At 72.2% G+C, this 57,085-nt stretch carries 48 protein-coding genes (2 of these 48 cut by a window edge); 15 read left to right on the top strand and 33 right to left on the bottom strand.

The window, feature by feature from the left end:
* Positions 1-234 carry the final stretch of a dihydrofolate reductase family protein gene (locus ACIQWX_RS48205; RefSeq protein WP_400886454.1) on the top strand. 360 nt of this gene lie to the left of the window's left edge, so only the last 234 of its 594 coding nucleotides appear in the window; its start codon lies off the left edge, out of view; the stop codon is at positions 232-234.
* Between the two features lie 60 nt (positions 235-294).
* On the opposite strand, the gene ACIQWX_RS48210 is transcribed toward ACIQWX_RS48205, so the two are convergent.
* Both ACIQWX_RS48210 and ACIQWX_RS48215 read right to left on the bottom strand, forming a co-directional pair.
* Complete coding sequence (locus tag ACIQWX_RS48210) at positions 295-1,641, bottom strand: FAD-dependent oxidoreductase (RefSeq protein ID WP_400886455.1); 1,347 nt, start codon at positions 1,639-1,641, stop codon at positions 295-297.
* A 95-nt stretch (positions 1,642-1,736) separates the two neighbouring features.
* Positions 1,737-2,903, bottom strand: a complete 1,167-nt coding sequence (locus ACIQWX_RS48215; RefSeq protein ID WP_400886458.1) for an epoxide hydrolase family protein — start codon at positions 2,901-2,903, stop codon at positions 1,737-1,739.
* Positions 2,904-3,174: 271 nt separating this feature from the next.
* Here ACIQWX_RS48215 and ACIQWX_RS48220 point away from each other — a divergent pair, with 271 nt between their 5' ends.
* The gene (locus ACIQWX_RS48220) at positions 3,175-4,455 is read left to right on the top strand and encodes an MFS transporter (protein WP_400886460.1); all 1,281 of its coding nucleotides are present in this window, start codon (positions 3,175-3,177) and stop codon (positions 4,453-4,455) included.
* A gap of 428 nt (positions 4,456-4,883) precedes the next feature.
* On the opposite strand, the gene ACIQWX_RS48225 is transcribed toward ACIQWX_RS48220, so the two are convergent.
* Positions 4,884-6,467: an MFS transporter gene (locus tag ACIQWX_RS48225; protein ID WP_400886462.1), complete on the bottom strand. Its 1,584-nt coding sequence runs from the start codon at positions 6,465-6,467 to the stop codon at positions 4,884-4,886.
* Positions 6,468-6,788: 321 nt separating this feature from the next.
* Here ACIQWX_RS48225 and ACIQWX_RS48230 point away from each other — a divergent pair, with 321 nt between their 5' ends.
* The 4 genes from ACIQWX_RS48230 to ACIQWX_RS48245 all read left to right on the top strand — a co-directional run bounded on the left by ACIQWX_RS48230 (position 6,789) and on the right by ACIQWX_RS48245 (position 10,304).
* Entirely contained in the window at positions 6,789-8,141 is a 1,353-nt protein-coding gene (locus ACIQWX_RS48230) for a condensation domain-containing protein (RefSeq protein WP_400886465.1), read from the top strand.
* Positions 8,142-8,269: 128 nt separating this feature from the next.
* Positions 8,270-8,749, top strand: coding sequence for an SgcJ/EcaC family oxidoreductase (locus ACIQWX_RS48235; RefSeq protein ID WP_400886467.1), 480 nt, complete (start codon positions 8,270-8,272; stop codon positions 8,747-8,749).
* Between the two features lie 33 nt (positions 8,750-8,782).
* On the top strand, positions 8,783-9,262 hold the full coding sequence (locus ACIQWX_RS48240) for an SgcJ/EcaC family oxidoreductase (RefSeq protein WP_400886470.1): 480 nt from the start codon (positions 8,783-8,785) through the stop codon (positions 9,260-9,262).
* Between the two features lie 19 nt (positions 9,263-9,281).
* Entirely contained in the window at positions 9,282-10,304 is a 1,023-nt protein-coding gene (locus ACIQWX_RS48245) for an alcohol dehydrogenase catalytic domain-containing protein (RefSeq protein ID WP_400886473.1), read from the top strand.
* A 139-nt stretch (positions 10,305-10,443) separates the two neighbouring features.
* Here the strand turns inward: ACIQWX_RS48245 and ACIQWX_RS48250 are convergent, their stop codons facing one another.
* Complete coding sequence (locus ACIQWX_RS48250) at positions 10,444-11,562, bottom strand: abortive phage infection protein (protein ID WP_400886476.1); 1,119 nt, start codon at positions 11,560-11,562, stop codon at positions 10,444-10,446.
* 163 nt (positions 11,563-11,725) lie between these two features.
* Here ACIQWX_RS48250 and ACIQWX_RS48255 point away from each other — a divergent pair, with 163 nt between their 5' ends.
* On the top strand, positions 11,726-13,123 hold the full coding sequence (locus tag ACIQWX_RS48255) for an FAD-dependent oxidoreductase (RefSeq protein ID WP_400886478.1): 1,398 nt from the start codon (positions 11,726-11,728) through the stop codon (positions 13,121-13,123).
* A gap of 198 nt (positions 13,124-13,321) precedes the next feature.
* Here ACIQWX_RS48255 and cmdF read toward each other — a convergent pair whose 3' ends face one another.
* The 5 genes from cmdF to ACIQWX_RS48280 form a co-directional block, all read right to left on the bottom strand.
* Positions 13,322-14,953, bottom strand: a complete 1,632-nt coding sequence (gene cmdF / locus ACIQWX_RS48260; RefSeq protein WP_400886479.1) for a tyrosine 2,3-aminomutase — start codon at positions 14,951-14,953, stop codon at positions 13,322-13,324.
* 52 nt (positions 14,954-15,005) lie between these two features.
* The gene (locus tag ACIQWX_RS48265; protein ID WP_400886481.1) at positions 15,006-18,233 is read right to left on the bottom strand and encodes an AMP-binding protein; all 3,228 of its coding nucleotides are present in this window, start codon (positions 18,231-18,233) and stop codon (positions 15,006-15,008) included.
* A 141-nt stretch (positions 18,234-18,374) separates the two neighbouring features.
* Positions 18,375-19,166 carry a class I SAM-dependent methyltransferase gene (locus ACIQWX_RS48270; protein WP_400886483.1) on the bottom strand — a complete coding sequence of 264 codons (792 nt, stop codon included), beginning with the start codon at positions 19,164-19,166 and terminating at the stop codon, positions 18,375-18,377.
* Positions 19,167-19,186: 20 nt separating this feature from the next.
* Positions 19,187-20,596: a nucleotide disphospho-sugar-binding domain-containing protein gene (locus ACIQWX_RS48275; protein ID WP_400886484.1), complete on the bottom strand. Its 1,410-nt coding sequence runs from the start codon at positions 20,594-20,596 to the stop codon at positions 19,187-19,189.
* A 118-nt stretch (positions 20,597-20,714) separates the two neighbouring features.
* Positions 20,715-21,413 (bottom strand): O-methyltransferase, encoded by a 699-nt coding sequence (locus ACIQWX_RS48280; protein WP_400886486.1) that lies wholly within the window; start codon positions 21,411-21,413, stop codon positions 20,715-20,717.
* A 193-nt stretch (positions 21,414-21,606) separates the two neighbouring features.
* Between ACIQWX_RS48280 and ACIQWX_RS48285 the strand changes: the two genes are divergently transcribed.
* Complete coding sequence (locus ACIQWX_RS48285) at positions 21,607-22,875, top strand: methyltransferase domain-containing protein (RefSeq protein WP_400886489.1); 1,269 nt, start codon at positions 21,607-21,609, stop codon at positions 22,873-22,875.
* A 70-nt stretch (positions 22,876-22,945) separates the two neighbouring features.
* Here ACIQWX_RS48285 and ACIQWX_RS48290 read toward each other — a convergent pair whose 3' ends face one another.
* On the bottom strand, positions 22,946-24,094 hold the full coding sequence (locus tag ACIQWX_RS48290) for a DegT/DnrJ/EryC1/StrS family aminotransferase (RefSeq protein WP_400886491.1): 1,149 nt from the start codon (positions 24,092-24,094) through the stop codon (positions 22,946-22,948).
* 170 nt (positions 24,095-24,264) lie between these two features.
* On the opposite strand from ACIQWX_RS48290, the gene ACIQWX_RS48295 reads away from it, so the two are divergent.
* The 3 genes from ACIQWX_RS48295 (at position 24,265) to ACIQWX_RS48305 (ending at position 26,280) form a co-directional block, all read left to right on the top strand.
* Positions 24,265-25,635, top strand: a complete 1,371-nt coding sequence (locus ACIQWX_RS48295) for a cation:proton antiporter (protein WP_400886493.1) — start codon at positions 24,265-24,267, stop codon at positions 25,633-25,635.
* A gap of 228 nt (positions 25,636-25,863) precedes the next feature.
* Complete coding sequence (locus ACIQWX_RS48300) at positions 25,864-26,034, top strand: hypothetical protein (protein WP_400886495.1); 171 nt, start codon at positions 25,864-25,866, stop codon at positions 26,032-26,034.
* A 60-nt stretch (positions 26,035-26,094) separates the two neighbouring features.
* On the top strand, positions 26,095-26,280 hold the full coding sequence (locus ACIQWX_RS48305) for a hypothetical protein (RefSeq protein WP_400886620.1): 186 nt from the start codon (positions 26,095-26,097) through the stop codon (positions 26,278-26,280).
* Between the two features lie 81 nt (positions 26,281-26,361).
* On the opposite strand, the gene ACIQWX_RS48310 is transcribed toward ACIQWX_RS48305, so the two are convergent.
* Positions 26,362-27,492: a glycosyltransferase gene (locus tag ACIQWX_RS48310; protein ID WP_400886497.1), complete on the bottom strand. Its 1,131-nt coding sequence runs from the start codon at positions 27,490-27,492 to the stop codon at positions 26,362-26,364.
* 247 nt (positions 27,493-27,739) lie between these two features.
* On the opposite strand from ACIQWX_RS48310, the gene ACIQWX_RS48315 reads away from it, so the two are divergent.
* Both ACIQWX_RS48315 and ACIQWX_RS48320 read left to right on the top strand, forming a co-directional pair.
* Complete coding sequence (locus ACIQWX_RS48315) at positions 27,740-28,921, top strand: acyl-CoA dehydrogenase family protein (protein WP_400886499.1); 1,182 nt, start codon at positions 27,740-27,742, stop codon at positions 28,919-28,921.
* A gap of 29 nt (positions 28,922-28,950) precedes the next feature.
* Positions 28,951-29,376, top strand: coding sequence for an SgcJ/EcaC family oxidoreductase (locus ACIQWX_RS48320; protein ID WP_400886501.1), 426 nt, complete (start codon positions 28,951-28,953; stop codon positions 29,374-29,376).
* A gap of 297 nt (positions 29,377-29,673) precedes the next feature.
* Here ACIQWX_RS48320 and ACIQWX_RS48325 read toward each other — a convergent pair whose 3' ends face one another.
* Genes ACIQWX_RS48325 through ACIQWX_RS48335 form a run of 3 tightly spaced genes read right to left on the bottom strand, consistent with a single transcriptional unit; the run spans position 29,674 to position 33,085 of the window.
* Positions 29,674-31,254 (bottom strand): 4-hydroxyphenylacetate 3-hydroxylase family protein, encoded by a 1,581-nt coding sequence (locus tag ACIQWX_RS48325; protein WP_400886503.1) that lies wholly within the window; start codon positions 31,252-31,254, stop codon positions 29,674-29,676.
* 44 nt (positions 31,255-31,298) lie between these two features.
* The gene (locus ACIQWX_RS48330) at positions 31,299-31,475 is read right to left on the bottom strand and encodes an acyl-CoA carboxylase epsilon subunit (protein WP_400886504.1); all 177 of its coding nucleotides are present in this window, start codon (positions 31,473-31,475) and stop codon (positions 31,299-31,301) included.
* Positions 31,472-33,085: an acyl-CoA carboxylase subunit beta gene (locus tag ACIQWX_RS48335; protein ID WP_400886506.1), complete on the bottom strand. Its 1,614-nt coding sequence runs from the start codon at positions 33,083-33,085 to the stop codon at positions 31,472-31,474. Before ACIQWX_RS48335 ends, ACIQWX_RS48330 begins: the two co-directional genes overlap by 4 nt.
* Before the next feature lie 328 nt (positions 33,086-33,413).
* On the opposite strand from ACIQWX_RS48335, the gene ACIQWX_RS48340 reads away from it, so the two are divergent.
* Complete coding sequence (locus ACIQWX_RS48340; RefSeq protein WP_400886509.1) at positions 33,414-34,160, top strand: helix-turn-helix domain-containing protein; 747 nt, start codon at positions 33,414-33,416, stop codon at positions 34,158-34,160.
* Here ACIQWX_RS48340 and ACIQWX_RS48345 read toward each other — a convergent pair.
* The 5 genes from ACIQWX_RS48345 to ACIQWX_RS48365 all read right to left on the bottom strand — a co-directional run bounded on the left by ACIQWX_RS48345 (position 34,127) and on the right by ACIQWX_RS48365 (position 37,476).
* Positions 34,127-34,672: a carboxymuconolactone decarboxylase family protein gene (locus ACIQWX_RS48345; protein ID WP_400886512.1), complete on the bottom strand. Its 546-nt coding sequence runs from the start codon at positions 34,670-34,672 to the stop codon at positions 34,127-34,129. The two genes, ACIQWX_RS48340 and ACIQWX_RS48345, sit on opposite strands and share 34 nt — an antisense overlap.
* Positions 34,644-35,105, bottom strand: a complete 462-nt coding sequence (locus tag ACIQWX_RS48350; RefSeq protein ID WP_400886515.1) for a DUF6187 family protein — start codon at positions 35,103-35,105, stop codon at positions 34,644-34,646. The genes ACIQWX_RS48345 and ACIQWX_RS48350 overlap by 29 nt, the downstream gene beginning before the upstream one ends.
* Positions 35,098-36,420 (bottom strand): FAD-dependent oxidoreductase, encoded by a 1,323-nt coding sequence (locus ACIQWX_RS48355; RefSeq protein WP_400886517.1) that lies wholly within the window; start codon positions 36,418-36,420, stop codon positions 35,098-35,100. The genes ACIQWX_RS48350 and ACIQWX_RS48355 overlap by 8 nt, the downstream gene beginning before the upstream one ends.
* Before the next feature lie 6 nt (positions 36,421-36,426).
* A complete protein-coding gene (locus ACIQWX_RS48360; protein WP_400886623.1) occupies positions 36,427-36,912 on the bottom strand; it encodes a DUF6423 family protein in 486 nt (161 codons plus the stop codon).
* A gap of 255 nt (positions 36,913-37,167) precedes the next feature.
* Entirely contained in the window at positions 37,168-37,476 is a 309-nt protein-coding gene (locus ACIQWX_RS48365) for a DUF6235 family protein (RefSeq protein WP_400886519.1), read from the bottom strand.
* Positions 37,477-37,764: 288 nt separating this feature from the next.
* Between ACIQWX_RS48365 and ACIQWX_RS48370 the strand changes: the two genes are divergently transcribed.
* Entirely contained in the window at positions 37,765-37,980 is a 216-nt protein-coding gene (locus ACIQWX_RS48370; RefSeq protein ID WP_400886521.1) for a hypothetical protein, read from the top strand.
* Between the two features lie 214 nt (positions 37,981-38,194).
* Here ACIQWX_RS48370 and ACIQWX_RS48375 read toward each other — a convergent pair whose 3' ends face one another.
* From ACIQWX_RS48375 to ACIQWX_RS48440, 14 genes are all read right to left on the bottom strand, one after another.
* Positions 38,195-38,383, bottom strand: coding sequence for a DUF6222 family protein (locus ACIQWX_RS48375; protein ID WP_400886522.1), 189 nt, complete (start codon positions 38,381-38,383; stop codon positions 38,195-38,197).
* Positions 38,380-39,447 (bottom strand): SDR family NAD(P)-dependent oxidoreductase, encoded by a 1,068-nt coding sequence (locus tag ACIQWX_RS48380; RefSeq protein WP_400886524.1) that lies wholly within the window; start codon positions 39,445-39,447, stop codon positions 38,380-38,382. The genes ACIQWX_RS48375 and ACIQWX_RS48380 overlap by 4 nt, the downstream gene beginning before the upstream one ends.
* On the bottom strand, positions 39,447-40,019 hold the full coding sequence (locus ACIQWX_RS48385; RefSeq protein WP_400886526.1) for a flavin reductase family protein: 573 nt from the start codon (positions 40,017-40,019) through the stop codon (positions 39,447-39,449). The genes ACIQWX_RS48380 and ACIQWX_RS48385 overlap by 1 nt, the downstream gene beginning before the upstream one ends.
* A gap of 1 nt (position 40,020) precedes the next feature.
* Complete coding sequence (locus tag ACIQWX_RS48390) at positions 40,021-40,485, bottom strand: acyl-CoA thioesterase (protein WP_400886528.1); 465 nt, start codon at positions 40,483-40,485, stop codon at positions 40,021-40,023.
* 2 nt (positions 40,486-40,487) lie between these two features.
* Positions 40,488-46,316 carry an SDR family NAD(P)-dependent oxidoreductase gene (locus ACIQWX_RS48395; protein ID WP_400886530.1) on the bottom strand — a complete coding sequence of 1,943 codons (5,829 nt, stop codon included), beginning with the start codon at positions 46,314-46,316 and terminating at the stop codon, positions 40,488-40,490.
* 95 nt (positions 46,317-46,411) lie between these two features.
* Positions 46,412-47,209 carry a TIGR03084 family metal-binding protein gene (locus tag ACIQWX_RS48400; RefSeq protein WP_400886532.1) on the bottom strand — a complete coding sequence of 266 codons (798 nt, stop codon included), beginning with the start codon at positions 47,207-47,209 and terminating at the stop codon, positions 46,412-46,414.
* A gap of 110 nt (positions 47,210-47,319) precedes the next feature.
* Positions 47,320-48,387 carry a carboxymuconolactone decarboxylase family protein gene (locus ACIQWX_RS48405; RefSeq protein ID WP_400886534.1) on the bottom strand — a complete coding sequence of 356 codons (1,068 nt, stop codon included), beginning with the start codon at positions 48,385-48,387 and terminating at the stop codon, positions 47,320-47,322.
* A 71-nt stretch (positions 48,388-48,458) separates the two neighbouring features.
* Entirely contained in the window at positions 48,459-50,111 is a 1,653-nt protein-coding gene (locus ACIQWX_RS48410) for a GMC family oxidoreductase N-terminal domain-containing protein (protein WP_400886535.1), read from the bottom strand.
* Positions 50,108-50,677 (bottom strand): DUF5987 family protein, encoded by a 570-nt coding sequence (locus ACIQWX_RS48415; RefSeq protein WP_400886537.1) that lies wholly within the window; start codon positions 50,675-50,677, stop codon positions 50,108-50,110. The genes ACIQWX_RS48410 and ACIQWX_RS48415 overlap by 4 nt, the downstream gene beginning before the upstream one ends.
* A gap of 35 nt (positions 50,678-50,712) precedes the next feature.
* A complete protein-coding gene (locus ACIQWX_RS48420) occupies positions 50,713-52,089 on the bottom strand; it encodes a cytochrome P450 (RefSeq protein ID WP_400886539.1) in 1,377 nt (458 codons plus the stop codon).
* Positions 52,086-53,090: an enediyne biosynthesis protein gene (locus ACIQWX_RS48425; RefSeq protein WP_400886541.1), complete on the bottom strand. Its 1,005-nt coding sequence runs from the start codon at positions 53,088-53,090 to the stop codon at positions 52,086-52,088. Before ACIQWX_RS48425 ends, ACIQWX_RS48420 begins: the two co-directional genes overlap by 4 nt.
* Position 53,091: 1 nt before the next feature.
* Complete coding sequence (locus ACIQWX_RS48430; RefSeq protein WP_400886542.1) at positions 53,092-55,065, bottom strand: FG-GAP repeat domain-containing protein; 1,974 nt, start codon at positions 55,063-55,065, stop codon at positions 53,092-53,094.
* Entirely contained in the window at positions 55,062-56,045 is a 984-nt protein-coding gene (locus tag ACIQWX_RS48435; protein WP_400886545.1) for a DUF1702 family protein, read from the bottom strand. The genes ACIQWX_RS48430 and ACIQWX_RS48435 overlap by 4 nt, the downstream gene beginning before the upstream one ends.
* A 104-nt stretch (positions 56,046-56,149) precedes the next feature.
* Positions 56,150-57,085 carry the 3' portion of a DUF1702 family protein gene (locus ACIQWX_RS48440; protein WP_400886547.1) on the bottom strand. It continues 60 nt past the right edge of the window, so only the last 936 of its 996 coding nucleotides appear in the window; its start codon lies off the right edge, out of view; its stop codon occupies positions 56,150-56,152.

A 57,085-nucleotide genomic window follows, 5' to 3' on the forward strand; every position in this document is an offset into this window, starting at 1 on the left:
GCGAGCGAAGTGGCCGGCGACGACGGGTGGGTCGCCATCGCCAGCGCCAGCATCGCCCAGCAGTGCCTCAACGCCGGCCTGCTCGACGGGCTCCGGATCTCCCTCGTCCCGGTGCTCTTCGGCGAAGGCGTCCCGCTGCTCGCCAACCTCACCGGCCGGCACACCATGCTCAGCGACCCGATCGTGCGGGAGGGCAAAGAGGTGACCCACCTGCACTACACCGTCCTCAAGTGACTCCGGGCACGCGACGGCCCCGGCAGCGATCCGCCGCCGGGGCCGTCGTCGTACCCGGGTCTAACGGTGGGAACCGTCCTCGGCCGGAGTTCCCCCCTTGGAAGCGCGCAGCACGTCACGCACCATGCCCGGGCGCATGAGCGCCTGCGGCGGGTCGATCAGGCCGGCCACGCGGAAGAACGCTTCGGTGAACCGGGCGTCGCGCGTCGCGGCCGTGTGGAGCCGGGAGATGTAGGCGTTGCCCATCCGCACCTTCAGCGTCCGCTTGCCCTCCACGCCGGGGAACGCCAGGTCCGCGCTCGCCGAGGTGTCCCAAGGCGTGTCGATGATCGGCGAGATCGCCCGGAAGAACCGCCGCGGCCGCACCGAACCCTCGGCGAGGTGGTCGCGCAGCGCGGCGGCTTCCATCGCCGCGACCGTCATACCCTGCCCGTACACCGGGTTGAACGCGCAGACGCCGTCCCCGATGACGAGCAGCCCCTCCGGGAACCTCGCGAGCCGCTCGTAGCGGCGGCGGACGCTGGCGGGCACGTGGAAGGTGACCGGTTCGTCGATCGGCTCGGCGCTCTGCACCGACTCGAAGATCTCCGGTGCGGCGAGGGTCTTCACGAACTGGAGGAAGCCTTCGTCGTCCCGGGGCGGGTGGTCGCCCAGCAAGCCGGTCAGTGAAAGCATCGAGGTGCCGTCGCTCAGCTTGGGGAAGAACGCGCCGCGCGGGTTGTCCGGCGAGGCGACGGGGTTGATCGACAGGTCGCTGCCGTACGGGTCGTCGCGGAGACGGTAGTGCCGGGTCGTGTAGGCGAGGTCGATCTTCACCCGGTCTTCGGCGGGCCGCGGGTAACCGAGCTCCTCGAGCCAGGCCGGCGTCCGCGACCCGCGACCGGTGGCGTCGACGACGACGTCGGCCGTCAGCACCTCCGTGTCGTCGCCGGCGACGAGCCGGACGCCGGTCACCCGGGAACCGTCGGCCGAAGCCGTCAGGCCCTGGATGACCGTCCGCTCCCGAAGCTCCACACCGGACAGCGCGAGCACCCGGTCGCGCACGTGCGCCTCGAGCACCGGGCGGGTGGCCGAGACGCTCAGCAGCCCGGACTCCTTCTGCCGCAGGCGTTGCCCGTTGAAGTACCAGCGGAGGTTGCCGGCCAGGTCGCCGGCCGGGATCCCCGCACCGACCAGCTCCGCGGCCAGGCCGGGGAAGAGGTCTTCGAGGATCTGCTGACCGCGGGCCAGCAACGCGTGGGCGTGGCGCCCGTGCGGCACACCCCGCCGCGGGCCGCGCACCCCCACGAGCTCGTCGCGGTCGACGATCAGGACGCGTTCGTAGGACTCGGAAAGCACCCGCGCCGCGAGCAGTCCGGCCATCCCGCCGCCGAGGACGACGGCTGTCTTTCCCAGGTATTCGCCCACGTGGGACTCCTTTGCTCTCGATCCACCCGCCCGGGCCGGTCAGTCCAGATTCCAAGGTCGCGGCCGGGCGGGCGTCTCGCCCGTTGCGGTGCCGGTCAGGAGCCCGCCGGCTCGTCCTTGAGCCCGCGGGCGAAGGCGCGGATGTCCTCGGCCAGGAGCTCGGGCTGCTCGAGGGCGGCGAAGTGGCCGCCGCGGTCGAACTCGCTCCAATGCCGGATCGACGGCAGATCCCGGTCGGCGAGCCGGCGGATCGGCAGCAGGATGTCGTGCGGGAAGACCGCCACGCCGACCGGCACGGTGACCGGCGGCACCGCCGCCGCGCCTTCCTTGCCGATGTCCCGCAGGCTGTCCGCGTCTTCGTAGTACAGCTGGGCCGACGAGCCGGCGGTGGCGGTCAGCCAGTAGGTCGACACGATCGTCAGCAGCCGGTCGCGGTCGATCTCCGACGCCGGGTCGGTCCACTCGCGGAACTTCTCCGCGATCCACGCCAGCTGGCCCACCGGGGAATCGGTCAGCCCGTAGGAAAGCGTCTGCGGTCGCGTCGACTGGAGCTTCATGTACGCGGAGAGCTCGGTGTCGAACCGGGACATCCGGCCGAGCCGGGCCAGGTCCGCCTCGGCCAGCCCCGCCAGCTCCGCCGGGTCACCGGACGGGAAGGTCATGAGCATGTTGACGTGCACGCCGAGGACGTGCTCCGGGGCGACCCTGGCCAAGGCCAGTGAAATGACCGAACCGGCGTCACCGCCCTGCGCGACGTAGCGGTCGTAGCCCAGGCGGCGCATCAGCTCCGCCCACGCGAGGGCGACTCGCTGTGTGCCCCAACCGGTTTCCGTCAGCGGCCCCGAAAACCCGAACCCGGGCACGGTCGGCACGACGAGGTGGAACGCGTCGGCGGGGTCGCCTCCGTGCGCCCGCGGGTCGGTCAACGGCCCGACGAGGTCCAGGAACTCGGCGACCCCGCCCGGCCAGCCGTGGGTGAGCAGCAGCGGCACCGCCGAGGGCTCCGGGGAGCGCACGTGGACGAAGTGGACGTTCGCTCCGTCGATCTCCGTGACGAACTGCGGGTGGCGGTTGAGCTCCCGCTCCGCCGCGCGCCAGTCGAACCCGGTGCGCCAGTACTCGGCCAGGTCCCGCAGATAAGCCGCCGGCACGCCGCGCTCCCAGCCGATCCCGGCGGGCTCGGCCGGCCACCGGGTCCGCTCCAGGCGCCGGCGCAGGTCCGTCAGCTCGGCCTCGGGGATGTCGATTCGAAACTCTCGCATGAAAGGCCCATTCCTGTTCCGGGGCGGGGAAACGAGCCGCGGCAGCGGCGTGGGACATCGTCTTCCGCGCGCACCGCCGTCGACGTCTTCCCGGTTGCGGGCCGGCCGGGAGCGCATTCGCGGAGACGTCGGCCGGGTGACGGATCCCGATGATGGGAACGACCGCCGCGTCCGCGGGCGCGGCGGTCATCCGACACGAACAGGACGGGCCTCGGTCCGGTGGTCGCCCTCGCGAGCCGGCGGGACCCGCCCCCTCCAGGAAGGGCGGGCCATGACCATCTCCGAATCCCACGCACGGCCGGCGCGCGCCGATGCCGGGGCCGCCGCGTTCGCCGAACCGACGGCCAAGGTCACCGGCCGCTGGATCAGCCTGTGGTCACTGGCGAACTTCATGGTGACCGGCCTCGTCTTCGGTGCGAGCTCGATCCTGGGACCGCAGCTGGCCCAGGCGATCGACCCGGAGAACAAGGTCGGCACGATGGCCGTGGCCGGCATCCTCGCCGGGATCATCCCGGTCGTGGGCGGGCCGTTGTTCGGGGCGCTGAGCGACCGGACGACCGCCCGCCGCGGCCGCCGCCACCCGTGGATCCTGCTCGGCGCCTTCGGCACGGCGGCGGTGTTCGCCGTGCAGGCCGTGCAGACCACCGTGGCCGGCTACCTCATCACGTCGATCCTGCTCGGCTGCTTCATCGCGATCCTGACGACCAGCATCGTCGCCGTCATCCCGGACGACGTCCCGGTGGGGCAGCGCGCGACGGTCTCGGCGTGGGGCGGCGCGGTCGGCGGCTCGGTCGGTCTCCTGTTCGGCACGGCGCTGGTGGCGGTCGCCGTCACCGGCCTCACCGCCGGGTACACGACGATGGCCGTGCTGCTCGTCGTGGGGGTCGTGCCGTTCGCGGTGTTCACCCGCGGCGCGGCGCTGGACCGGGCCGACCGGCCGTCGTGGCGGTGGGGCGCGTTCTTCCGGACCCTGTGGGTGAGCCCGCGGCGGCACCCCGACTTCTGGTGGGCCATCGGGGGCCGGTTCCTGTTCTTCCTGGCCAACGGGTTGTTCAGCACCTACCTCTTCTTCTTCCTGCAGGACTCCGTGCACTACCCGGACCCGGCCGTCGGCGTGCTGATCCTGACGACGGTGTACGTCGTCTTCGCGGCCCTTTCCAGCGTCCCGGTGGGACGGTTGTCGGACCGGTTGCGCAAGCGGAAGAACATCACGATCGTCAGCGCGGCCGCGCAGGCCGCGGCGTGCGTCGTCCTCGCGGTGTCGCAGACGTGGACGGCGGCGATCGTCGGCGCGGTCCTGCTCGGCGTCGGCTTCGGGGTCTACTCCGCCGTCGACCAGGCCCTGGTGACCGAGGTGCTGCCGACGGCCGCCGGCCGCGGCAAGGACATGGGCCTGATCACGATGACCAGCACCCTCGCGACCCTGCTCACGCCGGCGATCGCCGCCCCGGTGATCCTGCACCTCGGCGGTTACGCGGGCCTGTTCCTGCTGGCGGCGGTGGTCGGGGTGCTCTCGGCCGTTCTGGTCCGGCCCATCAAGAGCGTGCGCTGAACCCGCTTCCAGCGGTACGGGACGAGCCCCGGCGGATGCCCGCCGGGGCTCGTTCGCGTGTGCGGCACCACGACTGCGGGCACCGGCCGGCCGGGGCCCGGTCGAACGGGCCAGGCCGAGCGCTGCTCCAAGGCGAAGGCGCGGCAGGCCGGCCACCGGCACCGACGGACCCGCACCGCGGAGGCTGCCGGCACCACGGATGCGCCGGCCTCTTGCGCTCGCCGAGGCACCCGAACCCGGCCGGCGCGTCGGCGAGGTCGCCCGTTCGAGCCGCCCGGCCGGCTCCGGCTGCTCGTCCGGCAGCGCCGCCGTCGGGACCGCGCGAACAGCTGCGGGTGCTGGTCCCAGCCCGCCGGCGCCTGGTTCCCGGACACGAAAAGAGGACCTCCCACGAGGAAGGTCCTCTTTCGTGCCGAACGCCCGGACGATCAGTTGATCGCTTCGGGTACCTCCGCGGCGGCAGCATCCGCCTCCGCCGCGGGAGCACCCTGGGCGGCGCCCGTGGGCGGCACCCGGCGCAGTCGCGACGCCGCGAACACGGCCAGTGCCGCCAGCACCACCGCGGTCACCGTGGCGACCACGTTCAGCCCCGAGGTGAACGCGTCCCGCGCCGCCGACAGCAGCTGCTCGCCGGCCGGGCCGGGGGTCTGCGCCGCCGTGGCGACGCCGCCGGCGACGCTCGCCTCGGCGGTCGCGGCCGCGTCCGGGCCGATCCCGGCCGGCACGACCAAGTCGCCGCGGTACACGGCGGTGCCGATCAGGCCGGCGATCGCCACGCCCATCGCCGCCCCGAACTCGCCACCGGTCGACTGGAGCGAGCCGGCCGAACCGGCTTTCTCCGGCGGAGCCGACGACATGATCAGGAACGGCGTGATCACGCCGACCGGACTGCCACCGATGTAGACCAGGATCAGGCCGGGCAGGATCAGGCCCAGTCCGGCCGACGTGCTCACGAAGACGAGCACGACCGAACCCGCGGCCGCGACCGCCAGCCCCGCGGCCACGACGAACGCGGGCCGGATCTTGCGGGCCAGCCCGGTCGCCAGGCCACTGCCGACGACCATGGCGAACGACGGGATCAGCAGCCACAGACCGACCACGACCGGCGTGAAGCCCTCGACCAGCTGCATGTGCAGCGAGGTCATGAAGCCGACGCCGCCCATGACGAACGAGAACAGCGTCGCCATCACCAGCGCGCCGGTCAGGACCGGGTTGCGGAACAGGCTCACGTCGAGGAGGGGGTTGGCCAGTTTCCGCTGCCGTTGCACGAAAACAGCCAGGAAGACGGCGCCGGCGACGATCGCCACCACGGAGACCGCACTCCAGCCTTCGCGCGCCAGCTCCTTGAACCCGTAGATCACCGGCAGGATGCCCGCCAGCGACAGCAGCACGCTGAGGAGGTCGGTCCGGCCGGCGTCGGGGTTGCGGAACTCCGACAGCAGGAACGGACCGGTCAGCAGCAGCAGGCCCATGACGGGAACGCCCATCAGGAAGATGGAGCCCCACCAGAACGAGCTCAGCAGCAGCCCGCCGACGACCGGACCGAGGATCACGCCGAGCATGATCGACGTGCCCCAGACCCCCATCGCGGCACCCATCTGCTTGGGGTCCTTGAACATCCGCTGGATCAGGGCGAGCACGTTCGGCGCCACGGTGGCCCCGGCGATGCCCAGCACGGCACGGGACGCGATCAGCAACGCCGTGGAGTTGGCGTACGCCGCCACGATGGACGCGACGATGAACACCGCCGCGCCGATCAGCAGGAGCCTACGCCGCCCGATCCGGTCCCCGAGGTTGCCCATGGTGATCAGGAAGCCCGCGATCATGAACCCGTAGATGTCGGTGATCCACAGCTGCTGGATCCCGCTCGCCCCGAGGTCCGCGCTCATGTGCGGCAGTGCCAGGATGGTGACGGTGATGTCCACCGTGGTCAACATGGTGGGCAGGCACAGCACGAGCAGTCCCACCCATTGCCGCCATCCGGCCTTGGCAGGAACGTCGACTGCGGTCATGTTCCTTGTCCTCTCTTCTCGCACCCGCCGCGGTGGCGGCCGGTGCTGGATCGCAGGTAGCGGCAGAAGCCGTATCCGAGGCCGAGCCGCCGACACGCGCATCACAATCAGGCGACTTGCCCTCACGTAGCGTGGCAGCGGGCGGTTACGCACTGCATCTTCTGACGTGCGCGGCTCTCGCGACGCGGCAGCTCAGGCGCGTGGGCGCCCGAGGTCCGCGCAACGCAGGAGAAGTCCGCCGTCGTGCCCGTGTGAGCCTTCGAGCCTGGGCCGGGGCGATGGCCGCCGGCGGTAGGGCAGCTTGCGAAAGGACCGCCGATCATGACCTCTCCCGCGCAGCCCGGCGACGGGTTCCCGCTGTCCCGTCAGCACGACTTCCTCCGCCTGCTCGATTCCGGCACCGAGTCCGGACCCTTCGGGCCGCGCAACACCATCGTCGGCGGCTGGCGCGTCCGCGGCCGGATCGACGTGGCCGCGCTGCGCGGCGCCCTCGACGACCTGGTCGTCCGGCACGAGAGCCTCCGCACGCGCACCGTGCTCGGCGCCGAGCCGAGGCAGCGGGTGCTGCCGCCGAGCTCACCGGAGCTGACGTTCGAAGACCTCGACGCCGCCCCGGGCGGCCGCGACGCGGCAGCGGAGCGGTTCGTGAACCGGATCGAGGCCGGCGAGTTCGACGCGGAATCCGTGCCGCAGCTGCGGGTGGTGCTCGGCCGGTTCGCCGCCGAAGACGCGGTGCTGTCGTTCATCGCCCACCACAACGCCGTCGACGGCTGGTCGGCGCAAATCGTGCTGCGGGACCTCGCCGAGCTCTACGCGGCCCGCCGCGACGGCCGCCCGGCGAACCTGCCGGTGATGCGGCAGTACCGCGAGTTCGCCGGCTGGCAACGCGACGAGCTCGCGAGCCCCTCGGCCGCCCGCGCCCGCGACTACTGGCGTGATCAGCTGCGCGGTGCCGCGGCCATGCCGCTGCCGGTCGACCGGCCCCGCCTCCCCGGCGCGGAGTTCCGCACCGGCTGGTACCGGTTCCTGCTGGACGACGGCATCAAGCGGGCGGTCGCCGCACTGGCCAAGGAGACCCGAACCTCGCAGTTCATGGTGCTGTACGCGGCTTTCCTGCTCCACCTGCGCGACCGCACCGGCGAGACCGACGTCGTGCTGCCCACCTTCTCACCGGGACGCGGAACGGCCGGGTTCCAGGACACCATCGGGCTGTTCTACAACTACCTGCCGCTGCGCACGAACCTGGCCGGTGCGCGGGACCTGGTGGACCTGCTCCCCCGCGTCCGCCGGACCTGCCTCGAGGGGTACCGCCACGAGCTCCCGTTCAGCGAGGTGCTCGGCCAGGCACCGGAGCTGATGCGCCGGGTGACCACCCTGGACGGCGCCGGCCTGGCCTTCCAGGTGATCCAGTCCCCGTACATGATGGCCGACACCGAGGTCGGCGGGCTGCGGTTCACCGCGATCCGCCGGCGGCTGCTGTCGGCACGCGTCGGCTCGCAGATCCCCGACGGGGTGTTGTGGACGCTCGAGCCGCAGCACGACGGCGGCATCGTCGGGAAGATCGGCTACACCGACAACATGTTCGGCGAGGCCGGTATCGAAGCCATGGTGGGCGAGTTCCACGAATCCCTGCGGCGGATCTTCTTCCCGGGTTTCTCCGCGGCCGCCGCCTGAGCCGGGCACCACCGTCCGCAAGCGACAAGGCGCGCCCGCACGGGCCGCCCCCGACCATGGCCGCTGACGCACGACAGCGCTGGAACGTTCGGCGCGGCACCGGAAACCGCAACCGAAGGAGATCCACCATGTCCGCAACCACCTCCGCGCCCGGCGCGGCCGAGCAGGCCAGGCTCGACGCCTACTACGGCCCGTTCACCAGCGACCGCGAGAAGGAGGTCCTGGGCCTGCCCCTCCGGCTCGTGGCCGCCTGGACCGAAAACGACGGGCAGGGCGTCGCGGACGTCTTCACCGAGGACGGCGTGCTCATCCTGCCGGGCGACGTCCTCAAGCGGGGGCGGACCGAGATCGCCGACTTCATGAAGGCGGCGTACGCGGGCCCGTTCAAGGGGACCGGTGTCACCGGGGCACCGGTGGACGTGCGGTTCGCGAACGACGACGTCGCGCTGCTGCGCACCCACGGCGGCATCCTCGCGCCGGGCGCGACGGAGGTCGACCCGGCCCTCGCGGTCCGGTCCACGTGGGTGTGCGTCCGGATCGGCGGGCAGTGGCAGCTGGCCGGATACCAGAACAGCCCCCGCGGAACCGGCGCGACGCTGCGCTGGTGACCCCCGACCGACCCACCCAGAAAGGGATTCTCCATGACCGCACAGGTTTCCCCGCCGAGCCGCGCCTCGGACATCCTCGCCGCCGCGGGCGTCGCCGAGGACTTTTCGTTCTACCGCGGGTTCACCGCTGAGGCCGAGAAGGCCGTTCTCACCGTGCCGCAGAAGATCGTGGCGGCGTGGGCGGCCAACGACGCCGACGCGTTCGCCGACGTCTTCACCGCCGACGGCAGCCTCCTCATGCAGGACGAACAGCTCGTCAGCCGCGACGAGATCCGCGCCCACATGGCCGCGGGCTTCGACGGCCCGTACGCGGGTGCCCGGGTGACGGGTTTCCCGCTGTCGGTCGAGTTCCTCTCCGAGGACGTCGCCATGGTCGTGACCGAGGGCGGGATCCTGCTCGCCGGGGACGAGGACCTCGACGCGAAGCGTGCCATCCGCGCCACCTGGATCATCGTCGAACGCGACGGCGAGTGGCGGCTCCTGTCCCACCAGAGCAGCCCGATCGCCGGCTGACCGCAGGAAGGTGACGACCATGAAGGCAGCGGTGGTCCCCGCAGTGGGAGCCCGGTGGGAGCTTCGCGAGGTACCGGCCCCGCGCCCCGGACCGGGTGAGGTCCTGATCCGGGTGCGGGCCAGCGGAGTCTGCTCCAACGACGTCCTGGCGACCACGGGTGTGCTCCCGTTCCCGTCGGTCGAGCCCGCGATCACCGGCCACGAGCCGGTCGGTGAGGTCGTCGAGACGGGTCCCGGTGTGCGCACCCGCGAAGTCGGCGACCTCGTCGGGGTGACCTGGATCCGCGGGGCGTGCGGGCGGTGCGCCTACTGCCGCGGGGGGTCCGGGGTGTCGGGTCAGGCCGGGATCCTCTGCGCGGCTCCGACGTCCACCGGGTTCACGGTGCCCGGCGGCCACGCGGAGTACCTGGTGGCGGCGGCCGGGGAGACCGTGCCGATCCCGGACGGCCTCGCGCCCGAGCTGGCCGCGCCGATGCTCTGCGCGGGCTACACGAGCTGGTGCGCGCTGCGGGCCGCCGAGCCGAAGCCGCACGAACGGATCGCGGTGCTCGGTGTCGGCCGGCTCGGGCACCTCGCCCTGCAGTTCTCGCGGGCCTGCGGGTTCGAAACGGTCGCCATCACCAGCTCGCCCGACAAGCACGAGGTCGCGCGCGAGCTCGGTGCCGACCTCGTCGTCGCCGACGGTGCCGAGCTTCGCGACGCCGGCGGTGCCGATGTCGTGCTCGTGACCGCGCCGGCCCACCGCGCGGCCGCCGACTCCCTGCAGGGACTGCGGCCCGACGGGCGGCTCGTCCTGGCGGGGATCGACCCGGCCGAACCGTTCACGCTGCCGCCGTCGACGCTGTACCCGCTCTTCGCGCTCCGGCACCGGATCCTCGGCGCCACGCACAACGGGCGCGAGTACCTGGCGGAAGCGCTCGACCTGGCCGCGCGAGGCGCGGTGACGCCGATGGTCGAGACGTTCGACAAGGAGCGCGTGGCCGACGCGGTCGACGCGGTCGCGAAGGGCGCGGCCCGCTTCTGCGCGGTCGTCAGCTTCTGAACCCGCTACGCACAGCGGAAAGCCCGTGGCACCGGTGCCACGGGCTTTCCGCTGTGCGGGGTGTGTCCGATGTGGTCGTCAAGCCGCGGCGGAGGCCGGGTGGCCGGTCCGCGGGCCGTCGGCGCGTTCCGGCACGGGGTCAGGCCGCGCGGCGGCCGGCGGCGCGCGCCCGGTCGGCCTCGTAGTACTCCGCGATCGCCCGGAACGACTCCTTCGGCTCCCAGTGGTACGCCGAAGCCGGATCGGCGAAGTCGGCCCGGATCGTCTTGACGATGGCCATGCTCGCCGTGTCCAGGTCGAGCCGTGGTTCCGGGGAGTGCGGGTGGGTCGGGTGGATGAACTCGCCGACGGCGACGCTGTGCACCCCGGCTTCCGCGAAGATGCCGAACATCTTGCGGTGGTAGGCCGCCTGGGCGTGCTCGTCGCGCTCGTAGCCGTCGAGCACGACCAGCTCGTCGCCCTGCCGGTCGACGACGTCCCAGAAGAAGAAGGCTTTCTCCTCCGCACCGCGGTAGGTGGCGGTGCCGAACTCCGCGATGACGAGCGGCTTGCCCCAGTGCGCGTACCCCGCAAGGAGCTCGAGGTGCCCGGCTCGCGACAGCGGACGCGGCAGGTACTGGTACATCAGCCCGACGAAGTCGAACAGACGCCAGTCGACGTCTTCGCTCGGCAGCGCCGAGTAGCCCACCCCGCCGCCGAAGATCCCGTGGGCGACCTGGCTCGCCTTGGCCAGGTAGGCGTTGAGGGCCGGCGCGGTCGCCGCCACGTCCACCGCGACCGTCGGCCGGAGCAGGAAGTGATCGGCCTCGGCGAAGATGTTCGCCATCCGCTCGTGGTACTGCTCGCCCGGCACGATGCCCGGGGTGAACACCGAATGCTCGCCGCCCACGGTCAGATCGATGGCCACGCCCTGGCGTCGCAACCCTTCGGCGAGCCGCGCGGCCTCGGCGAGGTGGTCGAGGACCTCCCGCTGCGGGCGGTCGACCAGGCGCGGCTGGAGCCAGACGTGCAGGCCGTGCGATGCCGCCGCGTGCGCGGTCGAGGCGAGCCGGCCGAGATCGGTGCCGTAGACGGTCACGGAGTCGCACCGCAGGTCGCCGGCGATCGCGGAGATGTCGTGCTCCATCGCCGCGGTGCTCCACACGGTGCGCGACAGCTCGCCTTGCCCGGTCTCGAAGTTCGAGCCGGTGTCGTAGGCGACGCCTCGGCGCGCGAAGCCGTCCCACGGCCCGCGGCGTCCGCCTTCGTCGTTGGGCATGGTCGGTTTCCTTTCGCAGGCGGGTCTCCTGGATGGTCACACCCGGTCCGCCGGTACGGCACCTCCTGACGTGCGGGTGACGCGCAATCGTGGAGGTGTCCCCGCGGGCCGGACGGTCCAGAATGGACGGTGAATTCTTCCCGCACCGAGGAGGCGGTCGCCGATGGGCGAAATCATCGGACAGCGCGCGGTCGTGCTCGGTGGCGGCATCGCCGGCCTGCTCGCCGCGCGCGTCCTGGCCGACGCGTACCGGCAGGTCGTGGTCGTCGACCGGGACCGGATCACCGACGCCGCCGGACCCCGCCGCGGCGTGCCGCACGACCCGCACGCGCACGCACTGCAACCGCGCGGCCAGCAGGTCCTCGAGGACCTGTTCCCGGGCTTCACGGCCGAGCTCACGGCGGCGGGCCGTCCGGTCGGCGAAATGGCGGGCGACCTCCGCTGGTACTTCCTGGGCCGTCGGATCCGCCCGGCCCACGCCGGCTTGCGCTTCCTCGGCGGGCCGCGGCCGGAACTCGAGGCGCACGTCCGGGCGCGGGTCGCCGACCTGCCCGGAGTGGAGTTCCGCGACCGCCGGATCGTCCGCGGCCTGGCGACCTCCGAAGGCGGGGCCCGCGTCACGGGCGTGCACCTGGTCCGGCAGTCGGGCGGCGCGTCCGAGACGATCGAGGCCGACCTCGTCGTCGACGCCACGGGACGCGGTTCGCGCACGCCGGCCTGGCTGGCCGAGCTCGGCTACCGGCGGCCGGTGGAGGACCGGGTGAAGGTGGACCTCGCCTACACCACGCGGCGGTACCGGCTCACCGCGGACCCGTTCGGCCGTGACCTGTCCATCAACTCGGTCGCCTCGCCGCTGAACCCGCGCGGCGCGTTCTTCATCAAGCTTCCCGGTGGCACGGCCCAGCTGTCGCTGACCGGTGTGCTCGGCGACCACCCGCCGACCGACCCGGAAGGCTTCCTCGCGTTCGCCGAAACGTTGTCGGCACCCGAAATCCACGCGGCGGTGAAGGACGCCGAGCCGCTCGACGAGCCGGTGATGTTCCGCTTCCCGGCCAGTGTGCGCCGCCGGTACGAGCGGCTGGAGCGCTTCCCGGCCGGACTGCTCGTCGTCGGCGACGCGGTCTGCACCTTCAACCCGGTGTACGGGCAGGGCATGACGGTGGCCGCGCTCGAGGCGCTCGCCCTGCGCCGGCTCCTGCGCGGCGGGGTGGAGCCGGCCCCCCTGGCCTTCTTCAAGGCGATCACCCCCGCCGTCGACGCCCCGTGGGACATCGCCGCCGGCGGCGACCTCGCCTTCCCCGAGGTCGACGGCCCGCGCCCGGCGAAGGTCCGGATCGGCAACGCCTACCTGGCCCGGGTCCAGGCCGCGGCGGTCCACGACGCCAAGGTGACGGAGGCGTTCTTCCGCGTCGCCGGGCTGGTCGACCCGCCCCAGGCGCTCTTCCGCCCCGGCCTCGTCTTCCGCGTGTTCCGCGCTCTGCGCCGCGACCGACGCAACGCACCGGTCGCACCCGCGGCCGCCGCGGTCCGCCCGGCCTCCCGCGAGGACCGCGCCGCCTGAGTCACCTTCCCGGAAGAGCCCCGCGGTTTTCGGCTGCGGGGCTCTTGCGCGTGGGCGGCACCCCGGGCAAGCCCTGACGATCGCCGGGATCGTCCCAGGCCGCTCACCGATGGCCGGGCCACGCCGAATCCCCTCCCCGGCAACGAAACCGGCCCGGCGACACGAGGTCGCCGGGCCGGCCGAGGGCACGCGCGGGGGTCAGCGCAGCTCCACCTCCGCCTGTGCGACCGCGGCGACGAACTCGCCGCGCGCCAGCGCGGCGGCGACCGTCTCGATGTCGTCCGACATGTAGCGGTCGCGGTCCAGGGTCGGGACCAGCGAACGGATGTGGTCGTAGGTCGCCTTGGCGGCCTTGCTCAGCCCGGCGTACCGGCCCGAGATGTCGACGGCCTGCGCCGCCGCGAGGAACTCGACCGCGAGGATCCGCTCGTTGTTCTGCAGCACCCGGCGGGCGTTGCGAGCGGCGATCAGGCCCATGCTGACGACGTCCTGGTTGTCGCCGTTGGACGGCACGCTCTGCGTGCTGGCCGGGCCGATCGTCCGGTTCTCCGCGATCAGCGCGGTCGCCGGGTACTGGGCGCCGGCGAACCCGCTGTTGAGGCCCGGGTCGCCGGACACCAGGAACTCGGGCAGGCCGTAGGACAGGTGCCGGTTCAGCAGCCGGTTCGTCCGCCGCTCGGAGAGCACACCCAGCTGGGTCAGGGCGATCGTCGTGTAGTCCATCACGAACGCGATCGGCTGGCCGTGGAAGTTCGCGCCGTGGAAGATCTCCTGGCCCTCGAAGAACAACGGGTTGTCGGTCGCCGAGTTCAGTTCGATGTCGAGCTTGGTGACCGTGTGGTACAGCGTGTCGCGCACCGCGCCGAGGATCTGCGGGATGGCGCGCAGCGAGTACGCCTTCTGCAGGTAGATCTTGGTCCGCTGGACACCGTCGTCGTGCAGCTTGCCGTCGCCCGCGCCGAGCTCGCCGCCGTCGGCGACCTGGCGGCGCAGCTTGGCGTGCTCCACCGTGAGCTCGCTGCCGGCCATCAGCGCGCGCATGTTGGCCGCGGTGTCGATCTGCCCCTGGTGCGGACGGGCGATGTCGTGGCCCTCGGCCAGGAACGGGCTGGTGGAACCCTGGAGGGTCTCGATCACGAGCGCGGTGACGATCTCGGCCTGCCGGACCTGGGTCATCGCGCGGCCCGCGACCAGTGCGCCGAGGCCGGTCATCCCCGAGGTGCCGTTGATCAGCGCCAGGCCTTCCTTGAACCGCAGCTCCAGCGGCTCGATGCCCTTGGCGCGCAGGACCTCGCCGGTCGGCACCTTCTTGCCGCCCTGCAGCACGTACCCCTCGCCGATCACGGTCGAGGCGATGTGCGACAGCGTGGCCAGGTCACCGCTGGCGCCGAGCGAGCCGATTTCGGGGATCGCCGGGGTGATGCCGAGGTTGAGGTACAGGGCGAGCCGGTCGAGCACCTCGGGGCGCACCGCCGAGTGCCCCTTCGCCAGCGCGTTCAGCCGGGCGCCGAGGATCGCGCGGGACTCGTCTTCGGCGAACAGCGGACCGACCCCGGCGCTGTGGCTGCGGACCAGGTTGGTCTGCAGTTCGGTCTCCTTCGACGTCGAGACCAGCATGTAGATCATCTCGCCGTAGCCGGTGGTGACGCCGTAGATCGGGATCTCCTGCTTGACGATGTCCTCGAACACCGCGCGGGACTTCTTCGCCCGGTCCAGCACCGCGGGCGGCACGAAACAGGGAGCGCCCTGCTCGGCGACACGCCGGATGCCCGGGATGTCGAGATTTTCGCCGTCGAAGACGACCGGCTGTTCGGTCTGTGCCTGAGTCACGTTCTCTCCTCGATCGTCACCTGGGTATGAGTCGTTCCGGACGGGTCGGCGCTCACGCCGCCGCCTCGTCCGGCTCGCCGAGCTCCGCCGCGATCGCCGCGGCCAGCCCGGCGACCGTGCTGCGGCCGAGACCCGCGGTCAGCGGGATCCCGGCTCCGAACCGCTGCTGGAGCCGGACGGCCAGCCTCGGCAGGGAGAGTGAGTCGCCGCCCGCGGCGAAGAACTCGTCGTCGGCCTTCAGCACGGGCGGGGCGGCGGGACCGAGCAGGTCCTGCCAGACCTCCGCGACCGCGGCTTCGAGCCCCGCCCGCGGGGCCCGGCCGGCCGTCTCCGGGCCGGTGCCCGCCGGCAGCCGTGCGCGATCGACCTTGCCCGCGACGTTGCGGGGCAGCGGTTCCGCGCGCGTCCGCAGGGTCACCAGCGCCATCGCCGCACCGAAGCGGCGCCGCAGCAGGGCGCGCCACTCCCGCGTCGCGACGGCCTCCGCGGGCCCGGCCGCGGCCGGGCCCGGAACGACGTGCGCGACCAGCCGGACCACCAGACCGTCGGCCCGGGTCTGCGGCACCACCGCGCATTCGGCCACCGCCGGGTGCCCGGCCAGCGCCGCCTCCACTTCGGCGAGCTCGATCCGGTTGCCCTGCAGCTTGACCTGGAAGTCACGCCTGCCGCGGAACTCGAGCAGGCCGTCCGGGCGCCACCGGGCGAGATCCCCGGTCCGGTAGCACGGCAGCCCGGCGGAGCCCGGCACCGGCTCGAACACCCGGGGCTCCTGGACCTCCCCCGCGTACCGGGTCACCGCGGCCGGGCTCCGGATGACGATCTCCCCGGTGACCCCGGCCGGGCACGGCCGGCCGGTGGGATCGAGCACCAGGAGCTCACGCCCCGGGATCGGCCTGCCGATCGGCACCACTCCGTCCACCGGTCCGGTGATCTCGTGCCAGGTGGCCGCGATCGTCTCGGTCGGCCCGTACATGTTGAAGAGCCGGACGCCGGGCAGCTGCGCGCGCACCCGGTCGACGAGCACACCGGGCAGCGCCTCGCCCATCAGGACCAGGTGCGTCATGGCGGGCAGCGAGCCACCACCGGCTTCGAGGGCGGTGAGCAGCTCGCCCGCGAAGCTGGGCACGGTCTGCAGGAACGTGATCCGCTCGGCGGCCAGCCACCGCGCGAACTTCTCCGGGTGCACCCGGATCCGGTCGGGCACCGCGCACAGGGTGCCGCCGCCGGTCAAGGTGGCGAACACCTCGCAGAGGCTGGGGTCGTGGTCGGGGGCGACCCACTGCGCCACGCGCGCGCCGGGCCCGAGGTCGAACGCGCCGGACATCCAAGTGGCGAACTGCGCGAACGCGGCGTGGCTCTGGGCGATCGCCTTGGGGCGGCCGGTCGAGCCGGAGGTGTAGGCCACGTAGACACGGCTGTCCCCGCCCACGGCGGGCAGCGGGCGGCGCTCGCCGACGCCGTCACGTGCCGGCCGCGCACCGGAGTCGTCCTCGGCGGCGTGGCGGACGGGCAGCACCCGGCCACCCAGCTCGTCGCGGAACCACCGGGTGAGCTCGTCGTCGAGGTCGGTCAGCAGGCAGGCGGGGCGCTGCTCGGCCAGGATGTACCGACCGCGCTCACCCAGGTCGGAGGGCCCGAACCAGAGCAGGTGGCCGCCGGCCCGCAGCACCGCGAGGGACGCGGCGAGCTGCCACGGCCCCGACGCCGTCCGGATCGCCACCGGAACGCCTTCGGCACCCAGCGCGGCCAGCCGGACGGCGAGGGCGGTCGTGGCCCGTTCGAGCGCGGCGTAGGTGAGCTCGACGTCCGCGTCCCGGGCGGCGACCGCGTCCGGCACCTCGGCGGCCCGGCGCCGGACCAGCTCCTGCACCGGCTCGGCCGGGCGCGCCGCGGCCAAGCCGTCCGCGGCCGCGGCGAGGGCCGCCGCCCGGTCCGGTCCGTCCACCCGGAGGTCCTCGATCGGCTCGTCGGGCCGCTGCAGCGCCTCACCCAGCACGGTGGCGAACTGGTCGAGGACCACCGCACCGGTGGCCGCGCCGAACCGCTCCCCCGACCAGGCGAGACTGCCGGTGACCGCGGGAGCGGTCGCGGTCACGGTCAAGGTGAGGTCGGCAGCCGGCCGCCCGGCGGGCAGCGGCAGCTCGAGCACATCGGCGTCACCGATCCGCAGGACCGGCCGGGACCGCGGGTGCGGGACGAAAACCGCCCCACCGAAGGGGAACCTGCCGGGTTCCACCTCGATGCCGGCCGAGCGCACGACGTCGCCGAGAGCGGGACCGCAGTGCTCGCCCGCCGCGCGCAAGGCGGCGGCCGCGGACCGGACGACGGTCCGGAAGCTCGCACCGGGCGCCGGGTCGCAGCAGACGACGGTGAGCGCTTCGCGCGGTCCGACGACATCGGCGTGGCGGACGAGCGCGAGCGGCCGCGGGACGAGGACCGGCACCGGTCCTTCGGCTCCGTACCGGCGCAGCAAGGTGTGGTAGGCGGCGAGCAGGACCGCGGTGGGCGTGACGGCTTCGGCCGCGGCGAGCCGCGCGAGCGGTGCGGCGAAGGCCGGCCACGCGAACTCCGCGACGCCGTCCGGCCCGGGCGGGGCCTGCCCATCGCGGTCACCGGGCAGCACGACCGGCGCGGGCGGTGGGGTCAGCTCCGCCCGCCACCACTCCGCCATCGCCCGGGAGGCCGGCCCGGCCGCGTGCGCGGCCAGCTGCCGGGCGAACTCCGCGTAGGGCAGGCCGGACCGCAGCGGCAGATCCGGGACCGCACCGGAAACGGAACGCGCGTACGCATCGGAGAGGTCCTCGACGACGCGTGACGCGGAATCCTCGTCGGCGACCGCGCGGTGCAGGACCAGCACGATCCGGTGGTCGGCCGCCCCGACCCGGTGGACAGCCAGGAAGGCGGGGGAACCGGCACCCAGGCGGGCGGCCGCGACGGCTTCGGCCGCGAGCTCGCCGGCGCGGGCCCGGCGCTCGGCGGGCGCGTGCGGGACGAGGTCGGTGAAGGTGAAGGACGGCTCACCGGCCGGGCGCGACCGCGCCCGGCCGTCCTCGTCGGCCAGGGTCGTGCGCAACACGTCGTGCCGAGCCAGGACTTCCCGCCACGCGAGGCGCAGGGCGGGGACGTCGCACGGGCCGAGCACCCGGAAGGCGCGGGAGATGCGCAGGGCGGGCGAGGCCGGGAAGAGCTGCTCCAGCAACCAGAACTCCTGCTGCGCACGCGACGGCACCACCGGTCGCGGCCCGGCGTCCGGGTGGGCGGGATCTCCGATGACTGGCACGATCGAATCGTCACACGCAGCGTTCGAGCGGAACGTCTCACGCCTTGCGGTGGTCAGTCCGGGGAAAAACGTTGTGGCACAACGAAAGAACGAGCCGTCCAAGCGGACGGCTCGTTCTTCGCGTCAGGTCGCCGGCGCGGCTCAGCGCACCGGCTCGGCGGCGCCGATCACGTGGAAGTAGTTGGCGACGTCGCGGAACGGCGATCGGTCCGACATCGCCAGCTCGAGCTCGAGCATCCGGTCGTAGAACTCGCCCCCGACGTCGGCTCCGTCGCGCGGCAGGAGGTCCCAGAACGCGCGCACCCCGTACGTCTCCACCACGCTCAACCCGGCGCCGTCCAGCAGCGGCAGCAGCTGGTCCAGCCGGAACGTACGGGACTGCGTGGCGAACACCGAGTTGGGCTGGTCGTCGCGGGCGGAAACGGCCAGTGCCTCGGCCGGGTCCCGGCTGACGACGGCGGCCTTGAAGACCCGCGCGACCGAATTGGACACCAGCAAGCTGAGCCGTCCGCCCGGCGCGAGCATCCTGCGGAGCCCGGCCAGCGCCGCGGGTACGTCGTCGACGTACTCGATGACGCAGTGGCACAGCACCAGGTCGAAGGAGCCCGCCGGGAACGCCCGGTCCAGCTCGTGCAGCTCCCCCTGCTTGAACTCGGCGTCGACCCCGGCGGCCGCGACCGCCGCCCTGGCCTGCTCGAGCATCCCCGGTGAAAGGTCCACACCGGACACTTCGTGGCCCGCCCGGCCCATGCGCGCGGCGAGCACGCCGGGACCGCAGCCGGCGTCGAGCACCCGCAGCGGACCGGCCGGCACGTGCGCGGCGATGTGCTGCTCGATCATGTCGGCGCGCAGGCGTCCCCACGGCGCGTTCATGTACGCCGCGAACTCCGCGGCGTGGTCGTCCATCTCCTGCGTGCGGTTCTGGGTTGTCATCGCGTTTCCCGTCCGGTCTCTCAGCGGGCCCGGTGCCCGTCGGCCAAAGCGGTGAGCACCGGCACGATGTCGGCCGGCGCCGGCGTGGCCAGCCACTGCTCCCGCAGCGCCGCCGCGCCGTCGGCGTAGGCGGGTTCGGTGACGACCGCCTGGATCTGCTTGGCGATCTCGGCCACCGACGAGGTGAGGTGGTTGAGCCGGGTGCCGGCACCACGGGCGATCACGTAGTCGGCGCACGGTGTCGCCTCGAGCTTCTTGGCGGGCAGCTCCCAGGTCGTCACCTTCTCGACGACGTTCTCGCGCTTGCCGAACTCCCAGCCGACGCGGTAGGTCCCGTCGTCCCGGCCCGTCTCCACCTCGACCTCGACCTGCCGCATCAGCACGGATTCCTCGCTGTCGCAGACGATCTGCGGCACTCCGAACGCGCTGGCCGCGGAGAAGGTGCCCATCCCGCCGTGGTGGATCAGCGTGGCGCAGGTCGGCAGCAACTGGGTGAGCGGAACCCACTCCTGCACCCGGACGTTGTCCGGCACGCGATCGATCTCGTGCAGCTGCAGGGCGTTCAGCGTGGCGACGACCTCGATGTCCAGATCGGCCACGGCCTCGAAGATCTTCGGCGAGCGGCCCCAGTCCCCGGAGATGAACCGCCGGGTGGATTCACCGAGCGAGAGGGCCACCCGCGGCCGCCGCGGCGGTTCACGCAGCCAGTCCGGAACCGGCTCGATCCCGGTGAAGGGCACCCAGCGGAAGGGCACGTGGTGCCGGCTGGTGGGCAGGCTCAGCCCGGCCGGCAGCGGGTCGACGGTCCACTGGCCCAGCAGCAGGTCGTCGTCGACGGTCAGGCCGTACTTCTCCGCGAGCGGCCGGACGACGTCGGCGAGCGGGTTCTCCGCCAGGCCGGCCGCGACGACGGCGTCCCGGTGCTCGGCCAGCCGGTCGAGGCTGAAGCCGAAGTAGTCCATCCCCGGCACCAACCGGGCGTGCGCGGCTCCCGACACCCGCGCGGCCACCGAGCCGGAGGCGAACGTCGGATCCCACAGCACGAGGTCGGGCCGCCACGACCGGGCGAAGTCCACGAGCTGGTCCACGGCGGGCAGGTCGGTGCGCACGTAGTCCGAGGCGGGGTTCAGCAACATCTGGTAGAACGCGATCCAGTGCTCCCGGGCCGCTCCCTCGAGGCCCATGACCTCGGCGTAGCGCAGCACTTCCGCCACGGGTGCCGGCGGTCGCGCGTCGGGCCGCATCCGCGCGTCGCCGTCGGTGCGCTCGCCGAGCAGCACGGGGGTCAGCCCGGCCGCGGCGACCGAGTCGACGAAGCCCCCGTGCGTCGCGACCCGGACTTCGTGCCCGGCGGACTGGAACGCCCACGCCAGCGGGACGACCGGCCACAGGTGCGCGTGCGAGGGGTACAGGGTGAACAGGATGCGCATCGAAGCTCCCTGAAAGTCTTGATACGCCGAAGAAAACGCCGGCGCTCCGGGCTCCGGTATGGTCTCGCCGGCCGCGCCGGGCGGGCAACTCCTCCGTTGCCCAGCGGAACCCGCGGCGCTACTTGCGGCGGGCGATGGTCAGCCCGTCGGCGATCGGCAGCATCACCGCGTCCAGCCGGTCGTCGGCGGCGAGGGTGGCGTTGAACTCCCGCAGCCGTTCGGCCGACCGGCGGGCGAGGCCCGGCTCCGCCGAAGCCGGGTCGACGACGAAGCCGTCCAGGAGGACGTTGTCGGCCATCAGCAGGCCACCCGGACGCAACAGGGGCACGGCGAGCTCGTGGTAGGTGGGGTAGTTCATCTTGTCGGCGTCGATGAAGACGAGGTCTACGGTGCCCGGACCGCCGGCCTCGGCGAGGGCGCGCAGTGTCCGCGTCGCGGGACCACGGCGGAACTCGATGCGGTCGGCGACGCCGGCCGCGGCCCAGTGCTCCTGGGCGATCTCCTGCCACTGGTCGGTCACGTCGCAGGTGACCACCCGGCCACCGGGGGCCAGCCCGAGCGCGAACGACAACGCCGACAGGCCGGTGAAGGTGCCGACGTCGACGACCGTCTTCGCCGCGAGCAGCGCGGCGAGCATCGTCATGAACGACGCCTGCTCGATCGGGACGGCCATCCCGGCCGCGTCCCCGACCTCGGCCGTCCGCTCGGCGAGCTTGCGCACCGCGGGGTGGGGCGGCGTGCACGACCGCACCAGGTAGTCGCGCACCGCCGCGTCGACGGTCACGTGCTTGACCTCAGCGTCACTCGGGCCGGTCATGACCCCTCCTCGGCTCTCGGCTCAGGGACGCGCCGACCGGCGCGTCCGGCGGAATCGTGCGCCTCCGGGGCCGCTCACGGCGTCCTCCCGGCTGCGTTGGCGACGCGCAAAATGCGAGACGCCCGGCCTGTTCCGCGCGGAGGATCCTTGGCCCCCTGTCCGAGATAGCCATGCCGAAAAGGGGCTGAGACACGTGACCTTCACCGATGTGCCCGGCACGTTCAGCTGCCGGATCTGCGGCGGCGCCGCCCGCGAGTTCCTCGATCTGGGGCGCCAGCCCGTGTCGAACGCCTTCGTCCGGCCCGAGGACGTCGAGGACGAGGTCTTCTTCCGGCTCACCGTCGGGGTCTGCGACGTCTGCTGCATGGTGCAGCAGCGTGAAGAAGTACCCCGCGAGAACATGTTCCACGCCGACTACCCGTACCGCTCCTCCGGTTCCGAAGCCATGCGGCGGCACTTCCGCGGCGTCGCCGAGCACCTGATCGAGACGGAGCTGGCCGCCGACAACGCGTTCGCCGTCGAGATCGGCAGCAACGACGGGATCTTCCTCGAAACGATCCACCAGGCCGGGATCCGGCACCTGGGGGTGGACCCGTCCGGCGGGGTCTCCGAGTCCGCCAAGGACAAGGGGATCCGGGTCCTCGTCGACTTCTTCACCGCCGAGTCGGGTGCCCAGGTCCGCGGGACCGAGGGGCCGGCCGACCTGATCTTCTCGGCCAACTGCATCAGCCACATCGCCTACATCGACTCCATCTTCAAGGGAGTCGACGCGCTGCTGGCGCCGACGGGGGTCTTCGTCTTCGAGGACCGCTACCTCGGCGACATCGTCGACCACCTGAGCTTCGACCAGATCTACGACGAGCACTACTACCTGTTCTCGGTGACCGCGGTGCGGAACCTGGCCGCCACGTTCGGCTTCGAGCTGGTCGACGTGGAGCACCTCGGCGTGCACGGCGGCAGCGTCCGCTACTCCGTCGCCCGGGTCGGCGCGCGGCGCGTCTCGCCACGGGTCACGCAGTACCTCGAGCACGAGCGCGAACGCGGTTACGGAACGCTGCCGACGTTGACCCGCTTCGCCGACACTGTCAAACGGATCTGCAGCGACCTGGTCGAGGTGCTCGAAACGCTGCGCGCCGAAGGCAAGACCGTCGTCGGCTACGGAGCGACGTCGAAGAGCGCCACCATCGTGAACTTCGCCGGCATCGGCCCCGGCCACGTCTCCTACGTCTGCGACTCGACACCGGAGAAGCAGGGCAGGCTGACGCCGGGGGCCCACATCCCGATCCGCCCGTCCGAGGCGTTCTCCGCGCCGTACCCGGACTACGCCGTGCTGTTCGCGTGGAACCACGCCACGGAGATCCTCGCCAAGGAGCAGGAGTTCACCGCGCAGGGCGGCCGCTGGGTGCTGTACGTGCCCGACGTCCACGTGCTCGAGCACGGAGAGCTGCCCGCCGTGCCGTGACCGGCGCGAGCACGACGCGAAAGCCGGGGCCGGTCCACTGTGGACCGGCCCCGGCTTTCGCGCGCTTCGGTCAGGCCGCGTCGACCACCTCGGCGATGACCTCGCAGACCCCCGAGATTTCGGCCGGTCCGATGGCCATGCCGTTCGGCAGGGCGAGGACCTGCTCCACGAGCGCCTCGGTCCGGGGCAGGGGCTGCGGGGCGTGCACGTGGGGCGCGGACCGGTACGGCTCGACCTGGTGACAGCCCGGGTGGAAGTACCGCCGCGTCAGGATGTTGTTGGCGAACATCTCGGTGTGCACCCGGTCGCGGTGCACACCGCTGACCGCCTCGTCGATCTCGATCACGATGTACTGGTGGTTGGCCCGCTCCCCCGGGGCCATCGGGCGGACCCGGACGCCGGGGACGCCGGCCAGACCTTCCTGGTACAGGCGGTGGTTGCGCTCGTTGACCGCGAAGAGCTCGTCCATGATCTCCAGTGACGTGAGCCCCATCGCGGCCGCGGCCTCGTTCATCCGCCCGGCCGTTCCGGTCCAGGTGTGCTCGTGGTCCACGCTCAGCCCGAGGTTGCGCATCCCCCGCAGCTTCACCGCGAGCTCGTCGTCGTCGGTGGTGATCGCCCCGCCTTCGAAGCTGTTGATCCACTTGGTGGCGTGGAAGCTGAACACCTCGGCGGCACCGAACCCGCCGATCGGCTTGCCCTGGTAGGTCGAGCCGAAGGCGTGCGCGGCGTCGAAGATCAGCGGCAGCCCGTACTTGTCGGCCACCTTCTCCAGCGCGTCGACCATGCACGGGTAACCGAACACGTGCACCGCGAGGATTCCCGCCGTGTCGGGCTCGATCAGCGCCTCGACGTGGGCGGGATCGGCGGTGCCGGACTTCGGGTCCGCGTCGCAGAAGACCGGGACGACGCCGATCCAGTCGAGCGCGTGCGCCGTGGCGACCCAGGTGAAGGACGGCACGATCACCTTCTGCCCGGCCCGGATCCCGGCCGCGCGTACCGCCATCTGGATGCCGGTGGTCGCGTTGACCGTCGCGATGCAGTGCTTCGCGCCGGTCAGCTCGCTGATCCGCTGTTCGAACTCCAGGGAAAGCGGACCGCTGTTGGTGAGGACGAGCCGGTCGAGCGCGCCGTCGAGGCGCTCGAACAACCGGGTGCGGTCGCCCACGTTGGGGCGGCCGACGTGCAGGGGTTCCGGGAACCGGGGTGTGGCGGCCATCTGGGTTGCGCTCCTTCCGCAGGCTGCGAACGCCCATGATCCGGCCCGTCGCGCCCGGCACTCGTCTCATCACCTGCGGTCCGGGACCCCGTCGCCACAAGGCACGCGGAGAGACGCCCGCCGAAGGCCGCGAGGAACAGATTGGTCCTGAACCGCTAGGAGGTCGAAGCATGCATCTCGCGGCCCCGGTCGCCCCCATCGCGGCCCACCCACTACTGGTCTTCATCACCACCGTCGTCGTCATGCTGGGCCTGGCTTTCCTGCTCGGCAGGCTGGCTCAGCGCGTCGGCCTGCCGGCGATCGTCGGCGAGCTCGTCACCGGTGTCCTGCTCGGACCGTCGCTGCTGGCCAAGGTCGCGCCAGGCGCGTACAACTGGATGTTCCCGGCCTCGGCACCGGAACAGATCCACCTGGTCGACGCGGTCGGACAGGTCGGAGTCCTCCTGCTGGTCGGCATCACCGGCACCCACCTGGACACGCGGTTGATGCGGCGCAACGGCCGGACCGCCCTCACCGTGAGCCTGTGCGGCCTGCTCATCCCGCTGGCGCTCGGCGTCGCGCTGGCCTTCGCGCTGCCCAGCTCGCTCACCTCCGGCGGCAACGGCGGCCGCGGCACCTTCGCGCTGTTCCTCGGGGTGGCCATGTGCGTCACGGCGATCCCGGTGATCGCCAAGACGCTGTCGGACATGCGGCTGCTGCACCGCAACATCGGCCAGCTGATCCTCACGGCGGGCATGATCGACGACGCCGTCGGCTGGCTGCTGCTGTCGGTGGTGTCGGCCGCGGCGGCCACCGGTGTCTCCGCGGGGAACGTCACCTTGGCCGTGATCTACCTGCTCGTCTTCCTCCTCCTGTCGGTCACCGTGCTGCGGGTCGTGGTCAAGAAGGCGATGACCGCGGCCGCGCGGGCCGAGGGCGCGGGCCCGTCGATCGTCACGGCCATGCTGCTGATGTTCGGCGGCGGGCTGCTGACGCACGCGCTCGGCATGGAGCCCATCTTCGGCGCCTTCGTCATGGGCATCCTGATCGCCCGCGCGGGAGCCGGGCAGCGGCAGCTCGCGGCGCTGCGGACGGTCGTCCTTTCCGTACTGGCACCGTTGTTCCTCGCTTCGGCCGGCTTGCGCATGGATCTGACGGCCCTCGCCCAGCCGACGGTCGCGCTGTCCGCCGTCGCCGTGCTGCTGATCGCGATCCTCGGCAAGTTCGGCGGCGCCTACCTCGGCGCCCGGCTCCGCAAGCTCGGCCGGGCGGAGGGACTGGCCCTCGGCGCGGGGATGAACTCCCGCGGCGTCGTCGAGGTGATCATCGCCCTCACCGGCCTGCGGCTGGGAGTGCTCAACACCGCGACCTACACGATCATCGTGCTGGTCGCGATCTTCACCTCGCTGATGGCGCCACCACTGCTGCGCCGGGCGGTCAACCGCATCGAAGTTCGCGAGGAGGAGCGCCTCCGCAAGCTCGACCACGACGCCTGGAACGGCCAGCTGGAGCCCGCCGAGCCGCGGCGCCCCGAGGGGGACGACGTGGACCGCGCGGCCTGAACGCGGTGGGGCCCGGGCGCACCGGGCCCCACCGCCTCGGGGCGGCCTCACCGTGGTGCGCGCCGGTCCAGCCGGGTCGACCGGCCGTGGAAACCCTTGTCCGCCAACGGAGTCGAATCATGGGTGGGCAGCTGCTCGTGAGCCGCTGCACCACCCCGATACCTTTTTCGTGCCGGCCACCGATACCCAACCCGGTGAGCACGTCGCGGCGAACGAACGGCATGGTGGATGAGCAGCAGCTTCAGCTCGTTCCTCGACCTGGACGTCGGCAAGGAAGCCCACCACGCAATCGGTCTCGACCCGGACGGCAACCGGCTGCACGACGGCCCGCCGCCCGACACCGAACCCGAGCTGCCCGGCGTCGGAGCCCTGAGCGCCGCTCAGATCCTGATCAGCTGATCTCGCCACGGCAGGCTCCACTCAGAAGCGGCGTTCGCCAGTCTCGCCGGCGCCGCACCGATCACCGCCTCATCGGGGCTGCCCGACCGCCATCGCCTCAACCGAGGCGGTGATCGTCAGCTCACCCGCCGACTGGCCGAAGGCAAGCCCCTCCGAGAAGTCAAACGCTGTCTCGAACGGATCATCGCGGGCCAGCTCTTCCGCACTCTCCAGCAACACCCCAGCACCACACCTGCAACCCCTTGACGCCACATAGCAGCGTCATAGGGAGACCCCCGTCCGCCCGCACCACCACGGCCGGCGACGACCACGGTGAACCAGCCTCCTTCAGGCCGCTGGTCGCATCGCGGCCCAGGTCACCAGCCCGGCCATCACCTCGGCGGGCGAGGCCTGGGCCGCGATCTCGGCCGCCACCCGCCTCGCGGACCGGCCGTAGCCGCCGTCCTCGAGCAGGGTTTCGCAGCGGATCGCGACGGCCTCGGGCGTCAGATCCGGTGCGGCGAGCCGGATTCCGGCACCCGCGCGCACCACGGCTTCGGCGTTGTCCAGCTGGTCGTCGAACACCGGCAGCACGAGCTGCGGAACGCCGGCGTCCAGCGCGGTCAGCGACGTTCCCTGGCCGCCGTGGTGGATCGCGACGTCGCACGTCCGCAGCAGCTGGGCCAGCGGCACGCGCCCGGCGTACCGGACCGAGCCGGGCAGCGGGGGCCAGTCGGCGGCGACCGCGTCGTCCACGGCGACGACGACCTCGGCGCCCACCGCACCCAGCCGGGCGAGCACCGGCTTCAGGAGCGGCAGCACCCCGTCCGGACCCAGCAGCGGGAGCACGGTGCCGAGGGTGAGCCCGATGCGCGGCCGGCGGCGCGGTGCCCAGAGCCACCGCGGGATGCGCGCGTCGCCGTTGAAGGCCACGTGGCGGAACCCCACGTGCCGCCGCGCGTGGGGCAGCCGGAGACCGGCCGGCCACGGGTTCAGCACGAGGCCGGGCGAGGGCAAGGCGGCGCCGGACAACGCGGGCCGCAGCGCCTCGGTGGCGGCGTCCCGGTACTCGGGCAGGGCCGGGACGCCCCAGTGGACCTCCGCGAACGGGATCCCCGCGCCCGCCGCGACCCGGCCGGCGAACTCCGCGCGTTCGCTGACCACGACGTCCGGGTCCCAGGTCTCGACGAGCTCGCGCAGCCCCGGCAGGCTCGCGACGGCCATGGCGGCGAACGTCTTCCCGTTGGCCCGACGGCGGGCTTCGACCGCGGAGACGTCCCAGTCGCGTTCGACCAGGCCGACGAAGTCGGGAACGGAACCGCTCGAAGCCACCGGAAGGCCGGCTCGCAGCACGGTCGCGGCGAAGTGGTCCGGAGCCGCGACGAGGACGTCGTGGCCCAGCGCGCGGGCTCCCCACGCGAGCGGGACCAGGGGGAAGAAGTGCCCGGACAGCCCCACCGTGGTGAACAGGATCCGCATGCCGAACCTCCCGTGCGGGGCGTCGCGCCCACGTCGTCGGCTTCGAGGATGCTCCCGGCCGCGCCCGGCTCCCTACCGCTGGCCTGCCCTCTTCGGGCCGCAATCGACGAGACGTCAAAGATCCACGCGGCTGGGATGCTCGGATCGGGCGGCGACCACCGGCGCGCACTCGTTCCCGCCGCGGTGGCGGCGCGCCGTCGCGGGCGGCGGGCCTCCGCCCGCCCGCTCATCGCCCAAGGAGGAAATGGTGTCCACGATCGAAGTTCCGACCCGTGACGAGATCGTCCGCCGCACGGCCGATCTGATCCCGCTGCTGCGGAAGAACGCGCAGTGGGCCGAGGACAACCGCCGGATCCACGAGGAGTCGATCGAAGCGCTCGCCGACGCCGGCGTCTTCAAGCTGCGCACCCCGAAGCGGTACGGCGGCTACGAAGCCGACACCCGGACCCTCCTCGAGGTCGCGACCCAGATGGGCATCGCCGACGGCTCCACCTCCTGGACCGCGTCGGTCTACTGGATCCCCACCTGGATGACCTGCGTGTTCCCCGACGCCGTGCAGGACGAGGTGTTCAGCACCCCGGACGTCCGCGTCTGCGGCACGTTGAGCCCGGGCGGGATGGCGGCGCCCGCGGACGGCGGCATCGTGGTGAACGGCAAGTGGAGCTTCATCTCCGGCGCGCTGCACGCCCACTGGCAGGAGATCATCGCGGTGCTGGTCGGCCCGGACCGCGAGCCGGAGCCGGTGATGGCGCTGGTGCCGATCTCCGACCTGCACGTCGTGGACGACTGGCACACCGCCGGGCTCAAGGGCACCGGCAGCGTCACGACGATCGCGCAGGACCTGTTCGTCCCCCAGGAGCGGGTGCTTTCGCTCGGCGCCGTGCTGCAGGGCCAGTACGCCTCCCAGGCCAACAAGGACACCCCGATCTACCGCAACCCGCTGATGCCGGTCGCGGCGGCGTCGTCGGTCGGCACCGTGGTGGGCCTGGCGAAGGCCGCCGAAGCCGCGTTCTTCGAGCGCCTGCCCAACCGGAAGATCACCTACACCGCCTACGAAAGCCAGCGCGAGGCCTCGATCACGCACCTGCAGGTCGCGGAAGCCAAGCTGAAGACCGACCAGCTCTCCTTCCACGCCGGCCGGCTCACCGGAATCGTGGACCGCAAGGGCGAGGACGGCTCGCCCTGGAAGCTCGAAGAGCGCGCGCAGACCCGCGTGGACAACGGCATCGTCTGCCGGCTGGCCAAGGAGGCCGTCGACATCTACGCGAGTGCCAGCGGGGGCTCGTCGATCTACTCGGACGTGCCGATCCAGCGGATCTACCGGGACGTGTACGCGGTGAACCAGCACGCGCTGATGAACCCGGCCACGAACGTCGAGCTCTACGGCCGGATCCTGTGCGGCCTCGAACCCAACTCGCTCTACATCTGACCCCAGCAGCGCCGACGAAGGGAGCTCCCATGACCGCCACAGCCGAGCAGGCCGGATCGGGCAGTCCGTCCGCGGACGACCAGGCCGCCGCCGGCGCGGTCCCCGGCCGCATCATCGCCGCGTGGGCCGACCACGACGCGGCGGCCTTCGCGGACGTGTTCACCGAGGACGGGACGATGGTCCTGCCGAGCGTATACGTCCAGGGCCGGGCGGCGATCCGGGAATTCATGGCCGGCGCGTTCGCCGGTCCGTACCGGGGTACCCGGGTCACCGGCGCGCCGGTGCACCTGCACTTCCCCCGCCCGGACGTCGCGGTCGTCGTCACCATCGGTGGGGTCCGCGCCGCCGGGGAAGACGAACTGCCGGCGGCCAAGACCGTCCGCGCCACCTGGATCCTCGTGAAGGACGACGGTGAATGGCGGCTCACGGCGTACTCGAACGCGCCCCGCGACTGAAAGACCATCACACAGGAGAAGGCTCATCGCCCGTGGGCGGTGAGCCTTCTCCCGTTCCCGCGGAGAACCGGGGAGCGGCGCCCGGCGCTGCCCGAAGCGGCTGGTCCGGATCAGCGTGATCGCGTCGAGAGCTCGGTCGAGCCGACGGTCGCCGCCGCTCCGGCAAGAATCCCGCAGGCACGGTGGATCACCACGATCGCGAAGGTCCGTGCGCCTTGGGGTCCTGACCCCGATGCCCGCGCATCGGAGTCAGGACCGCCGCGCGCGTCCCGCCCGGACCGGCAAGTGCCGGCCCGGTCAGCTCGCCAGCAGGTCGTCGCGGAACCGGCGCAGGGGGTCGAACGAGGACAGGTCCGGCACCGTCCAGCCGTCCAGGTCGTACTCGGCGAGACAGTCATCCACAAAGGACTTGTAGCCGGCCAGGTCGCCGTTCAGCACCTGGGCGGCGTACAGCTCGGTCCGGGTGTTCTCGTGGTTGCCCGCGTAGTTGCGCTCGTAGAGTTCGTGCCGGCCGCCGAACTCGGTGCCGACCGCGTCCCAGAGCAGCTTCATCACCTTGACGCGCTCGACCGCGTCCATCCCGCCCGAACCGCGGACGTAGGTGTCCAGGTACGGCCGGATCTCCGGGTTGGCGAAGTCCTCGGCGGAGGAGTTGAGGTAGATGAGCCCGCTGGCGACGTCCTGGAGGACGATCTCCCGGACCCGTGCGTAGCCGGCCTGCGAGAACCAGCGGTACGCCATCCCGTCGCGCGGGTTCGGCAGCACACTGCCGTTCTTCCACGGCACGGGGTTGCGGGCCGCCGAGTCCGACAGCGCCCAGAAGAGGTTGCGCCAGGCGAGGACCTCGCCCATGCGCGCCTGGACCCCGCGGAAGTCCTGCGTACCGTTGATTTCGAGCGCCTTCGCCAGCAGGCCGGCGATGAATTCGAGCTTCACCGCCATCCGGGTCGCGCCGTGGAAGGTGAACCGTTCCGTGAAGCCCGAGGCGCCCGGGAACATCTGCGCTTTCGCGCGGTCCCCGTAGACGAAAACGTTTTCCCACGGCACGAGGACCTTGTCGAACACCAGGATCGTGTCGTTTTCGTCCAGCCGGGAGGAAAGCGGGAAGTCGAACGGGCTGCCCATGACGGCGGCCGTCGCGGTGTAGGAGGTCCGGCAGATCAGCTTGACGCCCCGCGCGGTCATCGGCACGGTGGCCACCAGCGCGAACCGACGGTCCTTGACGGGGAGACCGTAGTGGGCGACGAAGTTGTAGTGCGCCAGTGGCGCGGCCGTCGCGACGACCTTGGCGCCGCTGATCACCAGGCCGGCGTCCGTCTCCTTCTCCACGTGCACGAAGACGTCGGCGACCTGGTCCGGGGGCAGGCTGCGGTCCACCGGGGGGTTCACGATCGCGTGGTTCCAGTAGAGGACCTTTTCCTGGGCCCGGCGGTACCACGTGCGCGCGTTCTCTTCGAAGGGCGCGTAGAACTCCGCGTTGGCGCCGAGCGTGCCCAGGAAGGACGCCTTGTAGTCGGGACTGCGGCCCATCCAGCCGTAGCTCAGCCGGGCCCACGTCGCGATCGCCCGCTGCGCGGCGACCAGGTCCTCGGCGCCGTGCGGGGTGGTGAAGAACCGGTGGGTGTAGCCGGGTCCGCCACCGGCGTCGGTCGGCGCGGTGAGCGCGTCGCGGTACTCGGGGTCGTGCAACGCGTCGTAGAGCCGGGCGGTCATCCGGACCGGGTTGCGGAACGCCGGGTGTTCGGTGACGTCCTTGACGCGCCGTCCGTAGACGAAGACCTCGCGGTCGTCCCGCAGGCTCTCGATGTACTCGTCGCCGGTCAGCGGCCGGGTGGCCGGCCGGTCGTGCTCGGCGGGAACCGCCGCGTCCTCGGGCATCGGCTTCCTTCCTGTGGTCGTCGGTGATCCGTGCGCGGCCGGGGTCAGGCCGGCAGGCCGGACGCCCGCCAGGCACCTTGCCAAGAACCGCCGTACCGGCCGCGCCGGGGCGGCCGCCGAACCGGCGCGCGCCGGCGTACCGGCAGGGAGAGCGCCAGCACGAGAGCCGCGCACTCGGCGTCGTCCGGGTGACCCCGTTCGATCCGGATCGCCCCGTTCACAGCGGGGGGTTTCCGTGCTTGCGGCGCCGTGGCTGCGTGCGTTTCTCGCGCAGCATCAGCAGTCCCCTGGCCACGGCCGCCCGGGTCGCCGCCGGGGCGATGACGTCGTCGACCAGCCCGTGCTCGGCGGCGAAGTAGGGGTGCACCAGCTCTTCGGTGTACTCACGGGTCAGCTCGGCCCGGCGGGCGGCCGGATCCGCCGCCTCCTCGAGCTGCCTGCGGTGGAGCACGTTGACCGCACCGGACGCGCCCATCACGGCGATCTCGTTGCCGGGCCAGGCCAGTGACAGGTCGCAGCCGATGGATCGGGAGTCCATCACGATGTAGGCGCCGCCGTAGGCCTTGCGCAGGATGACCTGGATCCGCGGCACCGTGGCGTCGCAGTAGGCGTAGAGCAGCTGCGCGCCGTGCCGGATGATCCCGCTGTGCTCCTGCTCGGTGCCGGGGAGGAACCCGGGGACGTCGACCAAGGTGACCAGCGGAATCCCGAACGCGTCGCAGAAGCGCACGAACCGCGCGGCCTTCTCCGAGGCCACCCGGTCGAGGACCCCGGCCAGCATCGACGGCTGGTTCCCCACGACGCCGACCGTCTCGCCGTCGATCCGGGCCAGCGCGCAGACGACGTTGCCCGCCCACGCCTCGTGCAGCTCGAAGTAGTCGCCGTCGTCGACCAGCTCCGCGATCACCAGCCGCATGTCGTAGGGCTTGCCCGGATCGGCGGACACGATCTCCGCCAACGCCGGCCGCTCGTCGCGCACCGCACCACGCCCACCCGCCGACGGCGCCGGCTCGAGGTTGTTGCCGGGCAGCAGGCCGACCAGGTACCGGACGTCGGCGAGGCAGCTGGCTTCGTCCTCGTGCACCACGGTCGCGACGCCCGACCGCGAACCGTGCACCTCCGCCCCGCCCAGCTGTTCGTGGGTGACGCGCTCACCGCTGACCGCCTCGACGACGTCCGGGCCGGTGAGGTACATCTGGGTGGTTCCCCGCACCATGAAGGTGAAGTCCGCCAGCGCGGGCGAATAGGCGGCGCCACCGGCGCACGGGCCGAGCACCACGCTGATCTGCGGGATCACCCCGGATGCCTCGACCTGGCGGCGGAAGATGCCGCCGTAGCCGTGCAGGGCCAGCACACCCTCCTGGATCCGGGCACCGCCGCTGTCGTTGAGCGCGATCACCGGGGAACCGGTGGCCAGCGCCAGGTCCAGCACCTTGTGGATCTTCGACGCGTGCGCCTCGCCGACGGAGCCCCCGAAGACGGTGAAGTCCTGCGCGTAGACGAAGACGCGGCGGCCGTCCACGGTGCCGGAACCGGCGATCACCCCGTCGGTGTGCGGGCGCCGGTCCGCCATCCCGGGCCCGGTGCTCTGGTGCCGGCGGTAGAGGTCGATCTCGGTGAACGAGTCTTCGTCGAGCAGCAGGGCGAGCCGTTCGCGGGCGGTCAGCTTGCCCAGCGTGTGCTGGCGGCGGACCGCCGGGCCCGCGCCGGCCACGATGTCGTCGCGCAGCTCCCGCCAGCCGGGCCGCACCGGGTCGCCGGGTGCCGCGTCGGGTACCGCCCGCAGCCCGCGCCGGTGCGAGCCGGCCTCGTTCGGAACAGCCGCTGTCATACCGTCTCCTGTTTCTCGGCCGCCGGCGGGCGGTGCCGGATCCGGCCCGTTCCAGTCTCGGCCGCGGCACCGCCGGGGGCGTCTCGCATCCTGCGAACCGGCGCACCGCGGTGCACCGGCCGTCCTCGGCCGGCCGTCGTGCGGCCATGGCGACGCGACCTGATTTCCGCATGAACGCACCCGTGCAAAACGCATGTCCGGACCGGGCGGAATCCATTTTGACTGGTGCATGAAGCACTTAGAAAGAAGCCACCGCCGCATTAATGTTGTAACGACCGGCGCACTCTCGTCCGCCGCGCCCCCGTTGCCTGGGAAGGACAGCACCACCATGGAAGATCCCGTCCGCCGCGCCGTCGAAAGATCGCTGGCCGCGATGCGGGAAAACCTCGCGGAATCGCTCACGGTCGACGATCTGGCGCGCTCGGCGATGTTCAGCAAGTTCCACTATTCGCGGTTGTTCCGGCGCACCACCGGGGTGTCGCCCGCCCAGTTCCTCGCCGCGCTGCGGCTGACCGAAGCGAAGCGCCTGCTGCTGACCACCGGCGGCTCCGTCGCCGACATCAGCCACCAGGTCGGCTACAACAGCGTCGGCACGTTCAGCACCCGGTTCACCACGAGCGTCGGTGCCGCACCGACGGTCTACCGCCGGTCAGGAGGGCGCGTACCCGGCGTCCTCGACGAAGACGGCGGCGGTGATCGCGGCGTCGCCAGCACGGTGCGCGGCCAGCTCACCGTGCCCCGCGCGGCGGGGCCGGTGTTCATCGGGGTGTTCCCCGGACGGATCACCGAAGGCAAGCCCGCGCGCTGCGCGCTCCTGACCGGTCCGGGGACGTACGCCCTCAGCGCGGTTCCGGAGGGTACCTGGCACGTCGTGGCCCACGCGGCCACCGCGCCCGGGACGGACGGGCCGGACCGCTTCGTCGGGCACGCCGGGCCGTTGACCACCCGGCCCGGTGTCGCCGCGAGCATCGCCGACCTCCGGCTCCGTCCGGCAGGTGTGTTCGACCCGCCGGTGCTGCTGGCGCTGCCCGACCTGAGGGCTCAACTGCCGAGCAACGTGGCCAAACCGGCGTAGCCGCCTTCCGCGAGACGAGTACCGGACGTCACCGCGTACGTCTCGTCGGCCCGGATGCCCAAGCCTTCGACCATGCGGTTCATGAAGTTGAACAACGCGCAGACGAGCACGGCGGAGTGCAGCGCCGACTCGTCCCAGCCGGCGGCGAGCACGGCGTCGGCGTCGGCGTCGGTCATCCGGGCCGGGGTGCGGGTGAGCTTGCCCACGAAGGCCAGGACCGGCTTCATCCGCTCGTCGACCGGTGCCGAACCCAGATCCGCCAACGCGGCTTCGAGCACTCCCTTGGCGAGCCCGAACGCCTCGGCCGTCACGGTGTGGACGCCGTGGCAGTAGCCGCAGCCGTTGGTCCCCGAAACGTAGGCGGCGATCAACTCCCGCTCCCCCGGGGTGAACGGGCCCGGTGCCCGCAGCACGAGCTCGTGGAAGTCGAGCAACGGCCGGGCCGTCTCGGGGTAGGCCTGGAACACCTGCAGCAGCGTGGTGTCAGTCGGCAGCGACTTCAGGTAGGACACTGGCTTCCTTCCGGTCGGCTCGCGCTCGGGCGAGCTCGTCGACGTCGTCACGGCGGAGCAGGCAGGCGGTCAAGTAGGCCAGGGACGCCGGCCCCAGCCCGGGTACGGCGGCTTCGACCAGCCGGCCGGCGGTGGCCCATTGCTTCCGCAGGGCCCCGGGCGCGAGCCGCACGTCGGCCAGCCGCGCGCGCAGAGCGAGCCAGCGAGCCGCGCCGGCGTCGGCCAAGCCGGCGAACCCGAGGCCGGTGAGGGCGTCGTGGCGGGCCTGGTCGACCGCGAGGGTGACCAGGGCCGGGTCGTCGGCGAGCCGCGCGAGGCCGACCCCCGCCAGCAGCCGGTCGGCCTCCAGGCCCAGCAGGATGATCCCGGCCTCGGTCGAGGCCGGTTCGTCGACCCCCGGCAGCGTGAACCGCGGATCGTGGGGGTCAGACACCGGTCATCACCCGCTCCCGCGCCGTCTCCTGCACGGGAGATCCCCGGCGCAGGAACGCGGTCACGGCGGCGGCGACCCGCGCGGTGGCCACCCGGTGCCCGTCGATGTTGCGTGCCGCCGGGCCGAGCACCATCGCGGCCGCGGCGCCCACCGCGGACACGCGCGGCGCCCGGCGGTAGCTCAGGTCCCGCTCGTCGAGGTCGGGCCACCCGTCCCGGGCGGCGGCCACCTCCGGCGGCAGCAGTGCGGCTTCGGCCGCCGGGGTGGTGCCGAGGGCGAGCACGACGTGGTCGGCCCCGATCCGGGTGCCGTCCGCGAGGCGCACCCGGGGCCCGGCGGCGATCCCCGCCACCGCGAGGCCGCGGTGCACCACCAGACGCCCCTCGGCCTCGGCCCGCTGCAGCGACGGCCGGAACTCGAACATGATCGACGCGCGCCGGTAGCGGGCCATCAGCTCGAGCCGGTCCCGCCGGCCCACGCTCTCGAACCGCGACCGGCCCTCCGGCCGGAAGAAGGCGGAGTTGACGTCGGCGCACTGGTAGCGCTCGCCGGGTTCCCGCACGATCCAGTGCACCCGGCGGCCGGCGGCCAGGCCGTCGGCGATCAGGTGGGCCGCGGTCAGCCCGGCTCCGATCACCGCGAGCCCGCCGGACCCGGCGGGGACCGGCTCGTCCCAGTAGCCGACTCCCGGCGGCGCGATCCCGCCACCCCACCAGTCGTCCGGCGCGTCCCGGCGCTGCTCGCCGGTGCAGAGCACGACGTGCCGGGCGGTGGTCGTGAACCCGGCACCGGTGACCGTCACGGAATCGGTGCCCGGCCGGACTTCGCGCACCTCGGCCCGCCAGAGCCGTTCGCCGATGCGGTGGCTCGCCACGAGGTGCCGGCAGTAGGCCTCGAAGACGTCGACCGGGACCACCGAACGGTGCCCGGCCTGCGCCATCCGGATCTCGCGCCGCTCGACCGGCGTCAGCAGTCCCCAGTGCAGGCGGGCGAAGTCCAGCAGCTCGCAGTCGCGGTAACCCTCGACCCCGGGGTGGTGCTCGTAGGGCGAACGCAGCACGCGCTGCCCGAGCCGGTCGATCCGGCGGAAGAACCGGTGCGCGGGCACGCCGTCCCGGTCCAGGAGCACCACGTCCCGGACACCGTGGTGCCACAACGCCGCGGCGACGGCCAGGCCGGCGGGGCCGGCGCCGACCACGACCACGTCCGCCGACTCCGGCGGGCGGCCGGCGGCGGAGCGGACGGCGGGCAGCACCGGCCAGTCCCGGCCACGGGGGGATTCGAGCAGTCCCGGATCCGGGACGAACGTGATCACGGTCGCTCAGCCGATTACGGTCACCGGCACGATGAGCTCGATCACCGGCCGCTGCGGCATGCCGTTGGTGATCAGCTCTTCGAGGGTCTGCTGCGACTGCTCCGCGGTGTCCGTCGCGATCGGGGTGTAGCGGGAGTACGAATAGTTCGGCTTCCGCCCGCCCGCTTCGAGGGTGTAGACCTTCAGCACCGCTTCGCCGGGACGGACTTCGCCGTCGTAGAAGGTCAGGCGACGCTGGTCCGGGGTCATGAACGTCTTCGAGAACTGACGCGAAAGCACGAGGGTGTCCTCGTCGCTCACGAAGGTGGAGTCCTCGTCCGTGGTGACCTGCATCGCGACCCAGGTCTGGTCGGTGAGGTTGGTCTCGGACTTGATGATCTGCCAGCGGCCCGGCTCCGGCAGGTTGACCGTGAGCGAGACGTCGTGGTCGGTGGTGTCGATCGCACCGGAGATCATCAGCACCCGGCGGCGGACGTCCGCGACCCCGGCCATCTGGATGTCCCGCGCACGGACCCGGCTCGCCACATCGAGACCGGGCAATTCAGGAGAAGACATCGGCAATTCCTCCCATACCCCAGAAGAGAAGAACTCAACTGATCCACCGAGAGGCAACCACGGGCACGAAGACCGTGTCAACATGACGAATGCACGTTCACCACCTGTTATGCGGCCTCACGATCGCGGACACTGAGGGCGAAATAGGCCAAGCGGCGGCAGAGCACTGCGACATCCGGCCGCGGTGGCGCGCTACTGAGCGTCGGACTCCTGGTGCACGTTCTCGTCCTTCGTTCCGGACTCCGGAACACCGACGTACAGCAGGTCGAACGCCGAGTCCGACCGGCGCAGCAGGATTCGCAGCACCAGATCGTTCTTGACGAATATGATGAAATGCGGCGGAACGCGGTCGTCGCCGAAGATGTCGTAAATCATGAATGCCGAGCCGTCCGCAATGGCGAAGAGGGCCTCGTAGATGATGTTCCGCTCGGCCTGACAAGCCGACTCGGCCCATTCTTCGAGCACCTCATGACCCGAGTCGAGCCGGAGGCGCACTGCCATCGCCCAGTCTCCTCACGCGGCGGACGCACCGGTGGTCGCCCGGCGGATCCGGTTTCACCGGTCCGGTCGGCCGGCAGGCGCCGGCGGGGTCCACGGAACCCACCGGCCACTCCCGAGTTTGTCGGGTTCCGGCCCACCGGGGCATCTCCGATCTTGCGACGCACACCCGAAGATGTGCGGAACGCACGGCTTCGGGGTGCACAACCGCAACCGACAAGGGGACGGACGCACACCCCGGCCCGGAAACTTGAGCGCACGGACCCATTCCACCGGACGCCGGAGGACGTGATGACGAAGACGGAAACGCCCCACGAGAAAGCGGGCGCGGCGGGGCGCCAGCAGACGTGCGCGGCCTGCGGCGCCCCGCTGACCCCGGCCGACCGCACGGGTCTGGAAGCGTTTTCCGACGGCGAGATCCGCTACGCGGCGGTGCACGCCGGGCACACGACCTTCGCGGTGTCCCGGGAGCGAGCGGTCGCGGAACGCCTGCACCGCGCGGCTTGACGGAAGGCACGCCGCCGTGGCCACCGATGCCGGAGGGCCGCCACGCCTTCCCGGCGAACATTTCCCAGCCGGCCCAACGGCACCGGCACGGACGAACCGACCCGGCCGACGCGTTCCCGCTGCCGAACCCGGGACGCGGACCCGGCCGGACGGCGACCGCCGCGGCCCGTCAAGCCGCGGCCCGTCAAGCCGCGGCCCGTCAAGCCGCGGCCCGTCAGGCCGCGTCGCGGTAGGCCCTGGTGACTGCGCGTTCCCGCTCGTCGCGCTCGATTTCGGCCAGCACGTCGCTCCAGCGGATGCCCCGGCCCAGCCGCGGCATCGGGCTCGTCACGACCACCTCGGGCGGCAAGGCGGCGCGGTCGCCGGTCGTAGTTTCGTTGTCGGTCGGCCGGTTCTGCGTCATCGTGCCCATCCCCTTCCGGCTTCGGCGGTCCCGGCGGGGCCGCTCGCTTTCGCGGTGGGTGGCGTCGCCGCGGCACCCGCCTGCCGCTCGGTCAGCTGGCCGGCTTCGCGCAGCCACCGGACGGTGTCGGTGATCGTCTCGCGCAGTGGACGCGCGGGCGGGCTCGCGCCGGGGGTGACCGGCGCGGCCACCGCGCAGACGTAGATCGCGCCGTACTCGGCCGGGATGTGCCACGGCCAGCACCGCTGCAGCAGGTCGGCCAGCCGGCCCACCGGCACCATCGCCCGCGGCGGGAAGAACAGCGCGGGCAGCGCCCGGCCGGTCACCGCCCTCAGCAGCGCGAGGTAGTCCCGCGCCGGCACCAGCCGGCCCGGCGCGAACCACCGCTGCCCGGTGACTTCGGCGGCGGTGAGCAGGTCGGCGTGCAGAACGGCGGTGTCGCGGACGTCCCCGAGCGGCAGGGCGCCGTCCGGCCAGAACGGCATCAAGCCGCGCAGGACGTCGCGCAGGCGTGCGTTCTGGTCGCCGACGCGCGGATCGCCCGGGCCGAGCAGCGCGGGCGGGTAGCTGATGAGGACGGGGGCCCCCGCGGCGGCGTGCCGCCGGGCGACCCGGTCCGCCGCGGCCTTGGCGGCGAGGTACGGCTCGGCCGGACTCCCCACCGGCGACCCGGGACCGACCTCCGCCGCGGGGTACAGCGCCCCGACCGTCGAGACGTGCACGACCCGGCCGGTTCCCGCGCGCCGCGTGGCCTCGAGCACGACCTCGGTGCCGCGCTCGTTCACCCGGCGCAGCTCCGCCCGGCGCCGGCTGTCGAACGAGTAGACGGCGGCCGCGTGCAGCACGGCGTCCGCGCCACGCACCGCGGCGGCCACCGCGGCTTCGTCGGTGACGTCGCCCGCGACGACCTCCACGGCGCGCGGGTCGGCCCCGAGCGGCTCCAGCGCGGCGGGCAGCCGGGCGGGGTCGCGGGCGAGCACCCGCACCCGGTGCCCGCGCCGCAGCAGCTCGCCCACCGTGTGGGCACCGACGAAGCCGGTGCCCCCGGTGACGGTCACGTCCATCACGCGCTCGCGCGGATGCGGCCGTCGATGTGGTGGTAGCCGCCGTTGTAGAACGCGAGCGAGCGCGATTCGTCGCTGCGCCGGGTGGCGACCACGTGGCCGAGGAAGATGGAGTGGTCGCCACCCTCGTAGACCTCGGCGAGCCGGCACTCGACCCACGCCAGCGCACCGGTGAGCAGCGGTGCGCCGGTCTGCCGGCCCGGTTGCCAGTCGACCGTGTCGAACTGGGCCGGCCCCGCGGGGCGCCGCCAATCCGCGAAGTACTTGGCCAGTTCGCGCTGGTCGGCGCCGAGCACCGAGACCCCGTACGACTGCGCGGCGAGGATCGCCGTGTGCATCCGGGCCGCCCGGGCGACGCAGCAGAGGACCATCGGCGGTTCGAGGGAAACCGACGTGAACGAGTTGGCCGTCATGCCGTGCGCCTGCTCCCCGCCGGCGGTGATCACCGTGACGCCCGTGGTGAACTGCGCCATGACCTCCCGCAGGCCGGCCTGTTCGGACAGCCGCGGCCGGCCCGCCGGGTGCAGCCGTTTGACCAACGGCCGTGGCGTGCCCTGCTCGGCAGCGGACATGTCAGGCCCCCCTGCCGTTCACCGAGCCGGACGCGCCGAGGGTCGAGTACGGCGCCAGCGCCTCCCGCAGCTGCTCGGGCACCCGCGCGGGGATGGTGTTCGTGTTGGGCCCGCGCATGCACGCGATCCGCTGCCGTCCGCGCGCCACCAGCCGCTCCTCCCCGGAGTCGGTGAGGTGCACGTAGTCGAAGGCGAACTGGATCTGCGTCTGGGTCAGCTCTTCCAGCCGCAGGCGGATGGACAGCTCGTCGAACGCCGTGATCTCGGCGAAGAACTCGCACTCCACCTTGAGGGTGAAGAGCTTGAGGTCCTGGCGGACCTCCTCGAGCACGGCCGGCGCCTTCTCCTTGAGGAACATCTCGCGGCAGCGGCCCTGCCAGCGAACGTAGTTCACGTAGTAGACGTTGCCCACCAGGTTGGTCTCCTCGAAGCCGACCGTGTGGCGGATCTCGTAGTAGTCGGTCATCTTCAGTTCCCCTCTGCGTGGAGCACGGCGAAAACCACGGGGTCGGGCCGGTCGTTGACGGTCGTCGACCAGGTGGCGATCCGGGCGTCGCCGCAGGCGAGCAGCGCCCAGCCGTCGGCGTCGACCTGGCGCACGGTGAGGGCCTGGGTCATTTCACCCGTCTTGCGAACGCACTCCAGCGCGCTCCACACCCGGGTGTTGGCCACCGTGACCGGCTCGCCGGCGTCGGCGGCCAGCAGCTGCCCGACCGCGAGCAGCTCCTCGCCCAGCAACCCGGCCCAGTCCTCGTCGGTGCGCTCGACCGCCGTTTCGATGTCGCAGGCGAGCCGGTCGGCACCGGCCACCACGAGCGTCAGCTGCGAGGTGTGCGAGGCCGTGACGCTCACGCCGTCGCACTCCGGTTTCCCGTCGGGGCGGTACCGGATGTCGACCGGGCCGTCGAGGGCGCGGCCCGCGGCGAGCGCGGTCTGCGCCCGGCGCTCGGCGATGCCCTCGGCCGGCCGGCCGGCCGGGTCGGGCTCGAGCACCACCGACCGCGTCCCGGTCCCACCGAGCAGGCGCTCACACGCACGCTCCACATAGGACCCGAGCATCGACGGGACCCAGGGCCCGGCGCCGTCGCGCTTGCGCACGGCGCGCAGCTTCAGCCCCTCCCAGCGCTCGACCAGCGTCCCGTCGGGGTTGCGCACGTCGAGGTCGTAGACGTAGCTGTCACCGTCCTGGGAGCGTTCCCTGGCGTCCAGCAGCACGTATTCCTCGTGCTGGACACCGGGTTCGGCCAGGTACAGCTTCTCGATGCCCTGCGGCAGCAGCGTCGCGTCCGGGACGCAGCACTGGATCGCGTGCATCATCGCGTCCCGGGTGCCCGGGTCGGCCAGCAGCCGGTCCTGCGGCAGGAAGGGCGCGAACCACGAGAAGTCCGCGCTGGTCGCGATCTCGGCGACCGCGTGCCGCGCGCTCGCCCGCCGGTAGCCGAGCACGCGCTGGAACCGCTTGCCCTGGAACAGGACGGAACCGTAGAGCTCGCTGATCGGCTCCACCGGGACCGGCGGCAGTGCGACGTCGCGGGTGACCCGCTCGCCGAGCTCCGCCGGCCGCGCGAAACTGAGCCGAGCCTTGAAGTGGTCGGCGCTGAAGCCGGTTTCCTCGCTGCGGATCACGACGTCGACGGTGTCGGCGTCGCGGGCCAGCGTGGCCAGCCGGATCGTGGTCGAGCCGCCCGGCGAGACGATGATCGGCCGGAGGAACTCGACGTCGGAGAGGACCGGCGCGCCGGTCCGGTCCAGCGTCGCCGCCGCGGCCTGCGTCATCGCTTCCATGCCCAGCACGGCCGGGAACAGCAGCTGCCCGTCGAGCAGGTGGTCGGCCAGGTACGGGTCGCTGCCGTCGGACAGGTCGGCCTCGGTGATCAGCTCGACGCCCGGGTAATGCACGACCGCGCGGTCGACGAACCGGGTCAGCGGCAGCTCGCGCCGCTGGATCGGCAGCGTCGCCAGGCCGGCCGTCCGCCCGCAGACCACCAGCACCGGCGGCGTGGCCGGGTCGGCCAGGACGCGGCGGAGGATGGCGATGCCCTCCTCGGTGGGGATCGGCGTGATGCCGTCGCGCATCAGGGCGCTGACCACGCCGAGCTTCTCCCCCATGCCGGTGCCGGACCAGACCGACCACTCGAGCGCGATGGCCCGGGCCTTCGGGTGCTCCCGGCCGAACCGCAGCGTCAGCTCGGTCATCCAGTCGTTCGCCGTGGCGTAGTGCGCTTCACCGCGCAGGCCGGCCCGGCCGATGATGGAGCCGAAGGTGACCAGCAGCTTGATCCGGTCCTGGTCGACGGCGTCGAGCACCGCCCGCAGCCCGCCGATCTTCGGAGCCAGCGTCCGCCGGAACGCGTCCTCGGTCAGGCTGAACAGGGCGGCCGGTTCGTTGCGGCCCGCACCGTGCAGCACGGCCGTGACCGGCCCGAGGTCGGCTTCGATCCGGGCCACGACCTCCCGCACCTGCCCGGCGTCGGTGACGTCGGCGCGCTCGTAGCGGTAGCGGATGCCCGCGGCTTCCATCCGGTCGAGGTTCTCGGCCAGCTCCGCGTCGTCTTCCGGGTCGCTGCGGCCCAGCAGTGCGAGCCGGGCACCCGAGTCCTTCGCCAGTGCCAGCGCGCTTTCCGCCGTGATGCCCTTGCCGCCGCCGGTGACCAGCAGCACGTCGCCCGGGTCCAGGCTCTCCGGGACCAGCCCCGCCGGGGCGGCGGGGAGCGCGCCGAGGCGCGGCACCGTCCGTCCGCCGTCGGCGCCGTAGCGGACCTCGGCGAAGTCGTTCGTGGCCGCGACTTCGGCGACCACGACCGAGACCGCCTTGGCGACCGCGGCCGGGTCGGCAGGCGCCGGGTCGGCGAGGTCGACGATGGTCGTCTTGGCCGACGGATCCTCCAGCCGGAGGGTCTTGGCCAGCCCGGACGCACCGAGGCCGTGCTGCACCACGACGAACCGGGTGCCGTTGGGAGCACCCATGACCGCGCGGCCCGCTTCGAGGAACAGACCCGTGTGGGACTCGTCGCAGTCGGCGGGCAGGCACAGCAGCACGCCGTCGCCGAGACCCGCGCCGGCCAGCGCGGTCCGCAGCGGCTCGGCGAGCGGGTGACCGTCCGTGGCGTACGCGGTCCACTCGGCCGCGCTCACCCCGGTCACCACCTCGACGGCCGGCCGGGGAGCCGGCACGTAGCCGACCGAGAACGGCCGGACCCACGGACCGACACCCGGTGCTTCACCCAGGCCGGCGTCGGTCGGCTTCGCCGTCTGGGCCAGCTCGTCGATCATCTCGGCGAGCTCGCCGAGGCACACCGTCGCGAAGTTGGGCATGCCTTCCAGGGCGGGGCGGCCCAGTGCCCGGGTGACGTCGTTGACCAGCTGCCCGACCGTGATCGACGACAGGTGCAGGTCGTCGAGCGGGTGGGTGTCGGCGGTGACCGTCTCCAGCGGGAGCTCGACGCGCTCGGCGGCGAGCTTGCGCAGCAGGTCCAGGGTCGTGCTGCCGGTGTCGGCGAGCGCGCCTTCGGACTCGTCGGCCTGGGCCTTCTCGGCGGCCAGCTCGGCGGCGAGTTCGCTGTCGATCTCGGGCGCGGCTTCGCAGGGGCTGGCGAGGAACGAGAAGACCCGGTCGGCCGGAAGCTCGCGCACCAGCCGTCCGGCGAACAGGCCGGCCACGTTCACCGGGGCTCCGGCGGCGTAGGCGGCACCGACGACCCGCAGCAGCGGGGCCAGGGAGGCGCTGTCGGAGTCGACGGCGAGGACCGGGGTGTCCGGGGCGATGTCCTCGAACAGCCCGGCCAGCACGCGGCCGGGACCGACCTCGACGACCAGGTCGCTGCGTTCGGCCACGCGGGCCGCCGCCTCGCGGAAGCGGACCGGCAGCACGATCTGGTCGCGCAGCAGCTCCGGCAGGTTCTCCGCGGTGTGCAGGAGATCGCCGGTGACGGTCGAGACGACCGGCCTCTCGAGCCGGGCGAAGGTGAACTCGCGGAGGCGCTCGGTCATCGCCGTCGCGGCCGGCTCGACCTCGGGCGAGTGGAACGCGTGCGACACCTTCAGCCGCGCGGCCGTGACGCCTTCGGCCTTCGCCCGCGCCACGATGCGGTCGATCGAGGCCGCGGGCCCCGAGATGACCGTCTGCTCCGGGCCGTTGTAGCCGGCGATGACGACGTCGGTGCCGAGCCCGAGCTCTTCCGTGCGGCCGGGCGAAGCGGCGATCCCCGCCATCGCGCCGTCGCCGTTGCCGTCGCTGGCCATCACCTTGCCGCGGACGCCGGCGAGCTTCAGCACCGAACGCTCGTCGAGCGCGCCGCCCCAGTGCAGCGCGGTCAGCTCGCCGAGGCTGTGCCCGGTCGCGGTGTCCCCTTCGACGCCGAGCGAGCGCAGCACGCGCAGAGCGGCGAGCGAACCGGTGACGATGCGCGGCTGGGCGACCTCGGTGGCGATCTGGTCGCCCGAGACCGGCAGCCCCGCGGCGCGGTGGATGTCCTCGGCCGCGGTGAACCGCCGCCGCAGGGCCCCCGCCCCGCCGCGCCCGGACCCCTGTCCCGGGAAGAGGTAGCCGATCCGCGGCGCGGTCCGGCCGGAACCGGCGAAGATGCCATCGGCGGCCTCGAACACCGAATCCGCGTCGGTGCCGAGCAGCTCGAGCAGACGGGCGAGCTTGCGCTCGGCCTGCTCGGGGTTCGCGGCGACGACCGCCGCGCGCACCGGGCGGCCGTCCAGGTCCCCGGCCAGCGAGCCGGCCAGGTCGGTGAGCTCGGCGAACGAGAGCTTCGGCACGAACGCGAGCACCTCGGCGACCTTGCTCCGCAGCTGGTCGGTGTCGGCGGCGTCGAACAGCAGCAGCTCGGCGTCCTGGCGGGCGGAGACGAGCGCACGGGTGTGCTCGTCGACCTCCTTGCGGCGCGGGGAGTTCGGCGCCTCGGTGACCGTGACGTGCGAGTTGATGCCGCCGAAGCCCATCGCGGAGACACCCGCGCGGACCGGCTGCTCCGGCGGCCACAGCCCGGCGTCGGCCGGCACGTACATCCGCGCGGAGTCGCCGGTCAGCGATTCGTGCGGTTCGTAGTGCCCGGTCGCCGGCGGGATCACCTGGTGGTACACGGCGAGCGTCGCCTTGATCAGCCCGGCGACGCCCGCCGCTGCCTTGGTGTGCCCGATGTTGCCCTTGATCGTGCTCAGCGCGGCCTGCTTGGCGAGCGGGTCGGCGTCGCGGCGCGCGGTGGACAGCGCCTCGATCTCCGTGGCGTCGCCCAGCGCCGTGCCGGTGCCGTGGCCTTCGAAGTAGGACACGGTCTCGACGCCGTACCCGGCGCGGTCGTAAGCGCGCTTCAGCGCCAGCCGGTGCCCGGCCGCCTCGGGCCGGGTGATGCCGCCCTTGCCGTCCGAGGAGACACCCCAGCCCCCGATGGAGGCGTAGATCCGCCGGTTCTGCGCGATCGCGTCGCTTTCGCGCATCAGCACCAGCATGCCCGAGCCCTCGCCGGGCCAGAACCCGTTGGAGCCGGCGTCGTACACCTTCATCTCGCCCTTGGCGAGCGCGCCGGTCTTCGCGAAGCCGATCACCTCGAACGGGTCGATCGACAGGTCGACACCGCCGGCGACGGCGAGGTCGAGGTCGCCCTGGGCGAGCGCGTTCGCCGCCGTCACGACCGAAAGCAGCGAAGACGAGCAGGCGCCGTCGACGGTGAACCCACCGCCGGCGAAGTCGAAGTGGTTGCAGACGCGGCCCGCGATGGTGTTGGCGAGGCCACCGGCGAGCGTGTCCTCGTTGATCTCGGGGAACGGCGCCTTGTACTGGGTTTCCAGGTCACGCAGGAAGGCCGCGGTCTCCTCGTCGCCCCAGCCGCGGCCGGCGAGTGCGGCCGCGACCGTGCGGCGGACGTAGGGCCAGCGCAGCCGCATGATGTTGGCCCGGGAGAACTCGCCGGTGAGGCTGTTGCCGATGACCACGCCGGTGGTCGTCCGGGGGACGCCATCCCCCTCCGGGAACCCGGCGTCGGCGAGGGCTTGGGCCGCGACGTCGAGGGCGAGCCAGTGCGTCGTGTCGGTGGCCCGGAAGGTGCTCCCGGCGACCTTGTAGCGCACCCGGTCGAACTCGAAGTCCCGCAGCACCGCCGCCTTCTGGGCGTAGAAGCGGTCCGGCGCCTTGGGGTCGGCCGAGTAGTAGTCCGCCCGGTTCATCCGCTCGTCGGGCAGCCTGCGGAACGCCCGGCGGCCCGCGAGCACGTTCTCCCAGAGCTCCTCCGGGGAACCCGCGTCCGGGTACCGGAGACCGATACCCACGATCGAAATCCGCTCAACGCTCATGCCACAGCGCTCCCACCAGCTCTCAAGCCCGTATCAGTGCTCTGTCTCACCACCGCCGCGCTCCACTGTGGACACACGGCGGCACCAGGGTCGGATCAGTCGGCGAACTGGCCGGGGCGGCGGCCTTCGCCCGCCGGTCCCCGGTACGCCTGCGCGATGTCCAGCCAGTGCCCGGCCAGCTCACCCGCCGCGCGCACGTCCAGGTCGTCGCGGTGCCGCCGCCGGGTCACCAGCAGGCAGAAGTCCTCGGCGCTCCCCGTCACCCGCTCGGTGGCGTCGTCGGGACCGAACGTCCACACCGCACCCGACGGCGCGGTGATCTCGAACCGGAACTCGACGCCGGGTGGCGTGAGTCCCCTTGCCTCGTAACCGAAGTCACGCACGCGGACCGCGAACCCGACGAGCGGGCCCAGCCGGTCGGTGCGCACCGGGCGCACGCCCAGCGCGTCGTGCACGTCCTGGCCGTGCGCGAAGACCTCCATCATCCCGGCGCACGCGAGCACCGCGGGCGGGAGCGGGTTCACCAGCCACGGCACCAGCTGTCCGGCCGGTACCGCGGCGAGCGCCTTGAGCCCCGCGTCACGCTCGGCGCGCCAGCGGGTGAGCAGCACTTCCGCCGGGTCGCCCAGGTAGTCGGCCAGCGCGGCGTTGACGGCCGCGTCGAAGCCGACCGCCTCGGTCTGCTTCGCCAGGGCACCGAAGACGTCGGGCTGCGCGGCGGCGAGGCCGGCGATGCGGAAGATGAACGCCAGGTGCGCGATCTGGTGGCGCACCGTCCAGCCCGGGGCCGGGGTCGGGGTGTCCCACTCCGCCTCGGTGAGCCCGGCCACGAGCGCGTCGAGCGCGGCAGCCTCGGCCTCCAGGCCGGCCAGCACGTTTGTTGTGTCAGTCACCCGTCTGTCCTCTCACCACTCGACGAAGGGCCGGGCCGCCGGGTCCGGCACCCGGGGATTTCAGGTGTGTCCCGGTCCTGCGGCACCCGGCGGTCGATCCGGCCCACCGATCATCGCTGGCCGGGTGGCCCAGCGTCTTCTCCTCGTGGGCGGACCGGCAGGCGCTCACCCAGCCCGGTCGCGGCGGCGTGGGCCGCCCACGCGGTCAGCTCGACCAGGCCGCCCTCTCCCAGGTCACGCAGCACGGGCGTCACGGCGGCAGCGTCGACCTGGTAGGGGGCCTTCGCCACGAGCAAGGCCAGGCGGCCCGCGGCGTGCTCGCCCCGCGGCAGACCGGCCAGCTCCTCCTCCACCCACGCCCGGCTCAAGCCGGGAGCCGTCCCGTCCCAGTTCTCGAGCGAACACCGGACCAGCTCACGCACGCGCGGCGGCACCACCCGTTCTCCGGCGCGGTCGAACGCCGCACCGGCCCGGGCGAACGAGTCGCCGACGAGGCCGGTGACCGACCAGGGTGGCGGAGCCACCGGCGAGGGCGGGAGGAGCCCCAGTGCGTCGCCCGGTGCGGGGGCGGGTCCCGGACGCAACAGCCGGGCCAGCACCGTCCTGACCCGGCCGCGCGCGCCCGGCGGTACCGCTTCGGGCAGCGGGGACGGCCCGAGGAACACGCTCACCACCCGGTTCAGGTAGTGGAACGCGACGGCGACGGCGGTGAACTCGGCCGCGGTCGCGCTCGGGAGCCCGGCGGGCAACGGTCCCTCTCCCCGCGCCCAGACCGCGAGGGCCCGGGTGCCGCCGTCCGGGATGGACCGCACGGCACCGCTCTCGATGGCGGCCGCCGCGGCCGGGTCGCCCAGCGAGCTCAGCGCCATGCCGTGCACTTCGACGCAGTACGGGCAGGAGTTCGCCGCCGACACCGCGGCCGCGACGACCTCCTTGTCCGACCGGCTCGCCGTGCCGGCCGCGACCAGCGACTCCCGCAGCACCAGCCACGCGGCGGCGAGCACCTCCGGCGCGGGCGAGTGCAGCGCGATCGGCGGGGCGAGCATCCCGAAGTCCCGCTCCACCTGCCGGTAGACGTCCCGCACCAGCCCCCGTGCCCGCCGCGGCCGCACGGCTTCGACGTACTTCACGTCCCGCAGCGTCCGCCGTAGGGCGAACCGCACCAGTCCGGGCGCCATCGTTCCTCCTCGGGAAAGGGCGAACTCGCGCTCCCGGGGTCTCGGGAACGCGAGTTCGAAGTACCCGTGCATCAGTTCCCGGCGACCAGGTCCAGTTTGGACACCGCACGCCGCCCCGTGATCGAGCCGTCGGGGGCGGGCGCGCCGTACTTGACCTCGACGTCCCGGGCCTGCAACGCACGGACGATGCCCGGGATCGACCGCTCCGCCAGCGCGGCGATGGTCATCGCCGGGTTCACCGTCAGCGCACCCGGCACCGACGCGCTGTCGGTGACGAAGATGCCCGGGTGGTTGCGCAGCTCGTGGTTCGCGTGCAGCGCGGACGTCGCCGCGTCGTCCCCGATCCGGCACGACGCCAGCGGGTGCACGGTGTACGCCCCGACGACGTCGTTCGTCCAGGGCGCGACCTTCGCGAGGCCGTCCTTCTCGATGATCGCCTTGCAGTCCGCGTCCGCGAGCGCCCAGCCGCGACGCGTGTTCGTCGTCGGGTCGTAGCGCAGCGAACCGCGCCCGAGCATCTGCTGGGAGATCCGGTAGGCGTTGCCGGTCGGCGGCGGAGCGCCGAAGACGCCTTCGTTGTCGTCCTCGGTCATCAGGAAGATCGTCAGCCAGTTGGCCCACTGGTTGAGGATCTCCTTCTTCTGCGCGCCGTACCAGCGCGGCTCGTCGCCGCCCGGCACTTGGGCGAGGATCGTCCCCAGCCCCGGTGGGAAGTACAGCTGCTCCAGCGAGTACCGCTCGTACTCCGGCAGCGACCCGTCGAGCTTGTCCCAGTTCGCGACGGTCGGGCCCTTGCCGATGTGGTTGGCGGAGTACACCGGACCGTCCTCTCGGGACAGTCCCAGCACCTCGCGGACGCGGTCCTCGTCGATGATCGCGGTGTTGAGCCGCTCGCCGTTGCCGGAGAAGTACCGGCCGACGCCGTGTGGCATGGCGCCGAGCGAGGCCTCCGAGCGCTGCAGGATCACCGGCGTCGCGCCGGCGCCGGCGGCGATGATGACGACCTTCGCCTCGATGACTCCGCTGCCGGTGTGGATCCGGTAGTCCTCTTCGTCGATCAGGTCGAAGTGGACGCGGTAGCCACCGTCCTCGGTCCGCTCGAGGCGCTGGACCTCGTGCAGCGGGCGGATTTCGGCGCCGTGCGCCAGTGCCGCCGGCAGGTAGTTCGTCAGCATCGAGCGCTTGGCGTCGAACTTGCAGCCCGCCATCATGAAGTTGCAGTTGACGCAGGTGCCGTTGTCGACGGCCACCGGCGCCGGGTTCGCGGTGCGCCCGGAGTGGTGGCAGGCCGCCGCCCACAGGCCGCCGGCGTAGGAGACGTCGTTCCAGTCCTGTTTGGACACGGGGAGCGATTCGTCGACCCGGTCGTACCACGGCTCCAGGGAGTCGCGGGTGATGACCGACGGCCACATCCGGCGCCCGATGCTGCCGTGCCGCTCGAACACGAAGCGGGGCGCCCGCGGCATCGCGGCGAAGTACACCACGCTGCCGCCGCCGACGCAGTTGCCGCCCAGCACGCTCATCCCGTCGCCGACGACGAAGTCGAACGCGCGCGTGTAGGACGAGCCGAGCAGGTAGTCGTGCTCGAAGTCGTCGGCCGCCAGCCACGGCCCGCGCTCGAGGACGGTGACCTTGGCCCCGCCCGCGGCGAGGTGGTAGGCCGGGATGGACCCGCCGAACCCGCTGCCGACGATGACGACGTCGGTCTGGTCGATGGCCGTCATGCGGGGCTCCCGGAAGGCGTCGTGTCGGGGTGGAGCTCGGCCAGCTTGCGGCCGTAGCCGAACTTCGGGAACCGCCAGAAGCCGTCGGCGTCCGGGGCCTTGTACCCCAGTGCCAGCAGGCCGGGGTGCCCGTCGCGGATGGCGTCGGCGGTGTGCAGGTGCGCGGCGCTGTCGTAGGCCATGTTGCAGAACAGCGCGAGGCTGACCCAGCCGTCCTTCTCCGGGTGACCGGGGGTGGTCAGCCGCCGCACCAGCTCGCGGCGGTGCTCGTACGGCAGCGCGACGAACGGCGGGACGTCGTGGTCGAGCTCCAGCTCGACCTCGCCCCCGTAGGACTTCGCGTGGTCGTTGAGCGACTGCGCGAGGTAGGGCAGGCCGGCCGTGACGCCGGTCGCGTCGAAGTTCAGCAGCTCCAGCGCACCCGCGGCCACCGCACCGGGCCCGGGCGCGGCCCCGGCGATCGCGCGATCGCCGGCCGAGCGCTTCTCCCCGGGCACGATCGTGTCCGCGTAGGCCTCCAGGGTCATGTTCTTCACGCGTTCTTCTTCGGTGGCCTCGGGTTGCACCGGCCTACCTCCTCATCGAATGTCCACAGTAGACGTCAGGCTGCTTCGGACCGGCGCGTCCGCTCCCGGCGGTGCACGGTCATCGGCAGCCCGCCACGCACCCGCAGCGAAAGCATCGCCTCGGGTTCGACGACCTTGCCCGCCACCTTGCGCAGCTCGAGGTCGCGCGCGGCCATCGCGAGCACGAACACCGCCTCCATCACCCCGAGGCTGTTGCCGATGCAGAACCTCGGCCCGGCCCCGAAGGGCAGGTACGCGTACCGCGGCGGCCGCTCCGCGGCGGTGAACCGCTCCGGGTCGAAGCGTTCCGGGTCGGTCCAGAAGCCCGGGTGCCGGTGCAGCGTGTAGGGCACCACGACGACGTCGGAGCCTGCCGGCACGTGGTACCCGCCGATCTCGTCGTCGGCCTGGGCGATCCGCGGCAGCAGCCACACCGGCGGGTACAGCCGCATGACCTCCTCGACGACCGCGACCGTGTAGGTCAGCCGCCGCAGGTCCTCGTGCTCGGGCAGCCGGTCGCCGAGCACCTCGACGGCTTCGGCGTGCAGCCGCTCGCCGACCTCGGGGTGTTCGTCGATCAGGTGGAACGCCCAGCCGAGCGTGCTCGCCGTGGTCTCGTGGCCGGCCAGCAGCAGGGTGATCAGCTCGTCGCGCATCCGCTCGCGCGACGCGCCTTCCCCGTTCCCGGACGCGATCAGCCGGGACAGCACGTCCTCGCCGTTCTCGACCGGGTTCGCCAGCCGCTGCTCGACCAGCTCGTCGGCGATCCGGCGCAGGTCCTCGCGCGCGGTCCGGAACTCCAGCTGCTTCTTCAGCGGCACCCACTGCGGGACCATGCTGAGCGTGACCGCCTCGAACATGGCCTGGTCCTGCACGGCCTCGAACGAGTGGCCGAGCGTCTCGTACCCGCCCAGCTCGGCGTCGAGCAGCGTCTTGCCGAGCACGCCGAGCGTCAGCCCGGTCATCTCGTGCAGGATCTCGACGGAACCGTCGTACTCGGCCAGCCGCTTCACCAGAGCGTCCACTTCGGACGCCACCACGGCGGCCTGCCGCGAGATCCGCTTGGGCTGGAACACCGGCTGGATGGTCCGGCGCTGCTGCTTCCAGGTTTCCCCGTCGCTGGTCAGCAGGCCGTCGCCGAGTGCACGGCGGGCCTCCTGCAGGCCGATGCCCTTGTGGTAGTTCGCGGCGTTGTCGGCGAGGACGTGCTTGGCCAGGTCCGGGTGGTTGACCAGGTACATCGCCTTCGGGCCGATGGCGATGCGGACGACGTCGCCGTAGGTCTCGGCGTTGTCGCCCATGAGCGCGAGCCGGTCGGTGAAGAGCTGCTTCAGCAACCGGAACGTCGCCCGGCGCGGCGGCCCGGGCGGCGCGGTGCGCGCCGCCCGTGCCTCGTCCGAGGGGACGGTCATGCCGCGACCGCTCCCGGCTTCTCGTCACCGGCCGGCGGTGCGGAGGCGAGTTCGAGCTTCGCCTTCTGCGCGGCCTGGTCGGCCTCGAACCTGATCCGTGCCTTGTTCGAGAAGTGCAGGCCCCACAGGAACATGCCGCGGATCAGGCAGACGGTCGCGGTGGCCAGGAACAGCCCGTAGGCCACGTGCACGGCGGTGAAGAAGCCGTACGCGAGCGCCACCCCGGATCCGAACAGGAACTGCGAGGCAGGCTTCGACGGCGACGTGCCCGGGTCGGTCACCATGTAGTTGGTGTAGAGCACGAACGCGACGCCGGTGCCCATCGCCAGCGCGCCGGAGATCGACGTGTCGAAGAGCCAGCCGCGGACGAAGGCCTGCACGACGAAGAAGCTCAGCCAGCCCGCGATCAGGAACATGCGGCCGGTCAGCAGCGCGTTGAGGACCGTGCCCGAAACGAGGATGATGCCGACGATCAGCCAGCCGCCCCAGGTGGGGATCTGCTCGGTGAAGTGGTACGGCGGGGCGATGCTGGCCCACGGGAACACGAGCAGGATGATCGTGATGCCGAAGTTCGACGGGTTCATGTAGTGCCGCATGCGCCCGTACACCGGCGCCTGCAGGACCCACTTGGCGCCGACCGCGACGACCACCCCGAAGATCATCACGAGGATGCGGTCGTTGACGTAGGTCAGCATGTTGAGCGCGAGACCGGTGATGTGCGCCGGCAGCAGGAACTCCATGAGCCCCTTGAACCCGTTGCCCTTGAACCGGACGTCCCGCTTGGTCACCCTGGCGTTGATGATCTCGAGCAGGATCTCCGTGGTGTACGCGGTCGCCAGCGCGACGAACGGGTACAGCCACGGCTGCTCGAAGCCGAGCACGGTGTAGCCGACGATGTTGAAGATCGTGATCGAGATCGCGAAGCGCCGCAGCGCGGTGATGACCTTGTTGGTCCGCTTCGGTGGCGCACTGTCCACCTTGGTCAGAGTCGGGGTGGTCATGTCACATCGCTTCCTTCGCCGTGGAGCCCAGCTGGTACATGTGGCAACCGGGTTGCAGCTTCAGGTCCTGCGTCCGCAGCTGCCCGGTCCGGTCCCGCCACTGCAGGTGCACGTCGAGCGGGCCGCTGACGTCGTGCCCGAGCCCGATCTGGATGTCGAAGCTGCGCCTGCCGGCCTCACCACTGCTGCCGTCGACCCGGCCGAGGTACTTCTTGCCGTCCGCGGTCGTCACGGTGGCCTGGGCGCCGATCGCGGGCGGACCGGCCGCGGGCAGCGGGCCGGGCGCCACCGGGGCGTCGGTGGCCAGCTTCAGCTGCAGGTACTTCCCGGGGTTCGGGCTGTCGTTGTGGTAGAAGATCGGCTCTTCCCACTGCCGCGCGACCGCGAACTCGGGCAGGCCGTCCCCGTCGGTGTCGCCGACGGCGATGCCGCGGGTGGGCACCGGCACCGCCAGGCCGAGCTTCGGCGCGAGGTCGGTGTACCGGCCGTCGGCGCTCTTCACGAAGAAGTGCAGCGTCTGGTCGCCGCCGATGTCGTCACCGGCGCGGGCGTTCGGCCACCAGAACGGGTTGGACAGCAACCCGTCGTGGGCCGTGGCGATCTCCTGCAGGTTCGGCCAGCGGTTGACCTGGCCCTTGACGAAGCCGGTGGCCTGCGCGATCTGGTTCTCGCCGCCGTTGTTGAAGTCCTGGATCTTGACGTCCCAGCCCCAGCCGGACCACGCCGTGCCCTTCGCGGCGCTGTCGTCGTGGAACGGCGCGACGCCGTTCTGGAACTGCTTGGTCAGGTCCGCGTTGTCCTTGGCCTCGTTCATGAACTGGAAGTTCGACTCTTCGATGCCCCACGAAGTCGTGATGTTGCTGACGAACAGGTCGTAGAGGCCGTCGTGGTTCAGGTCGCCGAAGTCGACGCCCATCCCCTTGAAGGAGTCGTGGCCCAGCACCTTCGACTTCGGGTCGGCGATCCCGCGAACCCCGGTGACCTCGGCGAGCTCGATCTTGCCCGGCGTGGACTTGTTGTACAGGAAGTGGTCGTGCCCGAAGTCGTTGGCGATGTAGAGCTCCGGCAGGCTGTCGCCGTTGACGTCGGTCGCGCTGGAAGCCAGCGTCCAGCCCAGCCTCGCGGACTCCGGGATGCCCTGGGACGCGTCGACGAACTTCGCGCTCGGGTTCGCACCGGAGGTGGCACCGGTCCACCGGAAGATGTACTTGGCGCCCGAGTTCTCCGCGTGCGACATCGACTGGTTCAGCGTGATGCCGCCGTCGGCGTTCGGGTCCAGGACCCGGCTGTCCGGGAAGTAGTTGCCGACGAAGACGTCGACGTGCCCGTCGCCGTCGAAGTCGCCGATGGTGACCGAGTCGGTGTTCCACAGTGGACCGTTGTACTTCCCGTCCGCGCCGCGGTAGTCGCCCGGCACCAGCTCGGTCGGCTGGAACGCGGAGGCGTCGAACTTCGTCGCGGTCGCCTTCTGCAGGAACAGCACCGGCGTCCGGCCCCAGTAGTAGGCCAGGACGTCCGTGCGGCCGTCTTCGTTGTAGTCACCGGGGACGCAGCCCATCGGCGCCATGTAGTCCCACGTCGGCAGCGCCGGCGCGGGGTCGAGCGCGAACGGCGCGTACCGCGGGCCCGAGTCCGGCGCCGGCGTGATGACGACCTGGTCGCTGCGCGGGTCGACGAGGCAGAGGTCGTTGGGCTTGCCGCTGCCGCTGATGTCGTTGATGGCGATCGCGGCGCCGACCGAGGAGATCCAAGCCGCGATCTTCTCGTACTCCTTGTTCACCGTGCGGATCGACTGCGACTTCGAAGCCGCGGGCAGCGCGATCGTCATCGGCGTGAAGTGGAACTTGTCCGCCAGCTGGTCCTGCTCGGCGGCGGAGACGCTGGGCAGCCGGGCGACCAGGAACAGGCCGAGGATCAGCGCCAGCGCCACGATGCCCGCCAGCTGCTTGCGCAGCCAGCCGAAGGTCGCGGTCATTTCTTCTTCCCTCCGTGGGTCAGCACTTCTTCGGCGATCCGCTGCCGCCAGGTCTCGAAGGCGGGAACGTCACCGCCGTCGACGACGACGGCCGGGCGCACCTCCTGGGTGATCGCCGCCGCGCGTTCGGCGGACATACCGCAGATCGCCCTGGCCGCCATTTCGGTCTCGGGGATCATCAGGCCCGAGCGCACCCGGCACTCGGCGGCGAAAGCGCTTCCCTGCGCCAGCGGCCCGTGGTGGATCCCGGCCCGGTCGACCAGGTCCGCCAGCTCGCCGGCGGTGACGCCGCACGCATACGTCGACGCCAGGCCGACCCCCGCGTACAAGTCGCCGTGGCGGGACTCGGGGAACTCCTCGATCGTCTTGGCCACCAGGTCGACGTCGGTGCCGCAGATGAACCACAGCGCCCGGCCGATGCCCTGGTCGATGGCGCGCAGCGCGTAGCCCTCGTACCGCTTGTCGGGCCAGGGAAAACTGGGCTCCTGGTACTGGTTCCGGATGTACTTGTCGGTCTTGAAGTAAGCCTGGTGGAACCCGTAGCCGTCGAGCACGAGCCAGCGCAGCAGCGGGTCGAACGCCGACGCCTTCGGCCACGCGAACCGGGGAAGCCGGCACATCGCCCAGCCGACCCCGACGTAGATGATGTAGTCGTGCTTTTCGCCGGGGCCCGCCAGGAACTCGGCGATGTTCGTGCTCTTGCCGAACGGCAGCCCGTCGAGGACGCCGTACCCCATTCCCGCGCCCTCGTAGGCGAACCCGCGGAACTGCGGGGGGATGCGCTCGAGCCACTCTTCGGCCTGCTCGACCGATTTCGCTTCGACGGCGTGCGCGTACCCGAGGAGGAACTTCTCCCCGATGGTCTCGAGCCGTTCCTGTGCGGCTGGGCTCTTCCGGTGGAAGCCCCGCTTCTCCAGCAAGGTTTCCGAGACGTTCGGTGTCAGGATTCGGCGTCGCAGCGTGCGCCAACCATTGCCCAACGCACTCTCCCCCTCAGGGTCGATTGAGACAGGTGAACTTTCTTCGCTCCACAGTCACAGGTTCGCTGGTCAGCGGTCTACTCCACGGTTGCGTGCGAGATCGCTCAGCCCGCGAGGCGCCGCGCGTCCGGGCGGAGCTCCGCCCGGATGCGCTCCCGCCACAGCTCGTAGGGCGGCTCCGGCCCGTCGTCGCCGTCGGCCCGCTCGGTGCGGTCGGCGAGAGCCTGGGCGTCCCGCACGGACAGGTCGGTGAGACCACCGCACGCCAGGTGGGTGTGGGCGGGCACGTACCCGGAATAGGTTCGTGCCTTCACCGCGAAGACCACACCCAGCGCCAGCTCGTCGCGGTGCTCGCCGGCCGCCCGGCGCAGCCTGGCCAGGCCGAGCTGATCGGTGCCGCCCGCGAACGTCGCGGCCAGCCCGACCCCGCTCCACAGGTCCGCGCGGCGATGCTCGGCGAACCGCCCGACCGCCGCGGCGACGGCGTCCGGGTTGCCGCCGTTGATGAACCACAGCGCGCGCCCGACGCCCTGGTCGAACGCCCGGCCGAAGTACTCCGGGCGGCCCGCCCACGGGTAGGGCTCCGGCTCGGTCTGCTCGTCGACCCACTTCTTCGTGTCGAAGTAGGCGCGGTCGAAGCCGAAGCCGTCGACGGCCAGCCAGCTCATCACGGGGTGGTAGGCCACCCCGGTCAGCTCGGGCAGGATGTTCTTCCACAGTGGACGCGGCAGCCGCGCCATCGCGAAGCCGATCCCGATGTAGGTCAGGAAGATGTGCGGGCGCCCGGGTCCTTCCAGGAGCTCGCGGGTGCGGTCGCGGCCGCCGCCCGGCATCGCGTCGAGGATCGTGTAGCCCATCGTCGCGCCCTCGTAGGCGAACCCGCGCTGCTCGGGCTCGATGAGCGCGAGCCGGCGCTCGATCTCCCACAGGGAGGCGCCTTCGATGGCCCATTCGAACCCGCACACGACCGCCTGCGGCACCGCCTCCAGCCGGGCCGTCGCGTCGGTGTGGGTGACCGGGAAACCGCGCTCGGCGAACCC

The sequence above is a fragment of the Amycolatopsis sp. NPDC098790 genome, assembly GCF_044759945.1.
Taxonomy (GTDB): Bacteria; Actinomycetota; Actinomycetes; order Mycobacteriales; family Pseudonocardiaceae; genus Amycolatopsis.

Excerpts from the sequence above, each read along its gene's own strand:
- ACIQWX_RS48340 (WP_400886509.1), top strand. The coding sequence starts at position 33,414 with ATGGAAGATCCCGTCCGCCGCGCCGTCGAAAGATCGCTGGCCGCGATG.
- ACIQWX_RS48225 (WP_400886462.1), bottom strand. The coding sequence starts at position 6,467 with ATGACCGCAGTCGACGTTCCTGCCAAGGCCGGATGGCGGCAATGGGTG.
- ACIQWX_RS48395 (WP_400886530.1), bottom strand. The coding sequence starts at position 46,316 with ATGAGCGTTGAGCGGATTTCGATCGTGGGTATCGGTCTCCGGTACCCG.
- ACIQWX_RS48275 (WP_400886484.1), bottom strand. The coding sequence starts at position 20,596 with ATGCGCATCCTGTTCACCCTGTACCCCTCGCACGCGCACCTGTGGCCG.
- ACIQWX_RS48270 (WP_400886483.1), bottom strand. The coding sequence starts at position 19,166 with ATGACAACCCAGAACCGCACGCAGGAGATGGACGACCACGCCGCGGAG.
- ACIQWX_RS48255 (WP_400886478.1), top strand. The coding sequence starts at position 11,726 with ATGGGCGAAATCATCGGACAGCGCGCGGTCGTGCTCGGTGGCGGCATC.
- ACIQWX_RS48215 (WP_400886458.1), bottom strand. The coding sequence starts at position 2,903 with ATGCGAGAGTTTCGAATCGACATCCCCGAGGCCGAGCTGACGGACCTG.
- ACIQWX_RS48365 (WP_400886519.1), bottom strand. The coding sequence starts at position 37,476 with ATGGCAGTGCGCCTCCGGCTCGACTCGGGTCATGAGGTGCTCGAAGAA.
- ACIQWX_RS48230 (WP_400886465.1), top strand. The coding sequence starts at position 6,789 with ATGACCTCTCCCGCGCAGCCCGGCGACGGGTTCCCGCTGTCCCGTCAG.
- ACIQWX_RS48310 (WP_400886497.1), bottom strand. The coding sequence starts at position 27,492 with ATGCGGATCCTGTTCACCACGGTGGGGCTGTCCGGGCACTTCTTCCCC.
- ACIQWX_RS48250 (WP_400886476.1), bottom strand. The coding sequence starts at position 11,562 with ATGCCCAACGACGAAGGCGGACGCCGCGGGCCGTGGGACGGCTTCGCG.
- ACIQWX_RS48325 (WP_400886503.1), bottom strand. The coding sequence starts at position 31,254 with ATGCCCGAGGACGCGGCGGTTCCCGCCGAGCACGACCGGCCGGCCACC.
- ACIQWX_RS48300 (WP_400886495.1), top strand. The coding sequence starts at position 25,864 with ATGAGCAGCAGCTTCAGCTCGTTCCTCGACCTGGACGTCGGCAAGGAA.
- ACIQWX_RS48375 (WP_400886522.1), bottom strand. The coding sequence starts at position 38,383 with ATGACGCAGAACCGGCCGACCGACAACGAAACTACGACCGGCGACCGC.
- ACIQWX_RS48420 (WP_400886539.1), bottom strand. The coding sequence starts at position 52,089 with ATGACCGTCCCCTCGGACGAGGCACGGGCGGCGCGCACCGCGCCGCCC.
- ACIQWX_RS48425 (WP_400886541.1), bottom strand. The coding sequence starts at position 53,090 with ATGACCACCCCGACTCTGACCAAGGTGGACAGTGCGCCACCGAAGCGG.
- ACIQWX_RS48390 (WP_400886528.1), bottom strand. The coding sequence starts at position 40,485 with ATGACCGACTACTACGAGATCCGCCACACGGTCGGCTTCGAGGAGACC.
- ACIQWX_RS48235 (WP_400886467.1), top strand. The coding sequence starts at position 8,270 with ATGTCCGCAACCACCTCCGCGCCCGGCGCGGCCGAGCAGGCCAGGCTC.
- ACIQWX_RS48290 (WP_400886491.1), bottom strand. The coding sequence starts at position 24,094 with ATGGCCGCCACACCCCGGTTCCCGGAACCCCTGCACGTCGGCCGCCCC.
- ACIQWX_RS48280 (WP_400886486.1), bottom strand. The coding sequence starts at position 21,413 with ATGACCGGCCCGAGTGACGCTGAGGTCAAGCACGTGACCGTCGACGCG.
- ACIQWX_RS48240 (WP_400886470.1), top strand. The coding sequence starts at position 8,783 with ATGACCGCACAGGTTTCCCCGCCGAGCCGCGCCTCGGACATCCTCGCC.
- ACIQWX_RS48410 (WP_400886535.1), bottom strand. The coding sequence starts at position 50,111 with ATGACGGCCATCGACCAGACCGACGTCGTCATCGTCGGCAGCGGGTTC.
- ACIQWX_RS48220 (WP_400886460.1), top strand. The coding sequence starts at position 3,175 with ATGACCATCTCCGAATCCCACGCACGGCCGGCGCGCGCCGATGCCGGG.
- ACIQWX_RS48380 (WP_400886524.1), bottom strand. The coding sequence starts at position 39,447 with ATGGACGTGACCGTCACCGGGGGCACCGGCTTCGTCGGTGCCCACACG.
- ACIQWX_RS48295 (WP_400886493.1), top strand. The coding sequence starts at position 24,265 with ATGCATCTCGCGGCCCCGGTCGCCCCCATCGCGGCCCACCCACTACTG.
- ACIQWX_RS48405 (WP_400886534.1), bottom strand. The coding sequence starts at position 48,387 with ATGGCGCCCGGACTGGTGCGGTTCGCCCTACGGCGGACGCTGCGGGAC.
- ACIQWX_RS48370 (WP_400886521.1), top strand. The coding sequence starts at position 37,765 with ATGACGAAGACGGAAACGCCCCACGAGAAAGCGGGCGCGGCGGGGCGC.
- ACIQWX_RS48245 (WP_400886473.1), top strand. The coding sequence starts at position 9,282 with ATGAAGGCAGCGGTGGTCCCCGCAGTGGGAGCCCGGTGGGAGCTTCGC.
- ACIQWX_RS48385 (WP_400886526.1), bottom strand. The coding sequence starts at position 40,019 with ATGTCCGCTGCCGAGCAGGGCACGCCACGGCCGTTGGTCAAACGGCTG.
- ACIQWX_RS48430 (WP_400886542.1), bottom strand. The coding sequence starts at position 55,065 with ATGACCGCGACCTTCGGCTGGCTGCGCAAGCAGCTGGCGGGCATCGTG.
- ACIQWX_RS48320 (WP_400886501.1), top strand. The coding sequence starts at position 28,951 with ATGACCGCCACAGCCGAGCAGGCCGGATCGGGCAGTCCGTCCGCGGAC.
- ACIQWX_RS48360 (WP_400886623.1), bottom strand. The coding sequence starts at position 36,912 with ATGGCCGGGGTCGCGGACGTCCGCCGCCGGGTGCTGATGATCTCCGGT.
- ACIQWX_RS48335 (WP_400886506.1), bottom strand. The coding sequence starts at position 33,085 with ATGACAGCGGCTGTTCCGAACGAGGCCGGCTCGCACCGGCGCGGGCTG.